General features: G+C 69.5%; 45 protein-coding genes and 1 pseudogene (2 of these 46 running past the window's edge). 30 read left to right on the forward strand and 16 right to left on the reverse strand.

Features of this window, described 5'->3' with window-relative positions:
* Positions 1–132, forward strand: partial view of a MarR family winged helix-turn-helix transcriptional regulator gene (locus RIF23_RS08610; protein ID WP_310911874.1) — the 3' portion only. Its footprint begins 330 nt before the window's first position; the window shows 132 of its 462 coding nt (coding positions 331–462); its start codon lies beyond the left edge, outside the window; it ends in the stop codon at positions 130–132.
* Positions 133–354: 222 nt separating this feature from the next.
* On the forward strand, positions 355–537 hold the full coding sequence (locus tag RIF23_RS08615; RefSeq protein WP_310911875.1) for a hypothetical protein: 183 nt from the start codon (positions 355–357) through the stop codon (positions 535–537).
* 57 nt (positions 538–594) lie between these two features.
* On the opposite strand, the gene RIF23_RS08620 is transcribed toward RIF23_RS08615, so the two are convergent.
* The 3 genes and pseudogenes from RIF23_RS08620 to RIF23_RS08630 form a co-directional block, all read right to left on the reverse strand.
* The gene (locus RIF23_RS08620) at positions 595–936 is read right to left on the reverse strand and encodes a sec-independent translocase (protein ID WP_310911876.1); all 342 of its coding nucleotides are present in this window, start codon (positions 934–936) and stop codon (positions 595–597) included.
* Between the two features lie 151 nt (positions 937–1,087).
* On the reverse strand, positions 1,088–1,291 hold the full coding sequence (locus RIF23_RS08625) for a cold-shock protein (RefSeq protein ID WP_310911877.1): 204 nt from the start codon (positions 1,289–1,291) through the stop codon (positions 1,088–1,090).
* Positions 1,292–1,788: 497 nt separating this feature from the next.
* Positions 1,789–3,432: pseudogene (locus RIF23_RS08630) on the reverse strand (dolichyl-phosphate-mannose--protein mannosyltransferase); the annotation flags it as partial.
* A 150-nt stretch (positions 3,433–3,582) separates the two neighbouring features.
* Here RIF23_RS08630 and rsmI point away from each other — a divergent pair.
* The gene (gene rsmI / locus RIF23_RS08635; protein WP_310912111.1) at positions 3,583–4,476 is read left to right on the forward strand and encodes a 16S rRNA (cytidine(1402)-2'-O)-methyltransferase; all 894 of its coding nucleotides are present in this window, start codon (positions 3,583–3,585) and stop codon (positions 4,474–4,476) included.
* 120 nt (positions 4,477–4,596) lie between these two features.
* Here rsmI and secD read toward each other — a convergent pair whose 3' ends face one another.
* Entirely contained in the window at positions 4,597–7,491 is a 2,895-nt protein-coding gene (gene secD / locus RIF23_RS08640) for a protein translocase subunit SecD (RefSeq protein ID WP_310911879.1), read from the reverse strand.
* 90 nt (positions 7,492–7,581) lie between these two features.
* Positions 7,582–8,001: a hypothetical protein gene (locus tag RIF23_RS08645; RefSeq protein ID WP_310911880.1), complete on the reverse strand. Its 420-nt coding sequence runs from the start codon at positions 7,999–8,001 to the stop codon at positions 7,582–7,584.
* 448 nt (positions 8,002–8,449) lie between these two features.
* Here RIF23_RS08645 and RIF23_RS08650 point away from each other — a divergent pair, with 448 nt between their 5' ends.
* The 3 genes from RIF23_RS08650 (at position 8,450) to RIF23_RS08660 (ending at position 12,680) form a co-directional block, all read left to right on the forward strand.
* Positions 8,450–9,982, forward strand: coding sequence for a methionine--tRNA ligase (locus tag RIF23_RS08650; protein ID WP_310911881.1), 1,533 nt, complete (start codon positions 8,450–8,452; stop codon positions 9,980–9,982).
* Between the two features lie 76 nt (positions 9,983–10,058).
* The gene (locus tag RIF23_RS08655) at positions 10,059–10,985 is read left to right on the forward strand and encodes a TatD family hydrolase (protein ID WP_310911882.1); all 927 of its coding nucleotides are present in this window, start codon (positions 10,059–10,061) and stop codon (positions 10,983–10,985) included.
* A gap of 429 nt (positions 10,986–11,414) precedes the next feature.
* A complete protein-coding gene (locus RIF23_RS08660) occupies positions 11,415–12,680 on the forward strand; it encodes a cytochrome P450 (RefSeq protein ID WP_310911883.1) in 1,266 nt (421 codons plus the stop codon).
* 101 nt (positions 12,681–12,781) lie between these two features.
* Here RIF23_RS08660 and RIF23_RS08665 read toward each other — a convergent pair whose 3' ends face one another.
* Positions 12,782–13,906, reverse strand: coding sequence for a CaiB/BaiF CoA transferase family protein (locus tag RIF23_RS08665; protein WP_310911884.1), 1,125 nt, complete (start codon positions 13,904–13,906; stop codon positions 12,782–12,784).
* Positions 13,907–14,333: 427 nt separating this feature from the next.
* Between RIF23_RS08665 and RIF23_RS08670 the strand changes: the two genes are divergently transcribed.
* Together RIF23_RS08670 and rsmA are read left to right on the forward strand one after the other, a co-directional pair.
* A complete protein-coding gene (locus RIF23_RS08670; protein ID WP_310911885.1) occupies positions 14,334–15,455 on the forward strand; it encodes a ubiquitin-like domain-containing protein in 1,122 nt (373 codons plus the stop codon).
* Between the two features lie 132 nt (positions 15,456–15,587).
* On the forward strand, positions 15,588–16,436 hold the full coding sequence (rsmA, locus tag RIF23_RS08675; protein ID WP_310911886.1) for a 16S rRNA (adenine(1518)-N(6)/adenine(1519)-N(6))-dimethyltransferase RsmA: 849 nt from the start codon (positions 15,588–15,590) through the stop codon (positions 16,434–16,436).
* Between the two features lie 788 nt (positions 16,437–17,224).
* On the opposite strand, the gene RIF23_RS08680 is transcribed toward rsmA, so the two are convergent.
* Positions 17,225–19,189: a serine/threonine-protein kinase gene (locus RIF23_RS08680; protein WP_310911887.1), complete on the reverse strand. Its 1,965-nt coding sequence runs from the start codon at positions 19,187–19,189 to the stop codon at positions 17,225–17,227.
* Positions 19,190–19,384: 195 nt separating this feature from the next.
* Between RIF23_RS08680 and RIF23_RS08685 the strand changes: the two genes are divergently transcribed.
* The 6 genes from RIF23_RS08685 to RIF23_RS08710 all read left to right on the forward strand — a co-directional run bounded on the left by RIF23_RS08685 (position 19,385) and on the right by RIF23_RS08710 (position 28,308).
* Complete coding sequence (locus RIF23_RS08685; RefSeq protein WP_310911888.1) at positions 19,385–20,320, forward strand: 4-(cytidine 5'-diphospho)-2-C-methyl-D-erythritol kinase; 936 nt, start codon at positions 19,385–19,387, stop codon at positions 20,318–20,320.
* A gap of 192 nt (positions 20,321–20,512) precedes the next feature.
* Positions 20,513–21,004, forward strand: a complete 492-nt coding sequence (gene soxR / locus RIF23_RS08690) for a redox-sensitive transcriptional activator SoxR (RefSeq protein WP_310911889.1) — start codon at positions 20,513–20,515, stop codon at positions 21,002–21,004.
* Between the two features lie 122 nt (positions 21,005–21,126).
* Positions 21,127–22,950, forward strand: a complete 1,824-nt coding sequence (locus RIF23_RS08695) for an ABC-F family ATP-binding cassette domain-containing protein (protein ID WP_310911890.1) — start codon at positions 21,127–21,129, stop codon at positions 22,948–22,950.
* A gap of 448 nt (positions 22,951–23,398) precedes the next feature.
* Positions 23,399–24,355 carry a hypothetical protein gene (locus RIF23_RS08700; RefSeq protein ID WP_310911891.1) on the forward strand — a complete coding sequence of 319 codons (957 nt, stop codon included), beginning with the start codon at positions 23,399–23,401 and terminating at the stop codon, positions 24,353–24,355.
* A complete protein-coding gene (locus tag RIF23_RS08705; RefSeq protein WP_310911892.1) occupies positions 24,355–25,542 on the forward strand; it encodes a glycosyltransferase family 4 protein in 1,188 nt (395 codons plus the stop codon). Before RIF23_RS08700 ends, RIF23_RS08705 begins: the two co-directional genes overlap by 1 nt.
* Before the next feature lie 147 nt (positions 25,543–25,689).
* Positions 25,690–28,308, forward strand: coding sequence for a bifunctional FO biosynthesis protein CofGH (locus RIF23_RS08710; RefSeq protein WP_310911893.1), 2,619 nt, complete (start codon positions 25,690–25,692; stop codon positions 28,306–28,308).
* Between the two features lie 121 nt (positions 28,309–28,429).
* Here RIF23_RS08710 and RIF23_RS08715 read toward each other — a convergent pair whose 3' ends face one another.
* The 3 genes from RIF23_RS08715 to cofD form a co-directional block, all read right to left on the reverse strand.
* A complete protein-coding gene (locus tag RIF23_RS08715) occupies positions 28,430–30,031 on the reverse strand; it encodes a Na+/H+ antiporter (protein ID WP_310911894.1) in 1,602 nt (533 codons plus the stop codon).
* Between the two features lie 194 nt (positions 30,032–30,225).
* Positions 30,226–31,518 (reverse strand): coenzyme F420-0:L-glutamate ligase, encoded by a 1,293-nt coding sequence (locus RIF23_RS08720; protein ID WP_310911895.1) that lies wholly within the window; start codon positions 31,516–31,518, stop codon positions 30,226–30,228.
* A complete protein-coding gene (cofD, locus tag RIF23_RS08725; RefSeq protein ID WP_310911896.1) occupies positions 31,515–32,486 on the reverse strand; it encodes a 2-phospho-L-lactate transferase in 972 nt (323 codons plus the stop codon). Before cofD ends, RIF23_RS08720 begins: the two co-directional genes overlap by 4 nt.
* Positions 32,487–32,720: 234 nt before the next feature.
* Here cofD and RIF23_RS08730 point away from each other — a divergent pair, with 234 nt between their 5' ends.
* The 4 genes from RIF23_RS08730 to RIF23_RS08745 all read left to right on the forward strand — a co-directional run bounded on the left by RIF23_RS08730 (position 32,721) and on the right by RIF23_RS08745 (position 39,500).
* Positions 32,721–33,878: a hypothetical protein gene (locus tag RIF23_RS08730; RefSeq protein WP_310911897.1), complete on the forward strand. Its 1,158-nt coding sequence runs from the start codon at positions 32,721–32,723 to the stop codon at positions 33,876–33,878.
* 203 nt (positions 33,879–34,081) lie between these two features.
* The gene (locus RIF23_RS08735; RefSeq protein WP_310911898.1) at positions 34,082–34,369 is read left to right on the forward strand and encodes a WhiB family transcriptional regulator; all 288 of its coding nucleotides are present in this window, start codon (positions 34,082–34,084) and stop codon (positions 34,367–34,369) included.
* A 317-nt stretch (positions 34,370–34,686) separates the two neighbouring features.
* Positions 34,687–37,989, forward strand: a complete 3,303-nt coding sequence (locus RIF23_RS08740; RefSeq protein ID WP_310911899.1) for a glycosyltransferase — start codon at positions 34,687–34,689, stop codon at positions 37,987–37,989.
* The gene (locus tag RIF23_RS08745; protein ID WP_310911900.1) at positions 37,986–39,500 is read left to right on the forward strand and encodes a DUF5719 family protein; all 1,515 of its coding nucleotides are present in this window, start codon (positions 37,986–37,988) and stop codon (positions 39,498–39,500) included. Before RIF23_RS08740 ends, RIF23_RS08745 begins: the two co-directional genes overlap by 4 nt.
* 61 nt (positions 39,501–39,561) lie before the next feature.
* Here the strand turns inward: RIF23_RS08745 and RIF23_RS08750 are convergent, their stop codons facing one another.
* A complete protein-coding gene (locus RIF23_RS08750) occupies positions 39,562–39,957 on the reverse strand; it encodes a metallopeptidase family protein (RefSeq protein ID WP_310912112.1) in 396 nt (131 codons plus the stop codon).
* Between the two features lie 237 nt (positions 39,958–40,194).
* Here RIF23_RS08750 and RIF23_RS08755 point away from each other — a divergent pair, with 237 nt between their 5' ends.
* From RIF23_RS08755 to RIF23_RS08770, 4 genes are all read left to right on the forward strand, one after another.
* Positions 40,195–40,608: a DUF3499 domain-containing protein gene (locus tag RIF23_RS08755; protein ID WP_310911901.1), complete on the forward strand. Its 414-nt coding sequence runs from the start codon at positions 40,195–40,197 to the stop codon at positions 40,606–40,608.
* A gap of 168 nt (positions 40,609–40,776) precedes the next feature.
* Positions 40,777–42,144, forward strand: a complete 1,368-nt coding sequence (locus RIF23_RS08760) for a phosphomannomutase/phosphoglucomutase (protein WP_310911902.1) — start codon at positions 40,777–40,779, stop codon at positions 42,142–42,144.
* 43 nt (positions 42,145–42,187) lie between these two features.
* Complete coding sequence (locus RIF23_RS08765; protein ID WP_310911903.1) at positions 42,188–42,379, forward strand: Trm112 family protein; 192 nt, start codon at positions 42,188–42,190, stop codon at positions 42,377–42,379.
* A 150-nt stretch (positions 42,380–42,529) separates the two neighbouring features.
* Positions 42,530–43,861: a serine/threonine-protein kinase gene (locus RIF23_RS08770; RefSeq protein WP_310911904.1), complete on the forward strand. Its 1,332-nt coding sequence runs from the start codon at positions 42,530–42,532 to the stop codon at positions 43,859–43,861.
* Between the two features lie 134 nt (positions 43,862–43,995).
* On the opposite strand, the gene RIF23_RS08775 is transcribed toward RIF23_RS08770, so the two are convergent.
* Complete coding sequence (locus tag RIF23_RS08775) at positions 43,996–44,361, reverse strand: MerR family transcriptional regulator (RefSeq protein ID WP_310911905.1); 366 nt, start codon at positions 44,359–44,361, stop codon at positions 43,996–43,998.
* A gap of 175 nt (positions 44,362–44,536) precedes the next feature.
* Here RIF23_RS08775 and ahcY (RIF23_RS08780) point away from each other — a divergent pair, with 175 nt between their 5' ends.
* Together ahcY (RIF23_RS08780) and ahcY (RIF23_RS08785) are read left to right on the forward strand one after the other, a co-directional pair.
* The gene (ahcY, locus tag RIF23_RS08780; RefSeq protein WP_310911906.1) at positions 44,537–45,973 is read left to right on the forward strand and encodes an adenosylhomocysteinase; all 1,437 of its coding nucleotides are present in this window, start codon (positions 44,537–44,539) and stop codon (positions 45,971–45,973) included.
* A gap of 51 nt (positions 45,974–46,024) precedes the next feature.
* A complete protein-coding gene (ahcY, locus tag RIF23_RS08785) occupies positions 46,025–47,287 on the forward strand; it encodes an adenosylhomocysteinase (RefSeq protein ID WP_310911907.1) in 1,263 nt (420 codons plus the stop codon).
* Positions 47,288–47,308: 21 nt separating this feature from the next.
* Here the strand turns inward: ahcY (RIF23_RS08785) and RIF23_RS08790 are convergent, their stop codons facing one another.
* The gene (locus tag RIF23_RS08790) at positions 47,309–47,788 is read right to left on the reverse strand and encodes a nuclear transport factor 2 family protein (protein WP_310911908.1); all 480 of its coding nucleotides are present in this window, start codon (positions 47,786–47,788) and stop codon (positions 47,309–47,311) included.
* A gap of 210 nt (positions 47,789–47,998) precedes the next feature.
* Between RIF23_RS08790 and RIF23_RS08795 the strand changes: the two genes are divergently transcribed.
* From RIF23_RS08795 to RIF23_RS08815, 5 genes are all read left to right on the forward strand, one after another.
* Positions 47,999–50,599 (forward strand): phosphoenolpyruvate carboxylase, encoded by a 2,601-nt coding sequence (locus RIF23_RS08795; RefSeq protein ID WP_310912113.1) that lies wholly within the window; start codon positions 47,999–48,001, stop codon positions 50,597–50,599.
* Between the two features lie 50 nt (positions 50,600–50,649).
* The gene (locus RIF23_RS08800; protein ID WP_310911909.1) at positions 50,650–51,510 is read left to right on the forward strand and encodes a biotin--[acetyl-CoA-carboxylase] ligase; all 861 of its coding nucleotides are present in this window, start codon (positions 50,650–50,652) and stop codon (positions 51,508–51,510) included.
* A 225-nt stretch (positions 51,511–51,735) separates the two neighbouring features.
* Positions 51,736–52,272, forward strand: a complete 537-nt coding sequence (locus RIF23_RS08805) for a PH domain-containing protein (protein WP_310911910.1) — start codon at positions 51,736–51,738, stop codon at positions 52,270–52,272.
* Between the two features lie 148 nt (positions 52,273–52,420).
* A complete protein-coding gene (locus tag RIF23_RS08810; RefSeq protein ID WP_310911911.1) occupies positions 52,421–53,464 on the forward strand; it encodes an adenylate/guanylate cyclase domain-containing protein in 1,044 nt (347 codons plus the stop codon).
* Between the two features lie 98 nt (positions 53,465–53,562).
* Entirely contained in the window at positions 53,563–54,207 is a 645-nt protein-coding gene (locus tag RIF23_RS08815; protein WP_310911912.1) for an MBL fold metallo-hydrolase, read from the forward strand.
* 40 nt (positions 54,208–54,247) lie between these two features.
* On the opposite strand, the gene RIF23_RS08820 is transcribed toward RIF23_RS08815, so the two are convergent.
* The 3 genes from RIF23_RS08820 to RIF23_RS08830 all read right to left on the reverse strand — a co-directional run bounded on the left by RIF23_RS08820 (position 54,248) and on the right by RIF23_RS08830 (position 57,298).
* Complete coding sequence (locus RIF23_RS08820; protein ID WP_310911913.1) at positions 54,248–55,558, reverse strand: sensor histidine kinase; 1,311 nt, start codon at positions 55,556–55,558, stop codon at positions 54,248–54,250.
* Positions 55,559–55,936: 378 nt separating this feature from the next.
* Complete coding sequence (locus RIF23_RS08825) at positions 55,937–56,605, reverse strand: response regulator transcription factor (protein WP_310912114.1); 669 nt, start codon at positions 56,603–56,605, stop codon at positions 55,937–55,939.
* Between the two features lie 219 nt (positions 56,606–56,824).
* Positions 56,825–57,298: a GtrA family protein gene (locus RIF23_RS08830; protein ID WP_310912115.1), complete on the reverse strand. Its 474-nt coding sequence runs from the start codon at positions 57,296–57,298 to the stop codon at positions 56,825–56,827.
* A 158-nt stretch (positions 57,299–57,456) separates the two neighbouring features.
* Here RIF23_RS08830 and RIF23_RS08835 point away from each other — a divergent pair, with 158 nt between their 5' ends.
* Positions 57,457–57,671: the 5' portion of a 5-(carboxyamino)imidazole ribonucleotide synthase gene (locus RIF23_RS08835; protein WP_407659443.1), read on the forward strand. It continues 916 nt past the right edge of the window; the window shows 215 of its 1,131 coding nt (coding positions 1–215); it begins with the start codon at positions 57,457–57,459; the stop codon falls past the right edge of the window.

Below are 57,671 nucleotides of genomic sequence, written 5' to 3' on the forward strand. Positions count from 1 at the left end.
ATAGAACAGGCCGCTCCCCAGCATGTGAACACCGTGCGGGACCTGGTTTTCGACCAGCTCACCCCGGAGCAGGTGGACGCGATGCTGGAGATCGGGGAACAGGTCCTGGCCAGGATCGACGCCACCTCCTGAGGCCGCGGGAGGCGCATCTGCGGGCATCCGGGTGCGCCCCGGTGTCCAGCGGTGCTCCGCATCGTCAGCATTGCACCGTTGCCCCTGGCCCGTCGCCCCGCCCGGTACGTGCCGGACCCCTGGTCCGCGTGGTACCCCACCACGGTCTTGTGCAAAGAGTGTTCGATGCGTCATTCTGCGTTATATAGGGAAGGGGTAGCGGAGTTCAGCGAGAGGTGCGACGTGTTTAAACGATTCGCTGTCACCAGCGTGCTGCTCATACTGGGCGTGTTCGGAGTCGGAACGGTGCCGGCCGCTGCCGACACGGCCAACATGGCCGACACGGCCGCCGCCGGAACACCGGCGGTCGTGCACCACAGCGGGCACCCCGGATGTGGTGAGTTCTGCGGATGGAGCTGGTGGTAACCCGAGTTCGTTCCGCCCGCGCGGCAGTTCCGCCGCGCGGGCGGGCGTGATTCGAGGTCAGGTTGCCTCGTTGTCGAATGGGGGGCGCCGTCCACCGAGACGCTCGCTGGTCGACCGGGCGCCGCCGTTGCGCGCCGACTGCGCGCGCCAGGCCTCCTCGGGCTGTTCCCACAGGTGCTTACGGACGAACCGCCGCGGGTTCAGGTCCGCGACGTCGAAGTCGCGGAATTCCGGTCCGAGCTCCTGCTGGAGGTCACGCTTGGTGCTGTCCGCCATCCGGCGAAGCTGACGCACCACCCCACCAACCTGCTTGATCGCCTTGGGGAGCTGGTCCGGGCCGAAGATGAGCAGCGCAAGCCCGCCCAGCACCACCACTTCCCAGAACCCGAAACCAAACATCTCCGCTCCTGCCGAGCCCACACCGCAGCGCGGGCGTAGAACCGCACATGCAGGCTATCCGCTACGCACCACGGGTGCGGGCACGGCCTCCCGACACGAGTCAACCCCCGTCCCGAAGGTGGAACGGGGGCCACGCGGTGGTCTGTTGCCGCTAGAGCGACCGCACGTCCGACGCCTGCGGACCCTTGGGGCTCTGCGTGATCTCGAACTCTACTGCCTGATTCTCTTCAAGGTTCCGGAAGCCGGTCCCCGCGATCGCGGAGTAGTGGACGAACACGTCCGGACCACCACCGTCGACAGCGATGAAACCGTAACCCTTCTCAGAGTTGAACCACTTCACGGTGCCCTGAGCCATGCGCTCTCCCCTTGGAGGACTTTCGACGAGGCCGCACCCTGCTGGCCTCGGGCTGCCGAGCGCCGTCCCGGGAGATGCCCCCACTGTCCAGCGCCCGCGTGAAGTTCCGCGAGGCGCCACTGGCCAGGGAAACTACAACCGCAACCACGACCGAGAATACCAGCCGGCGCCCGAAAATGGGAGGGATATGACACCGGTTCACGGTGTCCCGCGCCGGGTGTTCAGCTCCCCGCGGCCGGGGGCTGGGCCGGGTCGTCGTCGGGGCCGTCGTCCCCCTCCAGCCCAGGCTGGGGCTCCTGGTCGTCCTGCACGCCAGGCTGGTCGGTTTCGGGCGCCTGCGGTGTGCCCCCGGGGCCGGCGTCGCCACCGTGGTCACCGGGTTCCGTGTCGGCTCCCGCGCCGGTGTCTGCCTCGCCCTCATGCTCGGTGGCGTCAGTGCCAGCGCCAGTGTCAGCGCCAGTGTCGGCGTCGGCGTCGGCCTCCGCAGCGGGGTCGGCATTGCCGTGGATCCAGGTGTCGAACCACATGCGTTCGCTCCACGCCTCGCGGGTGATGGGTTCCGCCGACAACACCGGATACAGGAACAGGAAGTTCGCCAGGATCACCAACATCGTGACGCCGGAGACAACGCCGCCGACGACCCGCCGCACGGCCCCGAACCGGGGGCTGTCCGCGTTCGGTCCAAGCAGGAGACCCACCGCGAGCGTGATGCCCAGCACCAGGAACGGCAGGATCGGCAGGGCGTAGAACACGAACATCGTCCGGTCGGGGAACGCCAGCCAGGGCAGCCAACCCGCGGCCACACCCACCAGAACCGCGCCGGCCCGCCAGTCCCGCAGGATCATCCACCAGCCCAGCATCACCGCGAGTGCGACCAGCGACAGCCACCACAACACGGGGGTTCCGATTCCCAGGACCACCGTCGCGCAGTCCGCGGTGGCGTCCTCCGTGGCGCACCCCGTGGCCTCCCAGTCCGAGTGAAACAGCACCGGAGTGCGCATCACGAGCCACTCCCAGGCGGAGGACGCGTAGTCATGGTGGGCGTCCAGCTCGGTATGGAACTCCCACATGCGCACGTGATACGCGACGAGACTGCGTATCGCGTCCACCGCGGGCAGCAGCGGGCCAGGAACCAGGTGCCAGATCCCGTCCGCGTTCTGCGCGGCCCAGTCCCGGTAGTACCCCTGGGAACTGAACAGCCAGGCGCTCCACGTCGCCACGTAGGTGACGAAGGCGACCCCGACCACCTGAACAAACGCCGGTGCCGCATCTGCGGCGAGCCACGGCAGCCCGGCCCGGCGCTGGCCCGCCGCCCGCCGTGCCCCGTAGTCCCAGGCCACCGTCAACAGACCGAACGCGGCGATGAAGAACAGCGCCGACCACTTCGTGCCACAGGCCAGGCCGAAACACACGCCGGCAGCAATCCGCCACCAACGCATCCCCAGCCACCAGGCATCCGCCCGGCCCTGGTTCACCAGATCGGCGAGGCGGGCCCGGTTACGTTCCCGGTCCACCACCAGGCAGGCGAATCCTGCAAGGACCCAGAACATCACGAAGATGTCCAGCATCGCGATCCGGCTCAGTGTGAAGTGCAGACCGTCCAGGGCCAGGATCAGCCCGGCCATGCTGCCCAACAGGATGGACCGGGTCATCCGGATCGCGATTCGCGCCAGCACCAGTACCGACAGCATGCCCACCACGGCGGCGGCAAGCCGCCACCCCACCGGGCTGGTGGCCGCGTCGAAGGGCAGCATTCCCCACAGGGCATCTCCGGCCGCAATCATCCACTTGCCGAAGGGGGGATGCATCACGATCGCGGGTTCGTCGGTCCACACGTCCACGGTGCCCGCACTCATCAGGGCGTCCGAGTCCTCGACACTGCCCCACTCCACCCCGAAGGTGCGCAGCGCGAGTGCGTCCGTGGCGTAGTACGTCTCGTCGAAGTAGATCGCCGGAGGCTGGCCCAGCCGCACCAGGCGCAGCGCACCGGCGAACAGTGCCACGAGCGCCGGCGCCAGCCAGGCCAGCCAACGTGGGTGTATGGGCGGGGGGACCAGACGATCCCGCACCGAATCCGGAGGCGACCCGGCCGGTGAACCGTGCGGGCCAGATCCGGGAACCGAGGATGAGATGGTGGGCATCGGCGCCATACTAGAGCGAGGGGACAGGGAAACCTGCCTTACCGTAACGAACGTCGGGATCGGGGGCGAGTGGTGAGCTCGGAGCGCCAGAATCGGCTGTCCGGAACTTTCCGAGGCGCCCGTGCGATCGGGATCGCCGAGAGCACCGGAGTGCTGACTCTGGCCGCAACACCCATCGGAAACAGCGAGGACACCACCGCCCGGCTGCGGGCCGCACTAGAGAGCGCCGAGATTATCGCGGCCGAGGACACCCGCCGCCTGCGCAGCCTCGCCGCGCGTCTGGACCTGCGCCTGGGCGGGGTGGCCGGTGCCCGCCTTATCTCCTATTTCGACGGCAACGAACAGTCCCGGGCCGAGCAGCTACTGGACAAACTCCGGGGCGGCCACGACGTGCTGCTGGTGACCGAGGCCGGTATGCCCGCGATCTCCGACCCCGGATATCGCCTCGTCACCGCCTGCGTGGAGATGGGCATCACCGTCACGGTCCTTCCCGGGCCATCCGCGGTCACCGCCGCCCTCGCCCTGTCCGGTCTCCCCACCGACCGGTTCTGCTTCGAGGGTTTCCCACCCCGTAAGGGACTGTCCGGACGGCTCGCTGAGCTGTCCACCGAGCGACGCACCATGGTGTTCTTCGAGGCCCCGCATCGCCTCGCCGGCACCCTGGCCGCGATGGCCGAGGCGTTCGGTCCCGACCGGCGTGCGGCAGCCTGCCGCGACCTCACCAAGGTCTCCGAGGAGGTACGGCGAGCACCGCTGGGGGAATTGGCCGAGTGGGCGGCCGGGGACATCCGCGGCGAGATCGTGCTGGTGGTCGCGGGCCTGGGTCGGGACGCCCCCACCACCCAGCAGGCCCCCCAGGAGCTGCGGGCACAGGTCAGCACCCACGAGGCCGACGGACTCACCCGCAAACAGGCAATCCAGGAGGTGGCCCGCCGCACCGGGCTGCCCAAACGTGAGGTCTACGACGCCGTCCACAAGGACTCTGCGGACGCCAGCACCCCCGAGGACCCGGAGAACGGTGGCCCGGGGGATCCCCCCGCCTGAGCTGCCCCAGCCAGCAGCCCGGTCTCGGCACTCCCGCGGCCGATCCGACACACATGCCACGGCCCGGTCTCGGCAGTGCCGAGACCGGGCCGTGTGCTCCGCCGCGCCGTTGGGGTGGGCTCAGACCACCGCCCCGTCGTCCTCGGCGCGGGCGCGTTCCATCTCCTTGCGCTGCTTGGCCTTACGTTCCTTGATCACGTGCGGTGGCGGAGTCCGGTCGTAGTTGTTCAACCAGATCGCCAACGGTGTGGCCACGAAGATCGTGGACAGCACACCGGTGATCAACCCGACCAGCATCGCCAACGCGAAGTCCGTCAACGACGCCCCGCCGAACAGCGCGAGCGTGGCCAGGATGAAGACCGCGCCGATCGTGGTGTTCACCGTCCGCGGCAGGGTGTGCAGGATCGCCGTGTTGGCGATGCGTTTGAACGGCGACTTCTCGTCCCGGGACCATTCGTCGCGAACCCGGTCGAACACCACCACGTAATCGTTCACCGAGAACCCGATCACACTCAGGATCGCCGCGAGGAACACCCCGTCGATCGGCTTGCCCAACCAGGCGAACAGTCCGATCACCAGGGTGATGTTGAAGGCCAGCGCCGACATTGTCGCGACCCCGAACGACCACCGGAACCGCCAGGCCAGGTAGATCATCTGGAGTGCCAGCGCCGCCCCCAGCGCGATGAGCGCCTGGTTGCGCAGCTGGTCCCCGAGGGACGGGCCGATCATCTCGTCGGAAACAAGGGTGACCTCCTCTCCCTCGGTCTCCAGTGCCGCCTGGATCGCGGCCGCATCCTCGTCCGTGGCCTCGGCCGTACGAATCGCCAGGTCGCCGTCCCCGGACTCCTGGACCACCGCCTGCGGGTACCCCGCGTCACTGATCAGCGAACGCGCCTCCTGGACCGTCATCTCCTCGGACACCTGAAGGTCGAGCACGCGGCCGCCCTCGAACTCCACGCCGAGGTTCAGCCCCCGCAGCAGCATCCCTCCGATGGCGGTGAGCAGGACCAGCGCCGCGATCCCGAGCCACAGCTGACTCCGCCCCAGAATGTTGGGGTTGCGCTCCAGCAGCCACTCGCGCACCCGGCTGTAGCGGGACAGCCCGGTGACCCCTGGCTTGGCGCGCACCACCGAACGGCGCACAGCCCATTCGACCAGCACCCGCGCGATGATCAGCGCCGAGATCATGGAAGCGATGGTGCCGATGCTCAACGTCCACCCGAAGCCCTGCACCGGCCCGGACGCCAGCAGGATCAGCAGGATCGCCGCGATCATCGTGGTCACGTTGGTGTCCAGCACGGCGCTCCAGGCGCGCTGGGTACCGGTGAGGAACGCCTTGTGCAGATTCGGTGGGATCGCCCGACGGCGCTGGCGCTGCGTACCACCGTTGTCCGTGCTCGATTCCCCGGCCGTGGCGCCACCGATACTGTTCTGCCCGCCGGTGCGTTCGTCCGCGGCGACCTCCTCCGGGGTGGCATCGGCCATGCCCGCAGACTTGTTGGCCTCGTAGACCTGGCGCTGGCGCTGATACTCCTCTCGCGCCCGCTCGAAAATGAGCACGTTGGCATCGATCGCCATCCCGATGGCGAGCACGAAGCCCGCGAGTCCCGGGAGGGTGAGCGTCGCACCCAACACCACGAGCGCGGCGTAGGCGATCAGGGTGTAGGCCCCCAGCGCCACCGACGCCAGGAAACCCACCATGCGGTAGGCGACGGTGATGTACAGCGCGGTCAGGATCAGCCCGATCAACGCCGCCTTCCAGCTGGCCTCGATGGCCTCCTCACCCAGGGTGGGGCCGACGGTGCGCCGCTCGATCTCCTCCACGTTCAGCGGCAGCGCACCACCCTCGATCAGCACCGCCAGGTCTTCGGCGCTCTCCTGGGTGAAGTCCCCGGTGATGGACATGGCGTTGCCGGGCATACCCTCATCACACTGGAACTCCTCGTTGACCTGCGGCGCGGAGATGATCTGGTCATCCAGCACGATGGCGACCCGGCGACGCGGATCCCCGGGGTTGAAGCAGGCGGCATCTCCGGTGAGTTCGGTCCAGGCGTCCGAGCCGGTGCCGCGGAAGTTCACGTTGACGATCCAGTTGGCCTGGAACTCGTCCATTCCCGCCTCGGCGCTGCTGATCTCCTCACCCTCGAGCTCGGCCTCGCCCAGCTGAAGCATCTGGCCCTGCTCGTCGGGCAGCTCCATGGCGATCTCGGCGGGATCGGCCTCGGGCGCCTCCTCGGGCATGCCCTCCATGCCCTCGTCGCCCATGAGGTCCTCAAGCTCCTCGGGATCCATCTCCTCGGGAGCCTCGGCGTCCTCCTCGTCCGTTGCCGGAGGCAGGGCCTCATCCGCCTCGTCCTCGGCGGCCTCGTCCTCGTCCCCCGCGTTCGCAGTGCCCGGGTCCGGCAGCGGCGTATCCCCGCCCGGCATCCCGGGGGCTGCCTGCTCGCCGACGCCGAGCACGGGGTGGAAGGTCAGCTGGGCGGTGGTACCGATGATCTCGGCGGCCTCCGCAGGATCCTGCACCCCGGGCAGCTCCACGATGATGCGGTTCTCCCCGGACCGCGACAGTGTCGCCTCCGAGACGCCGAGCGTGTCCACACGCTGCCGCAGCACCTCGATGGTGTTGTCGGTGTTCTCAGCGTTGGCCTCCGCACCGGTGTCGGAGTCGCTGGTCTCCAGCACCATCTGCGTGCCGCCGCTGAGGTCCAGCCCCAGGTTGGGGGGGATGTACAGCGCGGCACCCAGAGAACCCAGCAGAATCACCAGGGACAGGAGTCCCAGACTGAGCCGGGACCCGAAACCGGCATCGCGGCGCTTCTTGGTCGAGCCCTTGGCCGCGCCTGCTCCCGCGGCTTTCGTGCCCGAGGTGAGGCCGCTCAACGGCTCCTCGGGCGGGCTCGTGCGTGTGGCGGCGTTTCGTCGGGATCTGACGAAACGCAGAGTGACGATCAGCAGCATGACGGCGACGGCGACAGCCATCCCGAACAGTGCCGCTTGGGGCATGGACGAGGTCACGGCAAGGGCCTTTCCCGACGGATTCGGTCAACGGGCGGTACGTGCGGGCCACGCCGGGTCGCGTACGGCGACCGGCTCGGCCCGCGGACGTTAGCTCGTTGCCTGTGGCGGGCCGCGTTGGACCGGCGTTGGCGCCAGGTCGGCACTTGCGGCCACCACCGTGCGTTGCGGCGTGACCCATCCGGCCGGATTCGGCAGGTCGCCCAGCGTGACCGGCGGGGCGTCCACGGCCTCGGGAAGGTCGCGTGGCGTCACCCGCTGTTCCAACGGCCCGGTGACACCGGTGGTGACCGACAACCAGACCGAGGGCGCCTCCACGGTGGCAACCGCAGGCGCAACCGCAGACGCAGACACAGACGCACCCGGTGCCCCGGCACGGTCCTCGCTGGCCAGCTGACCCAGGGGAGTGGACCCGCTGAGGAGGACCATGGGCATGCCCATCAGGGACAGGGCCATGGCCAGGGCCAGCAGGGTCGATCCCAGCCGGGACCGGGCAGGAGCCGGGGACACCGCGATGATCACCTCCAGCGCGGTGATCGGGCAACGCCAGCTGGGTAACACTGGCGCTGCCGGCCGGACGGGCACGGGTAGCTAAGACCGCTTGATCCCGCCACCCTATCCGTCCTGCGCCACGGGTACAGGGGGTGCGCTGGTGCCGCCCCCGCCGCCGGGGCGGGGGGAGTACCGTGCTCCCGCAGCTCCCGCGTCCCGTTCCCTGCGGGGTGCGGGGGCGGTCCGGACCGGGGCGAAACCTCGCTTGTGGGTGCTGGCCCGTACACGCCGGGTGTACCATGCGAGGCATGAGTTGGGCACGACCGATCGCGATGATGTCGGGCGCGCCGATGATGATGTCATCCGGCCTCCCGCACGTGCCCTGAGGACGTCGTAGCCACGGAGGCCCTCGCGGAGCCTCCGTTTCGACTGCGGGGGCACCCGGCGGGGGCGAGGAAGGTTCGCCATGGGCCGCTATTTCGCGATGACTGCCATCCCGTACGTCAACGGCACCCCGCATATCGGGCATGCCCTGGAGCTGCTCCAGTGTGACGTTCTCGGACGGTACCGGCGTAGCCGTTCCGACGAGGTCCGCACCCAGACGGGCACGGACGACAATGCGTTGAAGAACGTGCAGAGCGCCGAGGCCGAGGGAATCACCCCGCAGGAGTACGTGGCGCGCGTCGCCGAGCGCTTTTCCGCCCTGCAACAGCCACTGGACCTGCGCTTCGACGACTTCATCCGCACCAGCTCCGACCCCCGCCACCGCCCCGGGGTGGAGAAGCTCTGGCGTGCGTGCGCCGAGAACGGCGACTTCTACCGCAAGAGCTACACGGGCCGCTACTGCTACGGCTGTGAACAGTTCTACTCCGAGGACGAGCTGGTGGACGGGCTCTGCCCCGAACACCTGGTGCGGCCCGAACTCGTCGAGGAGAACAACTGGTTCTTCCGGCTGAGCCGCTACCAGGAGCAGCTCAGTGAGCTCATCTCCTCCGACCAACTACGCATCGAGCCGGCCTCCCGGAAGCGTGAGGTCCTGGCGTTCATCGAGTCGGGGCTGGAGGACTTCAGTGTCTCCCGCAGCATGCAGCGGGCCCGCGGCTGGGGCATCCCGGTGCCCGACGACCCCGACCAGGTCATCTACGTGTGGTACGACGCCCTGGCCAACTACATCACCGCTCCCGGCTACGGCACCGACCCCGACACCTTCGCCTACTGGTGGACCGACGCCGACGAACTGGTGCACGTCATCGGCAAGGGCATCATCCGGTTCCACGCCGTGTACTGGCCCGCAATGCTGCTCTCGGCGGGCGTGCGCCTGCCCACCACCATCTTCGTGCACGAGTACCTCACCGCCGACGGGGCCAAGATCAGCAAGTCCGCCGGTAACGCCAAGGACCCCGCCGAGCTCGTCGACCGGTTCGGTACCGACGCGCTGCGCTGGTGGATGCTGCGTGACGTCGCGCTCGCCGGGGACACCGACTACACGGACCAGCGCCTGGTGACCCGCAACAACGAGGACCTGGCCAACAACATCGGCAACCTCGTCAACCGCACCGTGTCCATGGTCGCCAAGTACCGCGACGGAGTGGTCACCCCGCTGGCCGATCCGGACCGGGCCGACACCGGCGACGCCGATCGGGATCAGCTGCGCCGGACACGCTCCACGGCGCGGGACCGCATGGACGCGGCCATGGCCGGTTTCGATTTCCGCCGTGCCGCCGAGGTCATCACGGATCTCGGTAACGAGGGGAACCGGTACGTGGAGGCGGCCACACCGTGGGCCTTGGCCAAGGCCGAACGCAAGGAGGGGGCCGCCCCCGAGGCCCTGGACACGGTCCTGGCCGAGCTCGTGGCGACCTGCCGGGAACTGGGGCACCTGCTGGTGCCGTTCCTACCGGGCGCGGCACAGTCCATCCTGGACCAGACCGGGGAGCACGGAGGCCCGCTGCCGAAGCCGAGCCCGATTTTCCAACGCCTGGAACTCACCGAGTCCTGAGGCGGTGTCGGCCCGGGGCCGGACCCGTGATGGAACGGTCCGGCCCCATCCGGAACTGCGGATACACTCGGCACACGTGAGTAGGAGCAAGCGCAGCGGTGAGGCGGTGCGTAACCGCAACGCCCAGACGCCACCACCCGCACCGGAGCCCCTGCGCGTCCCGGTGGCGGACACCCACACCCACATGGACATGCAGACCCCCGAGGTCGACCAGATCGTCGCGGATGCCGCCGCGGTGGGGGTCACTCAGCTCGTTCAGGTCGGGGTGGACGTCTCCTCCTCACAGTGGGCTGCCGACGTTGCCGCGGACGTTCCCAGCGTGTGGGCCGCCGTGGCCGTCCACCCCAACGAGGCGCCACGGATCGTGCACGGCGATGGTGCCGCCGGGGTGGAGCCCGACGACACCGACTGGGCGGGTAAGGCCCGCCCCGCCGGCGGCCTGTCCGGTCTGGAGGCCGCCCTCGACGAAATCGACCGGCTGGCCGCGCTGCCGCAGGTGCGCGCGATCGGGGAGACGGGGCTGGACTACTACCGCACCGGTCCCGAAGGCAGTGCGGCACAACAGGAGTCCTTCCGGCGCCACATCGACCTGGCACGGCGCCACAGTCTGACCCTGATGATCCACGATCGCGACGCCCACGAGGACGTGCTGCGGATCCTGGAGGACGAGGGCGCCCCCGACCGTGTCGTGATGCACTGTTTCTCCGGTGATGCCGACGTCGCCAAAGTCTGTGCCGAACGTGGCTACCTGATGAGCTTCGCGGGAAACATCACCTTCGCCAGTGCCACCACCCTGCGGGAGGCGGCCCGGATCGCGCCCCCGGAACTCTTGCTCGTGGAGACGGACGCGCCCTTCCTCACGCCCAAGCCCTACCGGGGCCGCCCGAACGCCCCCTACCTGATCCCGTACACGGTTCGGGCTCTCGCCGAGGCCAAGGGCATGGACGAGGACGACCTGGCCAGCGCCGTCGCTGCGAACGCGCGCCGCGTGTTGGTGGACTAGGTCCTGTTTCTTGAGCCATTTCGGGCTCGCGTCTCCCAGGACGACGCGCGCTGCGCCGATGCGCGCACACAGCCAAACCAGGATGCCGTTCGCACATCGCGGCTTGCGAGACCTCGCTCTGGAGAGCCGCTCCCTCATCCGAAAGCGTTCAAGAAACACTCCCTAGCTCGCGGCCGGAGGCCAGAAACAAGGATCCCCTCCGGCATACCCCCACGCCCAGGCTGGCGGTCCCCGTTCGCCTCGGCATGGGGCGTGCTCCCCCTGGACCACCCCATCGGCCTTTCCTACCCCCCACCATCTGGAGGTGCCCCCCGCAGACGCCACCCCGCCGTACTCCCACCCCCACAGGGCGTCACGACACTTGTGATCAGTGGCTGCCGTCCGTGACGATGCACGGGTAGCGCCGAGCGGTTCCCCCAGGAGGCCGGCATGGACCATGTGGCACTCGCCGAGTTCACCCGCGATCCCCACCCGCACTTCGCCCGCGCCCGACAGCGCAGCGGCCTGACCTACGATCCAGAGTTGGGCGCCTGGCTGGTGGCCCGCAGTAGTGAGGTGCAGGAGGTGCTGCGCCGGCCCGAGGACTTCTCCTCGGCCAACGTGCTCCAGCCGGAGGTTGCCCTGGCCCCGGAGACGTACGCGGAACTGGGCCGGGGGCCGGGGCAGGGACCGATCGTGGTGACCTCGGACGGGGCCGTGCACCGGCGGCTCCGGGCCCCACACGTGCGCGGCCTGTCCACCGCCCGGGTTCGGGAGGTGGCCCCGTTCGTTCGGCAACGGGTCCAGTCCCTGATCGACGGTTTCCGGGACGGCCATGCGGAGTGGATGGGCGCATTTGCCCGCCCCCTGGCTCAGGATGTGTTGGGGCGGGTGCTCGGTTTGGCTCCCGCGGACGTTCCGGTCGCCATGCGCGGCACGGCGGCCCTGTTGGAGCTGTTCCAGCCGGCTTCCGGCCCGCCGGCCCGGGCCGGGAACGATCTGCCCCCACATCCCCGTCCCCCCGAACAGCAGGTGGAGCTGGCGCGCGAGGTCGTGGCCACCCACCACCTGCTCGCTGACTATGTGCGGCACCGTAGCCGCGACCCCCGCCCCGACCTGTGCACGGAGCTGGTTCACGGGCTCGCCGCGAATGCGCAGCCGCCCTCGGCCGAGCAGGAGGGGGAGATCGTGGCGAACCTTGTCAACCTTCTGATTGCCGGGCAGGTCACCACCACGGCCGTTCTGGGGACCGGACTACTCCACCTGCTGCGGCATCGAGACCAGTGGGAACGCCTGTGTGCCGACGTCAGCCGGCTTCCGGGAGCCGTGGAGGAGATACTGCGCTACGACACGGCGATCCAGGGATTCCGCCGGGTCACCACCCGAGCGGTCACCCTGGCGGGTGTGGAGTTGGCGGCGGGGGACACGGTGCTGGTGGCTTTCGGATCCGCCAACCGGGACGTGTGCGGGCGCGGCGAGGAGTTCGACATCACCCGCGAGCCGCAGCGCCATTTCGCCTTCGGGCATGGGGCGCACGGCTGTCCCGGGGCGCAACTGGCCCGCACCCAGGTGTATGCGACCTTGGAGACCGTAACCACGCGGCTGCCGGGGCTTCGGCTGGTGGAGCCCGAACCGGTGCCGATGTTGCCCAGCCTGATGCACCGGTCCCCGGAACGGCTCCGTGTGGCCTGGCCCACGGAGGCGAATCCCGCCTGATTCCGCACTGCTGGCTGCGCGGAGGTTACGCAGGGCCACGCCGCGGCTGGCTGGGACACCGGGCGCCGACGCCGCCCCGCGAGGAAACGCGACGGTCGCGGTCAGGTGGCGGTGGTGCCGTCGACGGCGTCGGGAATTCCCCAGGCGGCCAGCGTCTCCGCGACACTGGGGGCCGTGGCGGCGGGGTCGCGGGTGGCCGCTCCCGGGGTACGGCTGAAGCGCGGCGCCGGACCGGCCCACACCTGGCCGTCGGCGTGCCGGACCGTTCCGCGCTGTGCGAGGTGCGGGTGGGTGGCGGCTTCCTCCAGGGTGAGCACGGGTTGGACACAGGCGTCCGTGTCCCCGAAGATGTCCGCCCATTCGTCCCGGGTGCGCCCGGACAGTACCGCGGCGAAACGCTCCCGAAGCTCGGGCCAGCGCTGGGCGTCCCACTGGTCGGGCAGTTCGGCGTCGGCCAGGCCGAGACCGGCCAGCAGCTGGGCGTAGAACTGCGGTTCGATCGCGCCGACCGAGACGTATCCGCCGTCCGCGCATTCGTACACGTCGTACCAGGGCGCCCCGGTGTCCAGATAGTTGGTGCCGCGTTCGTCACTCCACGAGCCCCGCCCCCGGTCCTCGTGCATCATCGACAGCAGCAGTGCGCTCCCGTCCACCATGGCCGCGTCAACAACCTGGCCCGTTCCGGAACCCTGACGTTCCACGAGTGCACTGAGGATTCCCGTGACCACCAGCATCCCGCCGCCACCGAAGTCCCCGACGAGGTTCGCGGGCGGCACCGGGGCCGAGTCGCGGCGCCCGAAGCTGTGCAGCGCACCGGTCAGCGCGATGTAGTTCACGTCGTGTCCGGCCCGTTGGGCCAGGGGGCCTTCCTGGCCCCAGCCGGTCATCCGTGCGTACACCAGGCCCGGGTTGTCCCGGTGGCAGTCATCGGGTCCCAGCCCGAGGCGTTCCATCACCCCGGGACGGAACCCCTCCAGCAGGACATCGGCCGCCGCGATAACGTGTCGGGCCTGCTCCCGGCCATCCGCACTCTTGAGATCCAGGCCCAGCATCGGCCGTCCGGAGGTCATGTGGGGGCGGTCCGCACCCTGTCGGGCGGCTTCGACCACGTCCGGCCGGTCCACCCGGAGTACGCTGGCGCCCAGGTCAGCCAGCAGCATCGCTGCCATCGGCCCCGGACCGATTCCGGCGATCTCGACAATCCGGATGCCGTTGAGTGGTCCCATTGCGCACCTCCACGCCGATTCTGGACGAACCTCCGCATTATGCTCACACCGTCATTGTCAGGACATGCCCGGGGTTCGGGTGCTGTCGTGTCGCGAGGACATCCCGGTCCGTCGCGAGTCTTAATGTAATCGGTACATTGTCTGTGGTAGCTTCCTGATGCTCATTGGCCATACCAGGCCACCCCGCCGGACGACCGCGCCGCCCCGGCGCGCCCGGCACCTCTCCCCGACTCCGTCAGGCAGTATCGTCTCGAGGTTGTCCACAGTGTCCTCATCCCGTTCCATGCCGGTTGACCCGTCCTCCTCGGAGCCGGGGGCCCACCCGCCCCAGGCCTCCGCCTCGTCCTCCCCGGCCCGGCGCCGTGGTGCGCGGAAGCTGAGCCGCCTTGCCCCCGTCCCGCGCTGGGTGGGGGGCCGGATCACCACCGTGGCCGCGACCACGGCCGCAGTGCTCCTCGTCGCCGGGGGCGCGACCGCGTTCGCCATGGACAAGCGCGTCACCCTGGACGTGGACGGTGAACCACAGACCGTGCACACCTTCGGCGACACGGTCGCCGACGTTCTGGAAGCCGCAGAGGTCGACCTGGACGAGCACGACGCCGTCGCCCCCGACCTCGACAGCGACGTCGAACGGGGCGGCGACGTGGTCGTGCGCAGCGGCCGCCCCGTCGAGCTGACCCTGGATGGCGACACGGACACCCACTGGGTCACCGCGTCCACGGTCGGCCAGGCCCTGCGCCAGCTCGGATACGGCACCGAACCCCTGGACCTGTCCACGGACCGTGCCACCGAGATCCCCGAGGACGGGATGGAAATCGAGGCGCGCAGCGCCCGCCGGGTAGTGCTGCTCCAGGACACCGCCCGACTCGAGGATGAGACCGTCGCGGAAACCGTTGCCGACTTCCTCGATGCGCACGGGGTCGAGACCGGCGAACACGACATCGTCACCCCCGAGCCTGACACCGAGCTCGAGGACGACATGGTCGTCAACGTGCTGGAGTTGCTCTCCGAACCGGAGACCGAGGAGGTGGTGATCGAAGCGGAAACGGAGGAGGTCGAGACCGACGAGCTCGAGCGCGGTGAGGAGGAGATCGTCCAGGAACCCGAGGACGGACTCAAGGAGGTCACCACCGCCCTGGTGCGGATGGAGGGGGAAGAGACCGAACACGTGCTCGAGGAGGAGATCCTGGAGGAGCCCACCGACGGGATCGTTGAAGTCGGCACCGCCGAACCCGAGGACGATTCCGATTCGGACGACGGCGCCGGGGCTTCGGGCCAGAGCGGCGGCGACGCCAACGTCGGCGGCGACGTCGACAACCTGAACTGGGCTGCCCTCGCCGAGTGTGAGTCCGGGGGCGACCCCACCGTCGTCAACCCCGCCGGGCCCTACTACGGCCTCTACCAGTTCGACGAACCCACCTGGCAGTCCGTGGGTGGAACGGGACTGCCCAGCGAGGCGAGCCCCTCCGAGCAGACCATGCGTGCCAAGATGCTCTACGAGCAGGCGGGCGGCTCCTCACCATGGCCGCACTGTGGCTCCTACCTCTGACCCTGCCGAACCAGCGGGTGTGACCGGATCGGGGCGGTCGGGCGCGTTGCCCGTCCGGCCGCCCCGTCCCGGCCTGGTCCCTTCCGCGCCGGTCCGCCCGGCCGTGCCCCGCTCTGCTGCGACAATGGAACGGTGACCCACGAATCCGTCGACCTGCTCACCCCGGTCGAGGTGCGCCACCTCGCCACCCGGCTGGACCTTCGCCCCAGCCGCTCGCTCGGGCAGAACTTCGTCATCGACCAGGGAACCGTCCGCCGTATCGTCCGGCGTGCCGAGCTCGACACCACCGACGTCGTGATCGAGGTCGGCCCCGGGCTGGGATCGTTGACCCTGGCGCTGCTCCCGCACGTCCGCCAGGTCACCGCACTTGAGGTCGACCCCGCGCTCGCCGCACAGCTACCCGAGACCATCGCCCAGCACGCCCCCGGAATCCGCGACCGGCTCACCGTCGTCACCGGTGACGCGCTCCAGATCACCGAAGTGCCGTCGCCGGAGCCCACGGCCCTGGTCGCGAACCTTCCCTACAACGTCGCGGTACCCGTCGTGCTGCGCCTGCTGGATCTGCTGCCGTCCCTGCGCAGCGGGTTAGTGATGGTTCAGGCCGAGGTCGCCGACCGGCTGGTCGCAGCGCCCGGGTCCCGAGTGTACGGCGCGCCCTCGGCCAAGCTGGCCTGGTACGCCCACGCCCACCGGGCCGGCAGTGTGGGCCGCAGCGTCTTCTGGCCCGCACCGAACGTGGACTCTGGGTTGGTCGCGCTACGCCGCCACGATCCACCGGAAACCACAGCCTCGCGCCGGGAGGTCTTCGCCGTGATCGACGCCGCCTTCGCGCAGCGTCGCAAGACACTGCGCAGCGCCCTCGCCGCGTGGGCCGGCTCCGCTGCGGACGCCGAACAGGCACTGCGGCGCGCCGGTATCGACCCGGGCCTGCGCGGGGAACGCCTCACCATCACCGATTTCGCGCGGATCGCCGAGGTGTGAGCCAGCCCCGGGAGCTGGCGTCGGGGTGGGTCGGGTGCGCGGGGTGTGCCGCGGGCTGTGATGTTGCCGGTGGTTTTCGCGTGTGCGTGGGTCCGGTCATCCTTCGGCGCCGCCGGAGCCACCTGGGGGTGGTGGCGGCGGTGGTTGGCTCCGCGCACGCGCCGTGTCGGCCGCCGGCGGCGTCGCGCCCTGGTGGGTCACCGGCGATGTCCTGTTTTCCGAGGCGCTCCCCCGCACGACGGCCAGCGGGGTGGGGGCGCGGTGGTCGTGGGGTGCATCCCGCTGTCCGGGGAAACGTACGTCCCCGCACGAGGGCAGCGGTGGGGGTGGCGGTGATTGGTTCGTTGCCCGCGTCGTCGTGGTTGTGGGTCGCGTCGGGCGCTGGGTGAACCCGGCCGTTCGAGGGCCAGCGGGTGGGTTGGAGGCGCCGTGCACACGGCACGCTCAGCCAGGAATCTGTCCTGCACCTTATGGCCCGTGGCCGAGACCCGCCAGATGTCCTCGCATCAGCCGCGCCCCATGTCCCGTTGGCCGTCGTGCGGGAGAGCGCCCCCAGGGCGCGACGCCGCCGGCGGCCGACATGGCGCGTGCGGATCGGCGATTACCACGACCACAAACCCCCTCCCTTCCCGGGGGTGGTGGGGTCAGGGTGATCCGCATGCCGCCCAGGGGTGGGTGCGGTGATGGTCCACCCACAGGTTCCGTGGTGGCCGTCAGCGGTATCCCACCTGGTCAAGCCATGTGGTCAGCGCACCGATCCACCCCGCGGATATCCCGAAGCGCACGATCTAGTGGGCACACACCGCGCCGCCACTCATCGACAGCTCGGCTCCCGGACTGTCCTCGGATCCACGCAGCACCAGGCGGTTCGGCTGGATCTCGTCGGGAACCACGAACACCATGGTTCCCTCGGCGGTTTCCCCGCGGCCGATCGGCTCCCAGAGCTCCCGTTCGGCCGAGCCCAGAACCGGTTCCGCCTCCAGGGTCGGCCCCCCGTCCCCGTGCAGCAGCTGTCGCTCCGGGGAGAGCTCCAGTTCCCCAGAGGACAGGTTCCGCGCGCTCACCTCGAACTCCCAGTAGGCGGCGTCCTCCAGCGAGGTGGGGCCGCCAGCGTCCCGGGTGCACTCGGGGGCGAACACCGTGAACTCGATCCAGTCGTCGTGGACCCGTCCCAGGGCATCCTCTGGTTCCGGACCGGTCTCGGGGTCCTCCACGCCCGGCTGCGCCTCGGTGGCGTTCCCGGGGTCGTCCGGATCCGCGCCGTCGTTGTCCTGGCTGTCTCCGCTGGTCTGTGCCGCCTCTCCCGCGCGCTCGGTCTGCCACGGAAGACTGACCCCGCCGCTGGCCCCCAGCCAGGTGAGGGAGACGAACAGGACCAGCAGTAGCACCACCCCCACGACCGCGGAGATGGTCAACCATCGGGTGCGACGCTGTTCGGGGGGAGCCGGATGGTGCGCCGAGGGGGGAACCGGCGGCACATAGGGCTGGGTGCTGGGGCGTTGGTTTCCGCCGGGGGGCGCCACCTGTGGTACCGGGCCGGTATGGTGTCCCGCCTGCTGGTGTCCCGCCTGCTGGTGTGGTGCGGGAGGTCCCTGCGGTTGTCCTGGCACGTGGGGCCCGTGGGCACCGACCACGGAGAATTGGTCGGTGTGGTGGGGCGGGTGTTGCCCACCCGGGGCGCCACCGGGATGGGGTGGCTGCTGGCTGCCGGGAGGCGGCCCGGCCTGCTGGGGTCCGTAGCCGGGGTGCCCCGGCGGTGGTCCGGGGTGCTGGGCCGGAGCGCCCCCGGGTGGGCCCGCGGCGCCGGCCGGGGCCGGCCCGGAGGCGGGTGGCATCATCGGGGGGAGGTTGGGGCGCCAGGACTGGTTCAACGCCTGGCTGATCATGGCGTTCGGGTCGCCGGAATCCCCCGTGTCGTTTCCGCCACCGGCCAGCTCCAACAGCAGGTCCTGCGCCTTGGGGCGCCGCTCCGCCTCCTTGGCCAGAGCGGCGGGCACCAGCCGGTCCAAGGGGGCGTCCAGCTGGCCCAGCTGTGGCTCGGCGAACAACACCCGCTTGCCCAGGGTCATTGCGTCACCGTTGCCGAAGGGGTGTTGTCCGGTCCCGGCGAATGCCACGAGACATCCCCAGGCGAAAATGTCGGCCGCGGTGGTGACCGTCTCTTCCAGGAGCTGCTCCGGCGCCATCCAGCCCGGACTGCCCATCACGATCCCGGTCTGGGTGTGGCTCGTGGCCGTGTTCAGTGCACGGGCGATCCCGAAGTCGATCACGCGGGGGCCGGACAGCGACAGGAGGACGTTGGCGGGTTTCAGGTCTCGGTGTACCAGGCCGGCTCCGTGGATTGCCGCCAGCGCGGCGGCCACCCCCAGGGAGAAACCGTGCAGGGTACTCGAGTCGAGCGCGCCGTGCGTGGCGATGTGCTCGGCCAGCGCCGTGCCCGCGATGTACTCGGTGACCATGTACGGCCGGTTCTCGAAGGTGCCATGGTCGATGATCTTGGCGGTGCAGAACGACGCGACCCGCTGTGCGTTCTCCATCTCGTCCCGGAAGCGTGCCCGCGTCGCCTCGTCGAAAGCCAGCTCGGGGCGGATTACTTTGATGGCGACCAGCGCGTCACGCTGGGGGGTGCGGCCCAGATAGACCGTACCCATGCCGCCGCTGCCCAGGCGTCCGGCCAGCATGTAGGGACCGATGGACGCCGGGTCCCCGGCGGCCAGCGGCTCCAGATTCTTTGGGAGCCCATCCGGCGGCAAGCGATCCTCCCCGACGGTGTCCACACTCCGTCTGGCCCCAAAGGTAGCGGTGAATGCTTCGGTGCACCCACCTCAGGGCCACACTGTTCCCAGCCGAGTCTAGGGCCGAAAAGATCCCGATTTCTGGGGGAGACTCACCGCGGCGACCCGACACCGGACGTACGGTGGTGAGACTTCCTCTACGATTGGGGACTCGTGACCGCTGCAACCACCGTAACCGTCCGCGTACCAGCGAAGGTAAACCTCCAGCTCGCGGTGGGGCCAGCGCGGGAAGATGGATACCACGAACTGGTCAATGTCTTCCACGCTGTTTCACTGTACGACGAGGTTACCGTGCGGCGGCCGGATTCGGCCGCTCGGGTGAGTGGCATATCCCTGTCTGGCGCCACCGGATCGGATGTTCCCCAGGACAGCACCAATCTCGCCGCGCGCGCTGCCGAGCTGCTGGCGCACCGCATCGGGTACCGCGGCGGAGTCGACCTTGGTGACCTTGTCGACCTTCGGATCCACAAGGCCATCCCGGTCGCCGGCGGTATGGCCGGGGGCAGCGCCGACGCCGCGGCGGCGCTCCTCGCCTGCGCCACACTCTGGAACACCGGACACACGGTCTCCGAGCTGGCTCCGCTCGCCGCGGAGCTCGGCAGTGACGTCCCCTTCGCGTTGATGGGGCACACCGCCGTGGGACGGAGCCGTGGGGAGCAGCTCACCCCGCTTACCTGCACTGTCACCCTGCACTGGGTGTTCGCTCTCGCGCATGGTGGCCTGTCCACGGCTGAGGTGTATCGCGCCTACGACCGCATCCGGCCCCAGGCGCCCGAGCCCGAGCTTTCGCACGCGCTCACGCGGGCGCTGGAGGCCGGGGACGCGGCGGCCGTGGGCCAGGCCTTGCACAATGATCTCCAGCCTGCGGCGTTGGACCTGCGGCCGGAGCTGGCCCGGACGCTCCAGGCCGGAGCCGATGCCGGGGCACTCGGTGGGATCGTGTCCGGATCCGGACCCACCTGTGCGTTTCTTGCCCGGGACGGGGAGCATGCCCGGGAGTTGGCCGCCGAACTCGAGTGGTCTGGGACGTGTCTGCGTACCGTGTGTGCCCATGGGCCCGTGCCGGGTGCCACCCGCACCCAGGGCTGACCGCTGATCCCATGTTCGGACGCGGGGTGCCGGGGCTCGCCCTCGGGGCGGGATCGGGGTCGGCCGGAGGCCGCTGCGGTCCCCGCACCCCCACATGCCGACAACGACGGCGGGCAGCCGGCGCGGGGTTGTGGGCAGGCCAGGACGCTCCTAATCTAAAGTTATCTTTAGGTCAAGGTCGGAGGTCGTTTTGTGAGCCAGCTTCCCGCCCGCCTTACTATCGGCCAGGTCGCCGAACGCAGCGGACTACCGCGTAGCACTCTGCGCTTCTATGAAGAGCGTGGCATCATCCACTCCGAGCGCAACAGTGGCAACCAACGTCGCTATCCGCGACACATCCTGCGCCGGCTCGCCTTCATCACCGCCGCGCAACGCATCGGCCTCACCCTCACCCAGATTCGTGCGGCCCTGGACACCCTTCCCGACGGTCGCACGCCCAGGGTGGAGGACTGGCGGCGGCTGTCCACCCGCTGGCATGCCGAGCTGGAGGCACGCATCGACGCCTTGCAGCGTCTGCGGGACAATCTCACCGACTGCATCGGTTGTGGATGTCTGTCCCTCAAGACCTGCACCATGATGAACGCCGATGACGAGCTGAGCGCCTACGGCCCCGGCGCACCCTTCCTCAAACCGGTCCAGGACGGTGGTCTCAGCACCGAGGAGCCCGCGGAGCCCGAGGAGTAGGCCATGCCGCGCCCCGGGACCGGGACAGTGTGCCGCCACCCACCCCGGGCTGGGCACCGCCACCCGGGCTCCCGCAGCCGCGACGGACCAGTCAGTTCTCCGCAGCCCGCACAATGAGAGCGATGAATCTTGTCAACCTTCAGGACGTTTCGCTCGCCTACGGACCACTCGTACTCCTCGACACCGTCTCTCTCGGCGTCGACACGGGTGAACGAATCGGGGTCGTGGGGCGCAACGGCGGCGGGAAGTCGACCCTGGTGTCCGTGCTCGCGGGAGACACCATCCCGGACAGCGGGCGCGTGGTGCACGCGCGGGATCTTCGGGTGGGTGTGCTCCAGCAACGTGACGCCTATCCCCAGGGCACGGTGGGCTCTTACGTCCTCGGGGACTGGGCCGAACACGAGTGGGCCGGCAATGCCCGCATCCGCGACATCCTGGGGGGCCTCCTCGGGGGCTGGGATCTGGACGCGCCGTTGGAGGGTCTCTCTGGTGGGGAACGGCGGCGCGTCGCTCTCGCCCGCCTGCTCGTCGATAGCCACGACCTGTTGATTCTCGACGAGCCCACCAACCATCTCGATATCGAGGCGATCGCCTGGCTCGCCGAGCACGTGCGTGGCCGCTCGGAGTCGGTGGTCGTGGTCACCCACGACCGCTGGTTTCTGGACGCCGTCACCACCCGCACCTGGGAGGTGGTCGACGGCAGGGTGGAGCGCTACGAGGGCGGATACGCCGCCTATGTCCTCGCGAAGGCGGAACGGGAGCGCCTCGCGGCCGCTGCGGAGGAACGCCGCCAGAACCTCATGCGTAAGGAACTGGCGTGGCTGCGTCGGGGTGCCCCCGCGCGAACCTCCAAACCCAAATTCCGGGTGGAGGCCGCCAACACCCTCATCGCGAACGAGCCACCCCCACGGGACACAGTGGAGCTTGTCCGGTTCGCCAGCGCACGGCTCGGAAAGACCGTCATCGATGTCACCGACGCGACCCTCACCGCGGGACCACACACCCTGCTGGAACGTCTGACCTGGCAGCTGGGCCCCGGCGATCGGGTCGGGGTCGTGGGGGGAAACGGATCCGGGAAGACCTCCCTGCTGTCCCTGCTGGCCGGGGAACAGGAGCCGGACAGCGGGCGGGTGCGGCACGGCACGACCGTACGTCTGGCGCACCTGTCCCAGGGGCTCACCGAACTGGACCCGCAGGCGCGTCCCCTGCGTGCGGTGGAGGAGGTGCGTCAGCGGATCCAGGTGGGCAAGCGCGAGTACAGCGCCAGCCAGATGCTGGAGCGTTTCGGCTTCCGGGGGGAACGCCAGTGGACCCCGATCGGGGAACTGTCCGGCGGGGAGCGTCGCCGCCTCCAGCTGCTGCGGCTTCTCATGGACGAGCCGAACGTGCTGCTCCTCGACGAGCCCACCAACGATCTGGACATCGAGACCCTCACCGAACTCGAAGACCTGCTCGACGGCTGGCCCGGATCCCTGGTCCTCGTCAGTCACGACCGCTATTTTCTGGAGCGCATCACGGACCAGATCCATGGTCTGCTCGGTGACGGTGGTCTCACCATGCTTCCCGGTGGGGTGGACGAGTATCTCCGCCGCCGCGCCCAGACCGCCGCACCGGGCCAGCCGGCCGCCGGCCGGACAGCACAACAGCGCCGGGGGCACACCGACGGTGCGGCCCCACAGGATGGGGGGCAGGCGCTGGCCGGTGCGGAAGCTGGCAGCGCAGCCCTCAGCGCCGCGGAGCAGCGGACGGTCCAGAAGGAAATCCAGCGGATCGAACGGCAGCTGGACCGGATCTCGGCGCGGGAGTCCGAGTTGCACACCACGATGGCCGAGAACTCTTCCGACTACACGCGCATGGCCGAGCTGGACGCCGAACTGCGTAAGCTCCAATCCCAACGCACGGAGCTGGAGGAGCGGTGGTTGGCCGAGGCCGAGCGCCTGGACTGAGCCCCGGCCGCTCTCGCCGTGACTGCGTGACCGGCCCCCGGGGCGGGGTGGGTGTATGCATGGCTGTCGCGGCGCGGCCCTGGCGGCGGTCCTGTCGGCGACGGCCGGATGCCGTTGCCACATCGGGTGGGAGCGGTCCCGCACGCCCGGACCGCTCCCACCCCGAAAGCCCGCGTGCCCCGCTGCCTAGTGCTGGCGTGACCTACCGGGTGGGCATCTCCGGGCACCCCAGCCATAGCTCTCCCGCGTCCATACCAGGCCACAACACACCGCCGGGCCGGGCATGCGCGGCTGGCGTAGCAGACACCACTCTCGCTCTGGGGTGACACGCCGGCACCCTCCGTATTCACGGCTGGTTTAGGTCCACCGTGCTACGTTCCGCACGGACGGGCCGAGTGCTCCGGCGACGGGGGTGGCCGGGGCGTCGGCGGGGGAGATGCGAACCCGAATGGGCAAGCCCGCCCCGCCGGGACCGGGAGTGGTACGCGGCCGCGTCATCTCTGGGCTTATCGGGGGGCGTATGCGTACGCAGGTGAGTCGGATCGATACGGCGGACGTGTTGCGCCTGCGGCCCGCGGAGTTACCACCGGCGCCGGGACAGCTCGTGTTGTGGCCTGCGGACCAGGAACGTGTCTCCGTCCCCGTTCCCGTCCCGACGCAGCACAACGCGGGGGAGCTGACCGCGGACCTGAGCGGGGCGGCCCTCACCGTCGGCACCTGGGAGGTGTTCGTGACGGTCGATGGGCAGGGAACCCAGCCGGTCCACACCGAGGATCCCGGGCTGAGTCTGGCCGACTGGTCGACCTACCTCACCGGGCCGCGGGACCGGGAACTGCGTGTGGTCCGGGCCCCGGACGGGCGGCTTCTGGTGCGGATGCGCCCGGTCCGTCCCTATGTCGAGGTGTCCTGGATCGAGGTGGACGACGCGACCATCACCCTGACCGGAACCCTCGCCTACACGCGGCGCGAGCGTGGTCACCGTACTGCTGTTCTGCTCGCTCGGCACCGGGGGACCAAACACCGCGTGCGAATGCCCGCCGAGGTGGCGGACGGAACCGTGCGGGCCCATCTGCCCGTCACCGAGCTGTGCTCCCCGCCCACCTCCGGCTCCGATGCTGCCGACACGGAAGCCCCGCATGGGCGGGCGCCCCGCCACGGCACGAACCGGATCTGGGACGTCTGGCTGTGTCCGGACGACGGCCAGCGCTCCCTACGGCTCGGTACCCACGCCGATGACATCCCCGCGCGCAAGAAGCAGCTGGTGCTGCCGGCCGCCCGCCCCTCGGGGGCCTGGTCCGGATGGCGGATCCAGCCGTACTACACCATGCACAACGAGTTCGCGCTGCGCGTGGCCGGGCCGGACGCGGACGGCCACGGTGACGTCACACCGGCAGTGGAGGCCTGATGCGGATCGCAATCCTGATCGGAAACGGCTACGGCATGGGTGGCACCATCCGTACCGTGGTCAATCTTGCCCACGCACTCGGTACTCACCACGACGTGGAAATCGTGAGTCTCGTCCAACAGCACGAGCAACCGTTCTTCGAGCTGCCCGCCGGCGTGGGCATGCGCAATCTCGTCCCCAGCCGGAGTTGGCCCGCCCGGCCGGCCCAGGGCTGGCCGGATCGCGTCCTGGAGCGGATTCCGAGCCCGCACCTACCCCGCGCCGAGGCACGGGGACGGGGGGCACTCTTCAATGTGCGCACGGAACGGGCCCTGCGCCGGTATCTGAGTGCCACCGACGCCGACGTCGTCATCGGAACCCGTCCCGGGTTGAACCTGTTGCTGGCGCGCTGGGCGCCCCGTTCGGTGCTGCGGATCGGACAGGAGCACGTGCACTTCTCCCACCACTCCGGGGACACGCGTGGCGCGATCCAGCGCTGGTATCCGCGGCTGGACGGCCTGACCGTGCTGACCGAAGCCGACCGGCGCGACTACGCGGCGGCCCTGCGGCCCGAGTCGGGGTGGCTCACCACGATGCCGAACCCGCTGCCACCGGGCGACTATCCCCGATCCCGCCTGGAGAACCCGATCGTGGGGGCGGTGAGCCGGATCACTCCGATCAAGCAGTTTCCGAAGCTCCTGGAAGCGTTCGGAAAGGCCACCCGGGATCGTCCGGACTGGCAGCTGCGCATCTACGGGCGCGGCCAGAGCCTTCCCCAGGTGCGCCGCGCGATCCTCGACCTCGGCTTGCACAACCAGGTGGCGCTGATGGGGCCCACCGCGGATGTCTTTGGCGAGCTCGCCAAATGTTCCGTCGTCGGGGTCAGTTCGCGTGCCGAGGGGTTTGGTATGAGCATCGTTGAGGCGTTCGCGGTGGGCGTTCCGGTGGTGAGCTTCGACTGTCCGCACGGGCCGGCAGAGATCATCACCCACGATCACAACGGCCTGCTCGTTGCCAACCAGGATGTCTCCGCCCTCGCGGCAGGGCTGGCCCAGCTCATGGAGAACACGGAGCGACGGCGGCGGATGGGGGCCGCTGCGCGTGCCACCTCTGTTCACTACAGCCCGGATGTCATCGCCGACCGTTGGGATGCCTACCTACGGCAACGGATCACGGCACGCCATGGCCAGCTGCGGGTGTCGTCCTGAGACGGTTCGGGCGGCACCGTCCGGGCCACGCGCCCGGGTGGGTGCTGCGCTGGGGCGGGCGTCGGTCGGGGTGACCTTCGCCTCGCTCGTCGTCGATGTGGGTGGGCGATACCCGTGCGGGCGGCCACGCCTCGTATCGTGCGGGATATGAGTTCGGATCGCGATGTGGATCACCCGCCCGAGGCCACTCCTGCCGGGATGCGCCGTGCCCTGGCTCGAGCCCGGGACGGCAAGACTCTGGACGAGAGTGAGGCCGTCACCCTGCTCCAGGCACGCGGGCAGGATCTGGACACCCTCCTGGGCCATGCCGCACGGGTGCGGGACGCAGGGCTGGACGGGGTCGGGCGCAGCGGCGTCGTCACCTACAGTCGCAAGGTGTTTCTGCCTGTGACCAGGCTGTGCCGGGACCGCTGCCACTACTGCACCTTCGCCACCGTCCCGGGCAAGGTGGAGGCCCCGTTCCTGGAGCCGGACGAGCTCGTGGCGATCGCCCGTCGCGGCGCAGAGCTCGGCTGCAAGGAGGCCCTGTTCACCTTGGGGGACCGGCCGGAGGACCGCTGGGACGTGGCGCGGGAATGGCTGGAAGAGCGAGGCTATGCGGACACCCTGTCCTATGTGCGGGCTGTGGCGATTCAGGTCCTGGAGCAGACCGGATTGCTGCCCCATCTGAATCCGGGCGTGTTGACCTGGTCCGACTTCCAGCGGCTCAAGCCGGTCGCGCCGTCCATGGGCATGATGTTGGAGACCACCTCCGAGCGTCTGTTCACCGAGCGCGGCCAGCCCCACTTCGGCAGTCCGGACAAGGACCCGGCCGTGCGTCTGCGTGTGCTGGAGGACGCCGGCCGGTCCAGCGTGCCGTTCACCACCGGCCTGTTGCTGGGTATCGGGGAGAGCCTGGCCGAACGGGTGGACACCATCCTCGCGATTCGGCGCGCGTCCCGGGCGCACGGCGCGATCCAGGAGGTGATCGTGCAGAACTTCCGTGCCAAGCCGGACACGGCCATGATGCACCGTCCCGATGCCGAACTGGAGGATCTGGCCGCGACCATCGCGGTCACACGCCTGCTGCTGGGGCCCCGGGCCCGCATCCAAGCTCCGCCCAACCTCATCGGTTCCGAGTACGACCTCATGCTGCGTGCGGGCATCGACGACTGGGGTGGGGTGTCCCCGCTGACCCCCGACCACGTGAATCCCGAGCGTCCGTGGCCCCAGCTGGACGAGCTGGCAGCACGAACGGAGGCCGGAGGGTACCGTCTGGCCGAGCGACTGACGATCTATCCCGAGTACGCCCGCCTCGGCGAGCCCTGGCTGGACCCACGGCTGTCCGAACACGTCTCGGCACTGCTGGACCCCGAGACCGGGCTGGCACGGCCAGACGTCGTGCCCGAGGGGCGCCCCTGGCAGGAGCCGGAGGGCCTGGCCGCTGGTGGGCGCACCGATCTGCACACCGACATCGACAGTGCCGGCCGGAGTGGCGACCGCCGCAGTGACTTCGACGTGGTTTACGGCGACTGGTCCGAGCTGGCGGAGCGCGCCGCGTCCACCGGGGCTTCCGGGGCGGGAGCCGCGCAACGGTTCGACCCGGATATCCGTGCCGCCCTGCGGCAGGCCGAAGCGGATCCGGCCGGGCTTACCGATCGGGAGGCCCTCGCCCTCCTGCACGCCGACGGGCCAGAGCTGGAGGAACTGACCGATCTCGCCGATCGGGTGCGGCGGGACACCGTCGGTGACGAGGTGACCTACGTCGTCACCCGCAATATCAATTTCACCAACGTCTGCTACACCGGTTGCCGGTTCTGCGCCTTCGCGCAGCGGCGCACCGACGCCGACGCCTACACCCTCTCCCTGGACCAGGTGGCCGACCGGGCCGTGGAGGCGTGGGAGGCCGGAGCCACCGAGGTGTGTATGCAGGGCGGTATCCATCCCGACCTGCCGGGAACGGCCTATTTCGATCTGGTGCGTGCGGTGCGTGCGCGCGTTCCTGACCTGCACGTGCACGCGTTCAGTCCGATGGAGGTGGTCAACGGGGCCGCCCGCACCAACCTGTCGGTGCGGGACTGGCTGACCCAGGCTCGCGAGGCGGGGCTGGGCTCTCTTCCGGGAACGGCCGCCGAGATCCTCGACGATGATGTGCGGTGGGTGTTGACCAAGGGCAAGTTGCCCGCCAGCGACTGGATCGAGGTGGTCACCACCGCCCACGAGCTGGGTCTGCCCACCACGTCAACCATGATGTACGGCCATGTGGACTCCCCGGAACACTGGGTGGCACACATTCGGCTGTTGGGCCGGTTGCAGGACCAGGCGCGCGAACGCACCGGCCGGGACGGCTTCACCGAGTTCGTGCTCCTGCCGTTCGTGCACACCAACGCCCCGATCTACCTGGCCGGGCTCGCGCGGACCGGCCCCACCCTGCGGGAGAACCGGGCCGTGCACGCCTTGGCGCGGCTGTTGCTACACGGGCGGATCGACAACATCCAGTGCTCCTGGGTCAAACTGGCCGAGGACACCTGCCGCCAGCTCCTCGCGGGCGGGGTGAACGACGTGGGGGGAACCCTGATGGAGGAGACCATCAGCCGCATGGCCGGCTCCGAGTCCGGGTCGTTCAAGACGGTCAGTGACATCCGGGCACTCGTGGAGCCGACCGGGCGACCGTTGCGGCAACGCGACACCTGCTACGGGGAGGTTTCTGCCGAGCGCCAGGCCGCGGCGGTGGCCAGCGACGGGGTCGCCGCGAGTGTGCGGCGTCCACAGCTGCCCGTGGTGTGACGCCGCTGGTCGCATCGCCTGCGCCGGGTGGGCAGACCGCCGGGGCCGGCTGGTTCGGAGGGCTCTCCACGGAGATCACCCCGCCGTGCGGCCGGTCCCCGTGGAGCACGACGTCCGCTGGTCACCGTGCTGGCAGGTGCGGTTCCGTCAGGTCCAGCTCCCGGCGTAGCGCCTGGAACATCTCGTGCCCGATCTCTCCGTCGTCGTAGAGGCGGGACAGCGCCTCCCGTTCCGCGCGGGTGATCTCGTTGCGGAGGAACACCGTGCCGTGCCGCGTCGGCGGCACCTCGGTGCCGGACGTCTCGTCCGAGCCGGGCTGGATCGTGGCCAGCCGCGCCTGGGCCTGACGCACCCGCAGGGCGTGCAGTTCGCGGTAGGTCTGCGCGGCTGGCGCATCCACCCGCTCGTCCGCTGTCAGTTCGTCGATGCGCGCCAGGGCCGCACGCCCCATCGCCAGCTGGGCCCGCGCGAGCTCCTCGCGGGAGTCGTCGGCGCTGGTCATACCGAGCCAGCGCAGCAGGGGCGCCAGGGTCATTCCCTGACCCACCAGGGTGGTCAGCACGACGGTTCCGGCGAGGAACAGTAGCACGGGTCGGTCCGGGAACGGCTCGCCGTCCAGCGTCAGCGGCAGCGACATCGCGATAGCCAGGGAGATTGCACCGCGGGGGCCACTCCAGCCCACCACCAGGCGCTCCGCCGGCGTTCCCGGGTCCCAGCCGAGACGGCCCGGCAAGTACCGCGTCAACGGTGCCACCACCAGTTGCCACACCAGACGCACCCCCACGACGGTGAGGACCACGAGTGTCGCGGTCCACAGCAGCGCCGCCGGGGAACGCTCCGGCAGGATCTCGAACACCTCGTGCAGCTGTAGCCCCAGCAGGACGAACAGGACCGATTCCAGGAGCGCGACCACCCCGTGCCAGATGGTGCGCCCCGTGGCGCGAACCCGAGCCGGCAGCAACCCTTCGCCGCGCGTGCCCAGGTAGAATCCGGCGACCACGGCCGCCAGCACCCCGGAGAAGCCCGCCTGTTCGGCGGGAATGTAGGCGAGGAACGGGGTCAGCAGGGAGATCACCAACTGGGTGTTGCCGTCCCGTACCCGGGCCCGTGCGGCGGCGATCACCAGGGCACAGACGAGGCCGTACACCAGGCCTCCGGCCACCACCCACACCAGCTCACCCACCCCGTCGGCGAAGCCGACGGGCTGCACCATCGCCGACACGGCCAGGCCGAACAGGGTTAGCGCCACACCGTCGTTGATCAGACTCTCGCCCTCCAGCAGGGTCACGATGCGGCGGGGCGCCCCCACCCGTTTCAGAACGGCCGACGCCGCGACCGTGTCGGTCGGGGCCACCGCCGCACCCAGGGCGATCGCGGCCGGCCAGGTCACGTCCGGAAGCACCAGGTAGGTGATGCCGGCGATCGCGAAGGCGGTGACCAGGGTGGTGACCACGGCGAGTGCCACGATCGGGCGTGCCTCGGCACGCAGCTCCCGGGGGGCGGAGAAGAACGCGGAGCTGAAGACCAGGGGAGGAAGGAATACGAGCAGGACCACCTGCGGGGGCACCTCGACCTCCGGCAGCCCGGGCACGTATCCCACCGCGAGACCGAGGAGCACCAGCACGATCGCGTCCGGGATACGCACACGCCCCGCGAGGAGGCGGCCGGCCAGCACGAGGAGGACGATCCCGAACCCCACCAGGATGTGGTTCTCCGCGGACACTGTTCCTCCCCGCCTCCTCGCCTCCTCTCTGCGTATCCAGCCTGGCAGCGTCAGCGGCCGGAGGGTGGGAGGAACACGGCGAAGCGGGGGCACCGCATACCACCGTGTGCCCTTGGACGGGGAGCGAGCGTTGCCGAAGCGCAGCACCACCCACCACGTGCCCCCGAGCTTGGCCAGTGTAAGTCCGGACCAGCTCAGCGCACCGTGAGAAAGGCCTCAGTATCCCGCGGGGCGCGTTCCGGGGGTGGTGTCGCGGGGTGGCCCACAGCCACGGCTCCCATTGGTTCCCACCCGGGGTCCAAATCGAGCTGCGCGCGCACCACCTCCGGGCAGAACATGGTTGAGGATACCCACGCCGATCCCAGGCCCTCCATGGTTAGGCCGACCAGAAGATTCTGCACTCCCGCTCCCATCGCCACCAGGAACATGGAGCGCTCCGCCGTAGCCCGGCGGGCGTCGGGATAGGTGTGGGCTCCGTCGGCGACGAGGCAGGGAACCACCAGGTAGGGGGCGTTTCGCAGCACCTGGCCCCGGCGCGTCCGGCGGGTGATCGCCTCGGAACTGAACCCGTCCGCCCGGAGGTCCGCGATCCAGGCGTCCAGCATGGCGTCCAGTAGTTTCTGCCGCCGCTCCGGGCTCTCCACCAGCACGAACCGCCAGGGCGTGGTGTGGTGGGGTGCGGGGGCCGTCACCGCGGTCGCCACGGCGCGGCGTACCGCAGCGGGGTCGACCGGGGCGTTGCTGAACTCGCGGATGGTGCGCCGCGCGCCGACCACGTCCCTGGAGCCGTACCGGAACATGTCCTCGTCGGCGGGCCGGATCAGGGCGCGCGCTCCGTCGCCGTCCGCCTCGGTGACGAGGTGGTTCAGCCCCTCCACCACGGCGACGGGGGTTCCGGCTGCCTTTCCCTTGACGAGGTCGCCGGCCGCGGCCACCTCGTCGGCCACGGCACGAAGGGTGACCTCCAGAGTGTTGCCGTACCCGTCCCGGGTGCCGCGTAGGTCCTGTACCGCCTCCAAGCCGGCCGCGCCGAGGGCGACGTCGGTCTGCCCCGTGCGCCAGGGACGTCCGAAGGTGTCAGTGATGACGATCGCCGGCCGGGATCCACAGTGGTGTGCGATGCCCGCGCGTAGGTGCCGTGCACTCGCGTCGGGATCCTCCGGAAGGAGTAGGGCGTGATCGGGGGGGACGTTGGAGGTGTCGACTCCCGCCGCCGCCATCACGTAGCCGTGCCGGGTCTGCACGATCCGCCCCCCGGAGGGCAGCCGCGCCACGACGCGCTCCGTCTCCCGGTCAATGGCACTGTCCCGGTCCACGCGGACCAGGCGCCCCTCGGACTTGCTCACCACTTTCGACGCCACCACGAGCACGTCTCCGTCGCGGGGCTGGGCGTGGGTGGCCAGCAGCGCGGCCAGGTCGTCTCCGTGCCGGACCTCGGGGAGCCCGGAGACGGCACGGAGGCGGAGCTGGTCGGCGGATTCGCTCACCGATTCTCCTTCTCCTTCTGTAGGTCCCAGGCCAGGTCGAGTGCTGCCTGGGCAATCTCGGCCGTGGTGGATGTGTCGTGCATGTACAGCGGTCGGGCGCGCACGGTGGTGCCCGGGACCGTGTCCAGGACGCCGCGGTCGCTGTCATCGACCAGCCAGCCGTCTAACAGGTCGGGGCCGTAGTGTCGTGCCACCGCGGCGGCGCTGGTTTCGACCCCGATCGCGCGCAGGCACGCGTCGGCCATGCCACGCACCGGCGCGTTACCGATGATGGGGGAGACTCCCACCACAGTCTTCGGGAGCAGGGCCGAACGGATACCCGGGACGCTGAGAATGGAGCCGATGCTGACCACCGGGTTGGATGGGGGAAGCAGGATCACGTCCGCGGCCTCGATCGCCGCCAGGACTCCCGGTGCTGGTCGTGCCTCGTCGGCTCCGACGCTGCGGAATCCGTGGGCGGTGAGGCGTGCGCCGTGGCGAACCCACCATTCCTGGAAGTGCAGCTCCCGAGGTCCGGTGTCCGCACTGACCCGGACATGCGTTTCGACCGGGTCGTCGGTCATCGGGATCAGCTCCACACCGGGCTGCCACCGGGCACACAGGTGGGCGGTCACCGTGGACAGCGGTGTTCCCTCCGCCAGCATCCGGGTCCGCACGATGTGGGTTGCGAAATCTCGGTCGCCCAGAGTGAACCACTGGGGCTGTGCCCCGTAGGCGGCCAGCTCCTCGCGGACGGTGAAGGTTTCGGCGGCGCGCCCCCATCCCTGTTCCGTGTTGATGCCCCCGCCCAGGGTGTACATCACAGTGTCCAGATCCGGACACACGCGCAGCCCGAATAGGGTGATGTCGTCCCCGGTATTTCCGATTACGGTGATTTGGTCCCTGGTGGTACCTGTGGCCATGGCGGCCCGCAGTCCCTCGAGGAAGCGTGCGCCGCCGATCCCCCCGGCCAGTACGACTGTTCGCATGTGTCCAAGTCTGGCAGGCTGGACCTGTGGTTGCGCCGCGCCCTGTGGCGCATGCCTGCGGGTGGCGGGATCCCCCGGGGCGGCAAGCGAGGGTGTCCGAGGCTGGGAGCCGAGTGCACAGGCCGTCGTGCAGGGTGGGACACCTGGGGCGCGCCTCATGTGTTTCCCTAGACAACGTGACGATATGCCAGACTTCCTCCGACGTCATGGGGAAGTATGCGGAGGGAACTTCTCTTGAACAGTGAAGCCATCGAACGGCTGCGTGAGCCGGCCTCCTGGGTCCTGCTCGGTGTGGTGATTCTCAAGCAGCTCGCGGCCCTCATCTATATCGCCTCCCGCAATGATGTGGGGGCGGGCATCGGGGAGACGGTGTACTCCAGTGCCATGGTCTCCGCGCGGGAGGACACCTTCGGGCCGGTAACCGTGCTCCTGGTGGTGGTTGCTGTGGGGCTGATGGTGATGGCGCGGGAGAAGTCCCCGCGCACCCCGGTCGTGGCGTGGTTCGGGATCGTCCTTCTGGGGATCTCCGCGCTGTTTGGCCTGGTCACGTTGATCATGCACTTCGTTGCCTACGGCTCGGCGAATATGGGAACCGCGTTCAGTGGATTCTTCGTGAGCCTGGGGTACCTTGCGGTGGTCGTGGTCGCTGGCCTGGCGTTGATCTTCGCGACGATGAACCCGGCGCTGGTGCCCAAGAACACGCCACCGCAGCAGTCGATGCCGCAGCAACCGGCCTACACCGGGGCGCAGCAGTCCTTCGCGCAGCAGCCCTACGGGCAGATGGATGCGTCCCAGACCGGAGCCTACGCTCAGCAGGGGTACGCGCAGCAGGGATATGCGCAGCCGGATCCCACACAGACGGGTGGCTATGCCCAGCAGGGCTACACCCAGCAGGGGTACGCGCAGCAAGGGTACGCGCAGCAGGGGTACGCGCAGCCGGATCCCACACAGACGGGTGGCTATGCCCAGCAGGGCTACGCTCAGCAGGGGTACGCGCAGCAGGGGTATGCGCAGCCGGATCCCACACAGACGGGTGGCTATGCCCAGCAGGGCTACACCCAGCAGGGATATGGCCAGCAGGCGGCCTACCAGTATCCCTCGGGGGGGCAGCAGGCGGCCTACCAGGATCCGTCCGGCGGCCAGCAGGCGGCCTACCAGTATCCCTCCGGCGGCCAGCAGGCCGACTATGGACAGGGTGCGAGTTGGTCACAGCAGTCCTACGGGCAGTACCAGCCGGAGGCATACCAGGGCCAGTCCGGATACAACACCGCCGGGCAACCTGTGTACGGCTCCTACGCCACCGGGACCGGAGCCTCTGGTGAGGCCGCTGCCGAAGGACAGTCCACCACTGATTCTGGCGATCTGCCACAGGGCTGGTATCGGGATGAGTAACCGGTAGCAACTCTGGCATAGGAGGACCAAACCGGCCCGGGTGAACCGTCGTTTGCCCGGGCCGACGTGTGTATTCGTCCGAATGTCACGGCACGTGCTTGACGTGGAACGGGAGCGGCACGTGTAATTTCGGTTGGATGTGATTACACCCTCCCGGGGGTCCGAAGGGGAGGGTGGACCGAGGGGGCAATTAGGAGGTGCGCATGGGCGAGTTCATTCCGCTCGCGCACGGTAGCGATGAGGATCTGAGCTGGCAGGAGCACGCCTTGTGCGCGCAGACCGATCCCGAGGCGTTCTTCCCGGAGAAGGGGGGATCGACGCGGGAGGCGAAGAAGGTCTGCCAGTCGTGCGACGTTCGCACGGAGTGCCTGGAATACGCGTTGGAACACGATGAACGGTTCGGTATCTGGGGGGGACTCTCCGAACGTGAGCGGCGAAGGATCAAGAAGGCCGCGGGACAGGATTTCGACTTTCTGAGCGATGTGCTCTGAGGATTGATGGGTTCTGACCAGCGGTAACGTGCTCCGGAACAATTGTTCCGGAGCACGTTCTTTTTACAGCCTGGGGTGTTTTTGTATGGATCGGGGACGTGCGTCGGTTTTAGGTAGTTGTGCCTGGGCTGACCGGTTTCGGTGCCGAGGGGGCGGTGTGCGGGACACGTCCCCGTGTCGCCGGGACACCCGGTTCCCAGCGTGCTCTGGCACACCCATCGTCCCGATAAGCTGAGTTCGCGGTATCGGATAGGCCAGAATGGTCCCCATCCGTGCGTTGTGGCGCTGGGACGCCGTGGCGAAGCAGGTTCTTGACGATGGAGGTGACCGCCCGAACCGTGCAATCGGCGGACCCAGCACGACACGTGGTCACGGTCGTCGTGGTCTCTCACGACGGATCCAGATGGCTACCGGAAACCCTGACGGCGCTGCGTGGGCAGTCCCGGCCCGTCCAGCGCGTTCTGGGAGTGGACACGGGATCACGGGACGACAGTCCCGAGATTCTGGCCGAACACATCGCCGGGGAGGCGGTCCTCCATCTTCCCCGGGACACCGGGTTCGGCGAGGCCGTCCGCGCCGCGGCCGAGCATCCACGAGCGCGACGCGCCGTGCCGGGGGCCTCCGACCGGGGCGACGCGATCGAGTGGCTGTGGCTGGTGCACGACGACTGCGTCCCCGATCCGCACGCCCTGGACCACCTCCTGCGAGCGGCGGACGAGTATCCCCACGCGGCGGTGCTGGGGCCGAAACTACGCGACCTCTTCGACCGTCGACTCCTCATCGAGGTGGGCGTCACCATCGACGGAGCGGGGCGGCGGGAGACCGGTCTCGAGGCGCGGGAGTTCGACCAGGGGCAGCACGACGGAACACGTCAGGTCCTCGCGGTTTCCAGCGCGGGCATGCTGGTCCGTCGGGACGTCTGGGAAGAGCTGGAGGGATACGACCCGGCACTTCCCCTCTTCCGCGACGACATCGACTTCTGCTGGCGTGCGGGAAGTGCCGGATACCGGGTTATGGTCGCTCCGGACGCCGTGGCCTACCACGCGGCTGCCGCCTCCCGGCGCCGACGGAGTATCGCGGTCGGGCGGGCCCACCCGCACCGGATCGACCGCCGGAACGCGGTTTTCGTGCTGCTGGCGAATCTTCCGTTCGCCGCCATGGTCCTAGCCCTGCTTCGGAACACCGTCGCCTCGGGGTTTCGGATGTTGTTCCAGCTCCTGGCGAAGCAACCGGCACACGCGCTGGACGAGCTGCTGGCCATAACCTCGATCCTGTTCCATCCGCTGCGCCTGGCCCGTGCCCGCGCCCATCGGCGGCGAACCCGGCGGCGCACCTACAGCGCGATCCAGCCCTTCCTCGCGCGCGGGGTGGTCCTGCGGCAGCTCGCCGAACGTGGTGCAAACCTACTGTCCGCCTCCACGGAGACGTCGGGACGGCACCAGGCCGGCGCGCCGGCCACGGACGAGGAAGAGATTCTCAGCGACCAGCAGGGGCTCCTCCGCCGTGCGGCCAAGCATCCGGGTGTGCTGCTCGTCGTGGCCCTGACCGTGGTCACTGTGGTTGCGGAACGTACCCTGCTGGGCGGAACCCGCCTGGGCGGTGGAGCGCTCCTGCCCGTAGGGGGCAGCGCCGCCGAGTTGTGGGGCACCTACGCGACCGGGTGGCACTCAGTCGGGGTCGGCTCCGACGCACCGGCGCCTCCCTATATCGCGGTGCTCGCGGTTGTTTCCACCGTACTGCTGGGCCAGACCTGGCTCGCGGTGACCATTCTGCTGTTGGGGTGCGTCCCCCTGTCCGGCCTCACAGCCTACCTGCTAGCCCGGCAGGTCCTCAGCTACCAGCCGGCACAGCTGTGGATGGCCGCTTCCTACGCCCTGCTTCCGGTCGCGACGGGTGCGATCGCCCAGGGGCGGCTCGGAACCGCGGTCGTGCACACCCTGATGCCCGTCCTCGGGCTGCTCGCCACCCGGATGCTGATGCAGCCGGCACGGGCCTCTCGGCGAACCGCGTGGCTGCTCGCGCTGGTGCTGGCCGTGGCCACGGCGTTCGTGCCCCTCGTGTGGGCGTTCTCCCTGCTCACCGCGGTGTTGGTTGCCCTCGCCTTCGGAAACGTCCGCGGGAGTCTCTACCGGAGCCTGGCCATTGTCCTGGTGGCGCCCCTGGTGCTGCTGCTTCCGTGGAGCCTCGGCCTGTTCCGCCATCCCGAACTGTGGCTGCTGGAGGCAGGGCTGCATCGGCCGGAGATCTCGGACGCCAGCCTCTCCGCTCCGGCCCTGTTGCTGCTGTCCCCCGGAGGGCCGGGAACTCCCCCCCTCTGGGTCACGCTGGGCTTCGTGGCTGCCGCACTGTGCGCGCTGCTCCTGCGCGGGCGCCGCATGCTCGTCGCCTCGGGATGGGCCATGGCCCTGTTGGGGATCCTGATCGCGATCCTGATGAGCCGCACCGTGCTCACCGCACCCGGGGGTGGCCCGGTGGCCGCGGCCTGGCCGGGCGTGGCCGTGGCCTTCGCTGCGACCGCGATGCTGCTGTCCGCGGGGATCGCCGCCCGATCCTTTCCGGATCTGTTCCGGGCCGGCGGAACACGCCGGGTATTCGCGAGCGTCGTAGCGCTGCTGGCCCTCACCACACCGGTGGCCTCCGCCGCGACCTGGATGTCCACCGGGGTCGAGGGTCCCCTCTCGACAACGGGCCAGTACGCCTTCCCCAGCCTGGCGGCCTCCCTCAGCGCCGACGGTACCGAGCCGCGCACCCTCGTCCTCCAGCCCGGTCCGGACCGAGCCAGCGTTGCCTACAGTGTGCTGCGTGGTGAACATCCGCAGCTCGGCGACGAACAGCTGTGGCCGGACCCTCGGGTCAGCGGGGAGCTGGACGAGACGGTGGCGGAGCTCGCCGCCGGTCGCGGCGGCGAGTCCGCGGCCGCTCTCGCCGAGTTCGGTATCCGCTACGTGGTTCTCGCGGGGGAGACCTCTGCGGAGGTCGACGACACCTTCGTGACCCGGCTCGACGGCACACCCCACCTGCGCCGGTTGAACCTGACCCCGAGCTTCGCCCTGTGGGAGCTGGATCTGGACACCGGACGAATGCGGATTCTCAGCCCCCAGGACCAGGACGCCGATGCTCCGCTGTCGCTGGAAACCGCCCCCGGTGTTGCCGACGATCCGACAGAGTCTGTGGACGTCCTGGAGGTCGACCCGGACGACATCAACCGGGTGGACGTGCCGGCAGGAGAAGCAGATCGCCTGTTGGTCCTAGCCGAACCCGCCGCGGCGGGATGGAGCGCCACCCAAGATGGAGTCGAACTGCCCCCGGTCGAGGTGGACACCGGAATGCAGGGCTTCGAGTTGCAGGATTCTGCCGGCACCGTGGAGATCGACCGGAGCGCGACGCCGCGGCCCCTGTGGCTGCTCCTCCAGGCGCTGTTGGTCGCCACCGTGATCGTGTTCGCACTCCCCGGGGCGCGGGGCGCCGACGGGCAGGACCAGGACCGGGACACTGAGACGGAACGACCCCGGCGCCCCACCCCGCGCCGGCCGGACCGGGCCATCGCACGGGTCAGAGCCCGGCGACGGGGGCGTCGGGCGCAGCAACGTGGACGGGCAGGCCGGAGGCACACGCGATGAGACTGTTCGTGGAGAACCGGTTCGCGCTGCTCGGGCTGGTGATGGTTGCCCTGTTCACCCTGTTGGCGGTGGCGCATCTCACGCGACCCGACTCCGAACTGGCGGCCCTGGACCGGGGGGAGGCCATGGTCGCTCCCGTCGAGTCGGCGGTTCGGGTGTGCCCGCACCCACCAGGCGGAGACGACGCGGAGATTCGCGTGTTCTCCGGGCCGCAGGATCTCGCGGAGCTCGGGGACGGGGAGGCCGACGCCCCGGGAAACGCCGGCGAAGCGATCGCCATGGCCAACACCCCGGACGAGGAGGTCCTGGCCGAGGGCGCGCCTCCCGGAGAGCCCTGGACCGTCGATCCGGGGGATGCCGACGAGCAGGTGGTGGTGCGCGCCTCCGGGCGTGCGGCCCAGGGACTGGAAGTGACGCAGTACACCGTTGGGGACGGAGACGGGGACGCAGCTGCCGCCGATCTGCGCTGTGGTGAACCGGGCCTGGGCGAGTGGTTCCTTGCGCCCGGGGGAGGGGATCTGGACGAGCTCGAACTGTTCCTCGCCAACGTCGACGACGCGGCCTCCACGGTCAACATCGACATCTACGCTGCCGACGGCCCCGTCTACGAGCCCGACCACCGTGGTATCGCCATCGACGCCCACGACGAGCTGAGTCTGGACCTGCTGGAGGCGACCGAGGTCTCCTCCGCCGTTGCGGTACATGTGCGTACCAACCGGGGACGGGTTGCCGCATCCCTGTTCGGAGGCTGGTCCGGCCCAGGTACGGAGTGGGTGCCCCCGGCCACCGCCCCCGCGGGGGACCAGGTGATTCCCGGGCTTCCCCCCGGGGGCGGTGCCCGGCAGCTGGTGGTGGCGACTCCCGAGGACCAGCCCGCCGAAGCACGGGTTCGCCTGTTCACCCCGGACGGGGAGGTGGAGCACGATTCCCTGGACCGGCTGGACGTGCCGCCCGCGGCCAGCGCCACCCTGAGCCTGGAGGGCCAACTGGACGAGGAACCCGCCACCGTGGTCGTGGAATCGGAGCAGCCGGTGGTCGCGGGCGTCATCATGACGCGGGACGGCGGCGACGCCGACGCCGCGTACACCGCCGCCGCACCGCCGTTGGAACAGCCACTCGACGCCCGCAGTCTCCTCACCCCCACCCCGGACACCGAGGGCGGTGGCAGTGTTGTCGTCGGGGCTCCGGACGCCGCGGCAGAGGTGCGGCTCATTCCGCTCCTCGACGAGGATGCGGACGCGTGGGTGCCGGGCCCGGTAACCGAGCTGTCCGTGGCGCGGGGACACACCGAGCAGTTGCCCCTGGACGAGCTGGACGGGGTGGACGACCTGGACGACGTGGGCGTCATCCAGGTTCTCCTGGCCGAGGGATCCGGCCCCGTGTACGCGGCGCACCTGGCCCGGCACAGCGCGGACGACGACACCTCGACCAGCATCCGTCCCCTGCGCGCGACCCCCGATCGTGTCGCACTCCCGGTCACCGGGGACAGTCTGTCCAGCGTCGTGCCCTGAATCTGCCAACAGGGCAACTCAGGGCACCGCATCCGTAGGGAAAGCCCCCGCGGCGGGTGGGTCAGGCGTCCGGGTCGATGGTCTCCGGTTCCAGCCCCAGCAGGTTGGCAACCTCCTCCACGACCGAGTCGTAGACGAGTGCCGCCATCTCCTCCGGCTCCCTGGTGCGGATCTCCACCGGTCTGCGGTAGATGACGATACGGGCTTTGCGCCCACCGTGGGTACCTTCCAGACGGGAGAACGGGATTCCGTCCTCACCGGTGATGCCTGGCGGTACCTGTGGCACGTTCTCCACGGTGAACTCCACGGAGGCGAGTTCCCGCGCCCATCGCCGCTCCAGGCGTTCCACGGCGTCGAAAACCAGCTCGTCGAAGAGCTGCGCGCGGGTGCGCGTCATGGGCAGCTCGCCCGGAGTGAGCGGGCCACGGATTCCTCGGCCGCGGCGCTCCCGGCGCAGCGCCCGGCCCCGCCGGCCCCGCGCGGTGTGGGAAGTAGGAGCTGTGTGAGCTGTGTGAGTCGTGTGGGCCGTGTGAGAGTGCACATGTCGCACGTCTTCGAGCCTAAGCGATCCTGCCCGCTGGCGCAGCCCCGACGGGCCAGTTCGTTGTCCGACATGTCGCCACCCGCCGGGCCGGTCCGTTCCGCGACGCTCGATACTGGCGTGTGTCGACCGAAGGGGATACCGTTTGTCGACGTGAGCGTTGCACGATGCTGCTCGCGCCCAGCGTGCCGGCAGCCAGCGGTGTACACCCTCACCTATGTCTACGCCGACTCCACTGCGGTGCTGGGGCCGCTCGCGGCCTACGTCGAACCGCACTGCTACGACCTGTGTGCCACGCACGCCGAGCGCCTGACAGCCCCCCGCGGCTGGGAGGTCGTGCGTCTCCCGGTGGAGGAGGAACCACCTGGTCGGGGAAGCGACGATCTGGAGGCGCTCGCCAACGCGGTGCGGGAGGCGGCCCGGCCTCCGCAGCGGTCGGAGCCGGTGGGGCAGGGGGTTGAGGTCCACCGCCGTGGGCATCTGCGGATCGTTCGGTCCGAGGGCGGCAACACGTCCCCTCCTGAGGGAGGTCCCGGCGGTCATCCCGACCGCCCCGCATCGTCGTAGGCCGCTCGCGGCGGGGGCGGGTAGTGCGGTCGGGGATGCCGGTGTGCCGAGGCCGCGAATGTCGGGCGGTAGGCGCCGGCCCGGTGTACGTCCGGCAGGCTCCGGTAGGTTGGGTTCGCGAAAGACAATGCGGCACACGGAACCGACAACGGCATACCCGGAGTCACGGTGGGCGATCTCGGTCAGATTTTCAAGGCGTACGACGTCCGCGGCACGGTCCCGGACACCCTCACCCCCGATGTGGCGCGGCGGATCGGCGCGGCGTTCGCGCACCACACCGCGGCGGAACGGATCGTCGTAGCGCACGACATGCGCCCCAGCTCGCCCGAACTGGCGACCGCTTTCAGCGCGGGGGTGAACAGCCAGGGCGTTGACGTGCTCGCGGCGGGTCTCGGATCGACCGATCTGTTGTACTTCGCCTCCGGATACTTCGAGATTCCCGGCGCGATGTTCACCGCCAGCCACAATCCGGCCCAGTACAACGGAATCAAGATGTGCCACGCCCGGGCGGCCCCGATCGGCTCGGACAGTGGCCTCGCGGAGATCCGGTCGCATGCCGAGACCGGACTGGCACCCGCCGAGCGGGTGGGCGCGGTCACCGAGCGTGACCTCCTGGCGGACTACGCGCAGCGATTGCGTTCCCTCGTGGACCTGAGCGGCATCCGGCCGTTGCGGGTAGTGGTGGACGCGGCCAATGGCATGGCGGGACACACGGTTCCCGCGGTACTGGGGTCCCGCGTGCTGGATTCCCTGCCCCTGGAGATCGTGCCGCTGTACTTCGAGCTGGACGGCACCTTTCCCAACCATCCGGCCGATCCGATGGCCCCGGAGAACCTGGTCGACCTCCAGCGGGCGGTCCGGGCGAACAACGCCGATGTGGGTCTGGCCTTCGACGGGGATGCCGACCGGTGTTTCGTGGTGGACGAGCAGGGCAACCCGGTAACCCCGTCCACGGTGACCGCGCTGGTGGCGGTGCGGGAACTCGACCGGGAACCGGGGGCGACGGTGATCCACAACCTGATCACCTCCCGGGCGGTTCCGGAGCTCATCCGCGAACACGGTGGGTATCCCGTCCGTACCCGCGTTGGACACTCCTTCGTCAAGGCCCAGATGGCGCAGACCAACGCCGTCTTCGGTGGGGAACACTCGGCGCACTACTACTTTCGGGACTTCTGGCGCGCCGACACCGGGATGCTGGCCGCACTACACGTGCTGGCCGCACTGGGGAACCAGCAACGCCCGCTCTCCCAGCTCACCGCGGAGTTCGCGCGCTACGCTGCTTCGGGGGAGATCAACTCCACCGTGGCCGATCCGGCGCAGCGCACCAGGGAGGTCGAAGCCGAGTTCGCCGGGCGGCCCGGAGCGGAGGTTGATCACTTGGACGGCCTGACCGTTTCGTTCACGGACGGTCGGTGGTTCAACCTGCGGGCCTCCAACACCGAGCCGCTGCTGCGGCTCAACGTAGAGGCTCCCACGGTCCCGGCCATGGAGCAGCTGCGGGACGAGGTGCTGGCCGTGGTCCGCAGCGAGGGATGAGTGTGGCACGCGGGCTACGGCCCACAGGGAACGAGGAGAGGGCATGAGCGCGACGATTGATGATTGGCTGCTGGAGATTCTGGCGTGCCCGCAGAGCAAGGCACCGCTGCGGTTGGACGCGGACGCCCAGGAGCTGATCTGTGACGAGAGCGGTCTGGCCTACCCTATTCGGGACGGGATTCCGGTGTTGCTCGTCGAGGAGGCGCGTCGAATCGGGACGGATCCGCACGCCTGACAGCCAGCCCCGGACCGTGCCCTCGGCCCACCGTCCGGGTCCGGAGAGTGGGGCTGTCGGGTACGTTGGCCGGCAGTCGCCGGCACGTCCCGCCGCAACCTGGTGCCCGATCCGCCCTGTAGCCGTCCGTGGTTGCCCTGGAGGAAAGTGATGTCCGACCCCGAGTCACACCCGTCACGGGAACCTGCCTCCTTGGGGGACTACACCATCGAGCGGCGCCTGGGCAAGGGTGGCCAGGGGGTGGTCTACCTCGGTCGGGATCCCGCCGGTGACGAGTACGCGATCAAGGTCCTCAACGAGGAGTGGGCGAAGGATCCGGGTCTGCGTTCCCGCTTCGAGAAGGAGGTGCGGGCCGCCCAGAAGGTCGCCTCCTTCTGTACCGCCGCGATCCAGGAAGCCCAGCTCGACACCGAGCCTCCGTACGTCGTGAGTGAGTACGTGGACGGCCCGGAATTGCAGGAGGCCGTGGCGGAGCAGGGGCCACGGCGGGGCGCCTCACTTCAGCGGCTGGCCGTGTCCACGGCCACGGCCCTGGTCGCGATTCACCAGGCCGGCATCGTGCATCGGGATTTCAAACCCGGGAACGTGCTGTTGGGATCGGACGGGCCCCGGGTGATCGACTTCGGAATCGCCCGGGTGGTGGACGGAAGTGCCACCATGACGAACTCGATCATGGGAACGCCGTCCTACATGGCTCCGGAGCAGATCGAGGGACAAACCGTCACCGACAAGGTGGACATCTTCGCCTGGGGCTGTGTGATGGCGTTCGCCGCCACGGGCAACACTCCCTTCGGCTCCGACAGCGTCCCCGCGGTGGTGCATCGGGTGGTCAGCGGGGCTCCGCATCTGGACGGGGTGCCCGAGGCGATTCGGCCGATCGTGGAGGAGTGCCTCGCCAAGGATCCGAACCAGCGGCCCTCGGCACGGGAGCTGCTGATGCGTCTGCTCGGCCACGATGACACCACCGTGGACCCCTCCACCGATGACGCCCTGGTCGAGGGGCAACGCCTCGCGGGAAGCCAGTCCCCGAGCGGCCCGCAGCCGGGTTATGCCCCGGGTGGTCCCGGTGCACCGCCGCAGGCTCCGGGGCAGTACGGCCCGGTAGGGGATCCGCGGGGCGGCCCAACCCAGCCACCCCGGGGTGCGGTTCCGCACACCGGGGCGTACGGCACCGGTGGGCACCCGGGGCTGGGCGGTGGAAATCCCCCCTACGCCGGAGCGCCGCAGGGAGCGCCGCCCCCACCCGGCCCCGGCTGGAGTGGGGGCAACCCGGCAATGACCGGACCGTCGACCGGCCCCACCGCGGGATACGGCCGGCCGGGCCAGCCCCCGGGCGCACCGACACCTCCGCCCCCGCAGCCGCGGCAGCCACGGCAGGCTGAGGACCCGATCCTCGCCCAGGGATGGATCGTGCCCGCGATCCTCGTCGTGATCTGCGTGCTGGCGCTGCTGGTCGTGGTGTTGCTGGTCGCCCTGAACTAGATCAGTGCTGGGGGAGTGTGTCCGGTAGGTGCGGCTGTCCCTACCCAGGGAGCACCAACAGGCAGGGCACGCCCCCGGCCCCACCCCGCTGGCTGTGGCACGGCCAGCGAAGTGCGAGCCGGGCGCGACTGGGCTCAGCGGCGGCGTAGCAGGCGCAGCGCCTTCTCCTTCTCGAAGTCCATGGCGCGGGCCGGTGGTGGGGCCAGGCGCCCGAGGCGTTCCCCGTAGGCCCGTACGCGGTGCAGTGTTCCCGGCTCGGCGAGCACCCGCAGCGCGAAGTCCAGTGCGGCCGGGGGAATGTCGTACTGTCGCTCGAGCTCCAGGCCCGCGGCCACGGTGCGGAGATCCTCGGGACCGAACCGGCGATGTCGGTGTCCGCGTCCGGTTGGCTGTTCCTTGGTCGAGGGCAGGAGTCCCAGTGACTCACGGTAGCGAAGCATGCGTGCCGTGGTGTCGAGGCGCTCTGCGGCGGCTGAGATCGAGATCGTTTCCGAAGCCATGGGTACAAATCTAACAATGTGACGTTAGATTGTCGGGTCTGATGATGCGTCCGTCGAACTGTCGGCCTAGACTCGAGAACGAATCCAAGCCTTAGCGAAGATCGACGCCGTCTCGTGGTGGAGCCGATGGGTTCCGCTGCGGGAGCGCGCGTGCGATCCGGAGGAGTAGACACGCATGTCCCTCGACTACAAAGTCGCAGACCTGTCCCTGGCCGAGTTCGGTCGCAAGGAAATCCAGCTCGCTGAGCACGAGATGCCGGGCCTGATGGCCACTCGCGCCGAGTACGGTCCCTCCAAGCCGCTCAAGGGCGCCAAGATCATGGGCTCCCTGCACATGACCATCCAGACCGCGGTGCTCATTGAGACCCTCGTGGAGCTGGGTGCCGAGGTGCGGTGGGTGAGCTGCAACATCTTCTCCACCCAGGACCACGCTGCCGCGGCCGTGGTTGTGGGCCCCAACGGCACCCCGGACAATCCCCAGGGTGTGCCGGTCTACGCCTGGAAGGGCGAGACCCTCGAAGAGTACTGGTGGTGCACCGAGCAGGCGCTGACCTGGCCCGGCGGCGACGGCCCCAACATGATCCTCGACGATGGTGGCGACGCCACCATGCTCGTGCACAAGGGTGCCGAGTTCGAGGCCGCCGGCGCGGTCCCCAGCCCGGACTCCACGGACAACGCCGAGTACAAGGTGGTCCTGAGCCGGCTGCAAGAGTCGCTGAAGAAGGACTCCACCAAGTGGACCACGATCGCCAAGAAGATCAAGGGTGTCACCGAGGAGACCACCACCGGGGTGCACCGTCTCTACGAGATGCACAACGAGGGCAAGCTGCTCTTCCCGGCGATCAACGTCAACGACTCGGTCACCAAGAGCAAGTTCGACAACAAGTACGGCTGCCGTCACTCCCTCATTGACGGCATCAACCGTGCCACCGACGTGCTGATCGGCGGCAAGACCGCCGTGGTGTGCGGCTTCGGTGACGTCGGCAAGGGCTCCGCCGAGTCCCTGCGCGGCCAGGGCGCCCGGGTCATCGTTACCGAGATCGACCCGATCTGCGCCCTTCAGGCCGCCATGGAGGGCTACGAGGTCAAGACGATGGACGACGTCGTCGAGATCGCCGACATCTTCATCACCACGACCGGCAACTTCGACGTGATCACCGCTGACCACATGAAGCGGATGAAGCACAACGCCATCGTGGGCAACATCGGCCACTTCGACAATGAGATCGACATGGCCGGCCTGGAGGCCATTCCGGGCATCGAGAAGATCGAGATCAAGCCGCAGGTGCACGAGTTCCGATTCCCGGACGGGCACAGCATCCTCACCCTGAGCGAGGGCCGGCTGCTCAACCTCGGCAACGCCACCGGGCACCCCAGCTTCGTGATGTCCAACAGCTTCACTAACCAGACGATCGCGCAGATCGAGCTGTTCACGAAGACCTCGGAGTACCCCACCGGCGTCTACATGCTGCCCAAGCTGCTGGACGAGAAGGTGGCCCGTCTGCACCTGGACGCCCTCGGGGTCAAGCTCACCGAGATGACCAAGGAGCAGGCCGCCTACATCGGTGTGGACGTGGCCGGCCCCTACAAGTCGGAGCACTACCGCTACTGATGTGGTCACTGGTGGTTCGACCTGTGGCACAGGTCCTGGTATAGGGGCCTGATGACCCTGCCACCGCACGACGTCGCGGACCTCGGCCTGGCGCAGGCCGGGGTCCGCCGTATCGACTGGGCCGAACGTGCCATGCCCGTCCTGCGCCGGATCCACGACGATTTCGGCCGCAACCGGCCACTCGAGGGACTGCGCATCGCGGCGTGCATGCACGTCACGGCCGAGACCGCCAACCTCGCCCGCGCGCTGCGTGCCGGCGGCGCCGAGGTGGCCCTGGCCGCGTCCAATCCCCTGTCCACCCAGGACGACACCGCCGCCGCCCTGGTCGTCGAGGACGGCGTGGCCGTGTTTGCCCGTTCCGGCATCGACGCGGGCACCTACGAGGCGAACCTCCGAACCGTGCTCGCAACCGCTCCCCATCTGCTGATCGACGACGGCTGCGATCTGGTCAACATCGTCCACCTGGAGTCTCCGGACCTGGTCGACAACCTGCTCGGTGGCTGTGAGCAGACCACCACCGGGGTGATCCGGCTCCGTCAGATGGAACTCGAGGAGGCGCTGCGGATTCCGATGGTGGCGGTGAACGACACCGCCACCAAGCGCATGTTCGACAACCGGTTCGGAACCGGGCAGTCCACACTCGACGGCATCATGCGTGCCACCAACGCCCTGTTGAGCGGACGCACCGTGGTGGTGGCCGGATTCGGTTACTGCGGCCGTGGCCTGGCCGAGCGTGCCCGCGGAATGGGGGCCCGCGTGCTGGTCACCGAAGTGAACCCCCTCAAGGCGCTCGACGCGGTCATGCAGGGCTACACCGTGCTTCCGATGGCCGAGGCCGCACCGGTCGGCGACGTGTTCGTCACCGTGACCGGGAACCGCGACGTGATCCGTGGCGAACATCTCGCCCGACTCAAGGACGGAGCGATTCTCGCGAACTCCGGGCACTTCGACGTGGAGATCGATCTCGCTGCCCTGGAGGGACTGGCCGTGGACGTGCACCGGGAGGTCCGCCCCCAGGCCGACGAGTACGTCCTGGCCGACGGCAGGCGGATCGTCCTGCTCGCCGAGGGGCGACTCGTGAATCTGGGCGCGGCCGAGGGGCATCCCGCCGCGGTCATGGACCAGTCCTTCGCGGTCCAGGCCCTGACCGCACGGTGGCTCGCCGAGCACCACACCGAGGTTCCGCCGGGCCTCGTGCAGGTTCCGGAGGAGATCGACGCGGAGGTGGCTCGGCTGGAACTCGCCGCCCTGGGGGTGGAGATCGACAGCCTAACCCCGGAACAGGAGGAGTACCTGCACTCCTGGCGGGTGTGAGGCCGCGCCCAGCGGCCGGTTCTACCAGCCCCCGCCGTCGAGGGGAATGAGGTCCTCGCCCACCCGCCACCGCTCACCATCCCAGTGAACCTGGATCATGTCGGTGCTCTCTTCCTCGGCGCCGGGTTCGATCCGGACCACCTCCACTTCGGCTGTCTCTCCGTCCTCGTCCAGTTCCACCGTTTCCCCCAGCTCCAGGGACATGATGGCCTCCTGCTCCTGCTGGGGCATCTCTTCCGGTAGCAGTTCGGCGAACAGGTACACACAGCTCGCCTCGCCCCCGTGCTCGTCCTCCGGAGCCCAGGCCATGAGCATTTCCAGGGCCTGCCGGGTATCGGGCCGCATCAGGTCGCACGCGGTCTCGCCGTCGGCGTTCTGGATGGCGGTGATGAAGGCGTCGACGGCATCGGCGGCGCCGGCCTCGCCCTCGGCGGTTCCCGGGGTTCCGCAGGCGGCAGCGAGCGCCACGGATGACACCAGCACACAGGTCCGGATTCGCATAGTGACCTCATCAGGGGGAGTAACAGTTTGCTCAGACGCGCCGATCCTAGCGACAGCCGCGGTGCCCGTCGGCGCCCGGGCTCGCCGCGTTCGGTAGCCGCGGCACCGGATCCGTGGGCGACGCGCCCACCCCGGCGCGCACTGGTTCAGACCAATTTCGGTAGCCTCGCTGTCATGACTACCGCGCAACGGGACAGCGCACGCGAGGAGATGCCCGAGGAGCTTCGGGCCGACGTACGGTTGCTTGGCGAAATGCTCGGCAGCGTGCTGAGCGAGGCCAGTGGCAGTGACCTGCTGGAGGACGTGGAGCGGCTCCGGCGGGCCGTGATCGACGCCCGGGTGGGTTCGGTGACGGCCGCCGAGATCACGGAGCTCGTGGAGTCCTGGTCGCTGCGTCGGGCGAAGGAGGTCGCCCGTGCCTTCACCGTGTACTTCCACCTCACCAACCTGGCCGAGGAGCACCATCGAATCCGCGTGCTCGCCGAGGCCGACGATGCGGACAATCCCCCCCGGGAGTCGCTGCCCGCCGCGGTGCGGGAGGTTCGCGCCGAACTCGGTGCGGACCGGCTGGGGGAGTTGGTCGCCGGAATGGAGTTCCATCCGGTACTGACCGCGCATCCCACCGAGGCGCGGCGCCGCGCCGTGTCCACCGCGATCCAGCGGGTCAGCGCGTGTCTGCGGGAGTTTCGGGACGCAGCGGCGGGGTCCACCGCCCGTGCCGAGGCCCGGCGCCAACTGGTGGAACAGATTGACCTGCTGTGGCGGACGTCCCAGCTGCGCTACACCAAGCTTGACCCGCTCGACGAGGTTCGAACCGCCATGGCGGCCTTCGACAACACCATTTTCCGGGTGGTGCCCGAGATCTACCGGGCGCTGGACACCGCCCTCGACCCGCAGGAAGCCGGGCGGCGAGCCCCGCGCGCACTGCCGTTCGTCCGGTACGGCAGCTGGATCGGTGGGGACCGGGACGGTAACCCCTACGTCACCCACGAGGTGACGCGGGAGGCCATCGAGGTCCAGTCCGAACATGTCCTGCGTGCCCTGGAACAGGCTGCGGGGCGCATCGGTCGCACCCTGACCATGTACGGCAACCTGACCCCGGCCAGTGCGGATCTACAGGACACACTGGCCACGGCCCGGGCCGGCTATCCGCGCCTGATGGCCGAAATCGGCAAGCGCTCACCGAACGAGCCACACCGCGAGCTCATGCTCCTGGCGACCGAGCGGATCCGGGCCACACGCGAACGCGACGCCGACCTCGCCTACGGCGGACCCCAGGAACTTCTGGCGGACCTACGCGCGGTGCAGGAATCCCTCGCCGGCGCCGGGGCGCATCGTCAGGCCTACGGCGAGGTGCAGCACCTGATCTGGCAGGTGGAGACCTTCGGTTTCCACCTGGCCGAACTCGAGATCCGCCAGCACAGTGCCGTCCACGCCCGAGCCCTGGCCGAGGTGCGGGCCGGCGGGGATCTGTCGGCAGAGACTGAGGAGGTCCTCGCGACCCTGCGTGTGGTCGCCTGGATCCAGGAACGTTTCGGGGTGGAGGCCTGCCGCCGCTACATCGTGAGCTTCACCCGCACCGCGGCGGACCTCGCGGCAGTGTACGAGCTCGCCGCGCACGCCCTGCCCACGGGCCGGGCCCCGGTCCTGGACGTGGTTCCCCTGTTCGAGACCGGTGCCGACCTCCAGGCCGCCCCCCAGGTCCTGGATGGGATGCTGGAACTGCCGGATGTACGTCGCCGGCTGGAACAGACGGAGGGCCGGCTGGAGGTCATGCTGGGCTACAGCGACTCCGCGAAGGATGTCGGCCCGGTCAGTGCGACCCTACGGCTGTACGACGCCCAGGCGCAGCTTGCGGAGTGGGCGGCCCGGAACAACGTCACCCTCACCCTCTTCCACGGGCGTGGTGGGGCGTTGGGGCGCGGTGGCGGGCCCGCCAACCGTGCGGTACTCGCCCAGGCGCCCGGTTCGGTGGACGGCCGGTTCAAGGTGACCGAGCAGGGCGAGGTGATTTTCGCGCGCTACGCGCAGCCACAGATCGCCCGCCGACACATCGAACAGGTCGGCCACGCGGTACTTCTGGCCTCCACGCCGTCGGTGGAGCAGCGGGCCCGGGACGCGGCGCGTCGATTCCGGGCGGTGGCCGACCAGGTCTCGCACGCGGCACATCTGGCCTACCGGGAACTCGTGGACACCGAGGGCTTCGCCGAATGGTTCTCCCGGGTCAGCCCGCTGGAGGAGCTGGGGGAACTACGCCTCGGCTCCCGGCCTGCCCGACGTTCCGCGGCCCAGGGGCTTGACGACCTGCGGGCCATCCCCTGGGTCTTCGCCTGGACCCAGACCAGAGTGAACCTTCCCGGGTGGTACGGACTGGGAAGCGGACTGGCCGCCGTCGAGGATCCGGACCAGCTCCGCGCGGCCTACGTCGAGTGGCCCCTGTTCGCCTCCCTGCTGGACAACGCGGAGATGAGTCTCGCCAAGACCGATCGGGTGATCGCGGAGCGCTACCTGGCCCTGGGGGAACGCCCCGAGCTCACCCAACTGGTCCTGGCCGAATATGACCGCACGCGCCAGCTGGTGTTGTCCGTGACGGGCCACGACCGTCTGTTGGAGAACCGGCCGGTGCTGTCCCGGGCTGTGGACCTGCGCAACCCCTATGTGGACGCGCTGTCCCACCTCCAGTTGCGTGCCCTGGGCGCGCTACGTGGGAGCGAGGCAGCGAGCCTGTCGGAGGAGGACCGCACCCACCTGGAGCGGCTCCTCCTACTGAGCGTCAACGGGGTCGCCGCGGGGCTACAGAACACGGGGTGAGGGCGGGACCGGCCGCTCGTGCGCAGCGCGGATGCGGTGTAATGGAGCGCATGGACGACGCTCAGGAACCCGATGGTCCGGCCCGGCCCCCGCTGGATCTCGAGCAGCTGCGTACGCGGCTGCTCCACCCCGGTGGACTGTGGCGGGACCTGAGCCTCACCGCCGAGTCGGCGTCCACCAACACCGAGCTGCTGGAGGCCGCCCGAGCGGGCGCTCCAACCGGCACCGTGCTGGTGACCGAGCACCAGACCCGGGGACGGGGCCGACGGGATCGGGCGTTCCACACTCCCGCACGGGCGGCGTTGACGCTGTCTCTCCTGTTGCGTCCGCAGGTACCGCCCGCACGGCTGGGGTGGTTGCCGCTACTCACCGGGGTGGCCGTGGTGCGGGCCGTGCAGGCCCAAACCTCGGTCGCCAGCGAGCTCAAGTGGCCCAACGACGTGTTGGCGGAGGACGGCGGCGCGTGGCGGAAACTCGCCGGTATTCTCACCGAAGCCGTCACCACGGTGGACGGTACCGGCATCGTTGTGGGGACCGGGCTGAACGTCTCCCAGCGCCGTTCCGAACTTCCCGCAGCTGAGGCCACTTCGCTTACCGAGGCCGGAACGCAGCCAGTGGACCGCCAGGAGCTGCTGTGCGCCATCCTCGACGAGTTCGCCGGACAGTACCGGAACTGGAACGAGCTTCGGGGCGATGCCGTGGCCTGTGGGCTCGCGGACAGCTATCGGCAGCGCTGCCGCACACTCGGCATGGAGGTACGGGCACACCTTCCGGGCGGAGCGACCGTGTCCGGCACCGCAACGGACATCGACCCGGCCGGTTGCCTGGTCATCCGTACTCCGCAAGGTAACAGCACGCCGCTCAGCGCCGGCGATGTGGTGCACGTGCGGCCAACCACCATGGGCCACTGAGGCTCCGGGGCACGGGGCCGGAACCCGGCTGGCCGCATGCCCCGTGCGACCTCGATACGGCGGCACCGGGCGTGGTGTCGCTGGTCCCCAGGGCCGCGCGAACCCCCGCCACACCCGACAGTGCCGGCAGTGCCGACAGTGCCGACAGACGCTCCGTGGGCGCGCCCGGGCCAGCTGTGCAAGTATGGAGACGCGGCACACCGCCGAGGAGGAAAGGGACCCGTAATGGGGATCGCGGACCGCTACCTGGCCGAGGACGAGGAGCTGGTACAACTCACCCGGCAGCACTGGACCCTGCTGGTGGGCGAGACCTGCCTGGCGGCGGTGGTGTTGGCCGCTGCTGGTGCCGGACTCTGGTACCTGTGGCCCATGGAGGAGGGCTGGACCGAGATCGCTGGCTATGTGGTGCTGGGCGCTGCACTGCTCGCCGTATTCGTGGTGTGGGTCGTTCCTGTGCTGGTGTGGCGCAGCACTGTCTACATCCTCACCAGCCGTCGCCTGATCAAGCGCTATGGGATCCTCACGCGACATGGCCGCAGTGTCCCGCTGCTGCGCATCAACGACGTGTCGTTCTCCAAAACCCTGTTGGGGCGGGTGCTCGGGTATGGAACCCTGGAGGTACAGTCGGCCGGGGAACAGGGCCTGATGACCCTGGACAAGGTTCCCGATGTCGAACAGCTCCAGAGTCTGGTCTACAGCCAGATCGACGCCGAGCAGCGCCGGCAGGCCAGTCCCGGCGAACCACCGGCGCAGGCCCAGTGATCCAGGTCGTTCGGGGCTGGCTGGTGTGTCCGGCTTGACGCCCGCAGTGGCGGCGTACTAGACCAACAACCACGTCTGTGCCCGGTTCCCGAACAGGGCCGTATCCCTCCCAGGCTCCCGCCATGATTCGCGAACCACGAGAGAGCGTATGCCGTCGCGTCCAGACCCCGAGGAGATCGAAGCCGTCCTGCTCGGCGGCCCGGCGCGGTACACGCGTGCGGAAGCGGTGGCGCGGTCCGGTGCCACCCCGGAGTTCGCGCGCCGCGTCTGGCGTGCCCTCGGTTTCGTCACCTGGGATGAGGACGCTGCGGTGTTCACGGACCGGGACGTGGAAGCGCTGAGCCGTGCCACGGACCTGTTGCGGCGTGGGGTCCTCACCGAGGACGCGGCCGTGCGCCTGGCACGGGCCATGGGCCAGACCATGGCCCGACTGGCCGACTGGCAGACCAGTGTCCTGAGCACCCAGGGGCAGTCCCGGGAGGATGCCGGACAGCAGGACGGTGCGTCCCCGCCGGCCTCCGCCCGCACCCCCGAAGAGGCACTCGGCGCACTCGCGGGACTCGCGCCGGAACTGCTTCCGGACGTGGAGGAACTGCTCGTCTACGCGTGGCGTCGACAGTTGGCCGCCTCCGCCACCCGAACCCTGGCGGTGCTGCGCGACGGCGACGACCACGCACCGAACTATTTCCCCCTCGTGGTCGGGTTCGCCGACCTGGCCTCCTTCACCACGCTCAGCCGGGACCTCGACGAGGTCGAACTCGCCGAGCTCGTGGAACAGTTCGAGGCCACCGCGGCCGACGACATCGCCTCCGGCGGTGGCCGTGTCGTGAAAACTCTCGGCGATGCGGTCCTGTACGTGGCCAACTCCGCGGATCAGGCCGCCGACGTGGCGCTGCGGCTCGCCGAGGGCCTGGACACGACGGCGGCGGTGCCCGACGTGCGGGTGGGGCTGGCCTACGGCCCCGTGCTGGCGCTCCTCGGGGACGTCTTCGGGACCACCGTGAACCGGGCGAGTCGACTCACCTCGTTCGCCCGACCCGGGACGGTCCTCATTGACGAGGCTCTCGCCGAGCAGCTCACGGACGATCCCGCCTACCTCGTGACCCAGGTCCGTGCCCGGCACGCCCACGGCCTGGGGCAGCTCCAGCCCTACGCGCTGCGGCGCAGCTTCGAGTATCCCCGCCGAACCTGAGGCCGAGGCCGCCCCCCCGAACACCCGGCACCGACACCGTTGGGCGGAGACGGCACCATCCGCGAACGTGACGGTACTGTGTGCGGTGGAGGTCCGAGATGACACAGCCAACGGAGTCCACACGTCCCCCGAACATCCCCGTGGACCACATCGTCACCTCGGGGGTGGTGCGGCGCGGTGGCCTGGAGTGGGACGTCGACACCAATGTGTGGATGGTGGGTAACGACCGGACCGCGATCGTGCTCGACGCCGCCCACGACGCCCAAGCGGTGGCACGTGCCCTGGGGGACCGGGAGCTGATGGCCATTGTCTGTACACACGGGCACCACGGTCATATCAACGCCGCTGTGGAGCTGGCCGAGCTCACCGACAGCCCGATCCTACTGCACCCGGACGATGACGGGCTGTGGCACCCGGTGTATCCGGATCGGCCCCCGGACGCCCCGCTGTTGGCGGGAGAGCGGCTCCAGGCCGGCGATGTGGAGTTGCGGGTGCTGCACACGCCCGGGCATACCCCCGGAGGGGTCTGTCTGTACGCCCCCGACATCGGGACCGTGTTCACCGGAGACACACTCCTGTGGGACGGGCCAGGGTCGACGCGGGCGCCCGAGGCCGACCCCGCCCTTCTCGTGCGTACGATCCGGGAACAGTTGTTGTCCCTACCGGTGGATACCGTGGTGCTTCCCGGGCACGGGTCGTCCACGACGGTCGGTGCGGCCACGGATGTCCTGGCGGGCCGCTGATCCCGGAACCGTGGCGGGACGCCACCGTCCGGGCACAACCTCACACGGGGCCGGAGTCCCGGGCCAGGTCCGGAATTTCCGCGGGCAGAAACAACGCGAATGTGGCCGGCCGGTTACAGATCAACTCGATTCGGGAACCCGCGGCCTCGGCCAGGTGGCGTGCCAGCGCCAGGCCGACACCGGTCCCGTTGCCGCCACTGACGGCCCGGTCGAATATGCGTGGTGCCAGCTGTGGTGGTACTCCCCGCCCCTCGTCGCTGACCTCGACGCGGACCGTGTGCCCCGAGGCGACACTGTGCACGGTGACGGTTCCGGCGCCGTGCTGGACCGAGTTCTCCACGAGCGTGCCCAGGATCTGGCTGACGTCGCTGCGTACACTGCGCACGGTCAGCCCGCTGTCGCCCGACAGTCGCAGGTTGCGCCCCGCACGGGCGAGCACGGGCGTCCACTCCTCCGCAACTCCCTGCAACACCTCGTCCAGGGGCACCTGGGCCACCTCGGCGTGCTGGGTGTGGCGGGAGCGGCCCAGCAGCCGCTCCACGGTCTCCACCAGGCGCTCGGTCTGGGCCAGCGCGGCCTGCCCCTCCTCGCGCACCGTGTCCGGGTTGTTCGCTTCGGCGACGATCTCCTCCAGACGCATCGAGAGTGCGGTGAGGGGAGTGCGCAGCTGATGCGAGGCATCGGTGGCGAAGTGCCGTTCGCTGGCGATCAGCCCGGCCACACGTTCGGCACTACGGTCCAGAACCTCGGCGACCCGGTCGACCTCAGGAATCCCGTACCGGTGTCCCCAGGGAGATACCACCCCCGAGCCCAGCCGTTCCGCGGTGGCGGCGAGGTCCACGAGCGGGAGGGTGAGCCGGCGCGCCTGGAGCATCGCGAGGCCCACGGCACCGCCGATCGCCAGGAGGGACAGGGAGGCGATTCCCAGCCAGGCGCTGGCAATCCGGTCCCGGAACTCCCGGGAGTCCTGCCACACCACGACGCGGGCACCCGAGGTGGACTCGGCGCTGGCGCTGGGCGCCGACATGCGGGTTCCGTCCGTGTGCCGGTCCCAGTCGCCGGCGCGTAGGGTGGCGTCGCCGTCGCTCGGGGTGATCTCGATATCGCGTCCGGGATAGACCTGGGTCAGATGCTCCAGGTCGAGCTGGGGGACGTTCCCGGGATCCGCACTGGTGGTGTCGATGTGGGCCGTCCCGTCGATGTCAGCGGCGATCGCCTCGGCCTCGCGCTGGAGCTGGCTCGTGTTGTCCCGCAGCACGGTCTGGTGCGTGAGCACGCCGAGCGGCAGTCCCAGCAGGAGGACGGCGATCACGGTGACCAGCAGGGTCGAGAACAGCAGGCGGCGTCGCATCTCATGCCTCCCGGGGGCAGTGGTCGGCCGAGTCCGTTGGCCCGGGCTCAGGTGCGTGCCAGCGCTCTGTGTGGTCGGGGTCGGAGCGGTGGCGTCCCCGCCTCGCGGGCGGCCGCGGTTGTGCTGGTACCGGATTTCGCCAGGCGTCGTCGACCCTGGGCAGCGCCGGTCGCGCGCCGAGCCGGGGTGGGCTGTGCACCGTCACGCTGTTTCCCCGGCAGTGGGGGGCGCGGGGCAGCCTCGTCCGGCTGTGCACGCGGATCGGTGGGGTGAGCCTCGTTCGACGTCCGCCGGGGAGCGTCGCGGCGCGGTTCCGGCGGCGACCGCAACTCCAGCACCCGGTGGTCACCACCAGGTCAGCGGTCCGTCCAGGCGGACCTAGTCGCGTTCGAAGCGAAACCCCACACCGCGAACCGTGGTGATGTAGGACGGCTGGTGTGCGTCGTCGCCGAGTTTGCGGCGCAGCCAGGAAACGTGCATGTCCAGGGTTTTGGTGGATCCCCACCAGTTGGTGTCCCAGACCTCCCGCATGATCTGTTCCCGGGTGACCACCTTGCCGGCGTCCCGGACCATGACCCGGAGCAGGTCGAACTCCTTGGTGGTGAGGTGGAGTTCCCGGTCGCCGATCCAGGCACGGCGCGACTCGTTGTCGATCCGCACCCCATGCACAACCGGAACCTCGGCCCCACCGCGGCGGAGTAGGGCACGCACCCGAGCGAGGAGTTCCGCGAGACGGAATGGCTTGGTGACATAGTCGTCCGCGCCCGCATCGAGCCCCACCACGGTGTCTACCTCGTCGGCGCGGGCGGTGAGGATCAGTACCGGTGTGCCATGTCCTTCGGAACGGATACGGCGACACACGTCCAGCCCGTCCATTTCTGGTAGGCCCAGATCAAGCACGATGAGGTCGATATCGCCGGCGCGGGCACGTTCCAGTGTGGCCACACCGTCGACGGTGACCTCGACGGAGTAACCCTCCCGGCGGAGCGCGCGGGCCAGCGGCTCGGAGATAGAGGTGTCGTCTTCGGCCAGCAAAACGCAGGTCATGACACTGATCGTAAGTCGGATGGTGATGTTTTCCCGGTTATGCACGCCGTTCACCACGCACTCGGACCGAACAACATTCGCACTCGAGGCGACAAACCGGGATGTGTGGTGTATCTCCGGCGAGGGTAACCGGGGTGTGGTTCGGCGTGACCGAATTTCGGGGCCCGGGTCAACGTCCGCTCGGTGAAGCCGCGAGGCCGGCCCGGGTGCCTGAGTGGGTCACGAGGTGGACTGCGGTGTGTGCCTGCCTGTGGCCGGCGGCTCGGCGGGGAACACCCACCGCTTATAACTCCAGAACCGGAACAGCGAGCCCAGCGCAACTCCGACAACGTTTCCGGCGATGTTGCGCGCGAGGGGGCCGTCGAGCCCCAACAGGTAGACCGCGACTCCCAGACAGCCCACCTGGATTCCCAGGCCGACGGCGTTGAGAACGAAGAACAGCGCGTACTCGCGGGCCAGCCCGGTCCGCGCCCGGTGGCCGAAGGTCCAGAACCGATTGCCCACAAAGGCCACGAATGTCGCGCAGAGCGTCCCCAGGGCCTGACCGAGGAGCTCTTGGGCGCCCAGGCCGTACCAGAACAGGTTCGTGGCGCCCACCTGGGTGGCGTAGGCGAGCGCCCCGACGGTGCCGAACTTGGCTACCTCGTGAAAGAGCTGGGAAAACCGCTGGTACAGGCGGGTGATCACACCGATGACGCGCTCCCGGGCCAGGAGTCGGAGTTCACTAGACTCGCACTGGAGGACTGTGCTGGGTGACAGTACCAGTCCGGACGAGACAGTGCCGCTGCCGGCAACAAGGTGGGAGAACCAGTCCAGTGGAGGAGCTCAAGGGTGCCACCCCAGTGGTGGGCATGGTGGGTGGAGGGCAGCTGGCGCGTATGACCCAGCAGTCCGCGATCGCACTCGGTATCGACCTGCGGATTCTGGCCCGCACCCCCGAGGACAGCGCTGCCCGGGTCGTCGGCAACGTCCAGCTTGGGGATGACCGGTCCCTAACCGATATCCGTACCTTCGCGAAGTCGTGCGATGTGGTGACCTTCGACCACGAGCATGTTCCCGACTCCGT

It is taken from the genome of Lipingzhangella rawalii (assembly GCF_031628175.1).
Taxonomy (GTDB): Bacteria; Actinomycetota; Actinomycetes; order Streptosporangiales; family Streptosporangiaceae; genus Lipingzhangella_A; species Lipingzhangella_A rawalii.

Coding starts and splice junctions, on each gene's coding strand:
- cofD (WP_310911896.1), bottom strand. CDS start 32,486: ATGCGAACAGTCGTACTGGCCGGGGGGATCGGCGGCGCACGCTTCCTC.
- RIF23_RS08660 (WP_310911883.1), top strand. CDS start 11,415: ATGGACCATGTGGCACTCGCCGAGTTCACCCGCGATCCCCACCCGCAC.
- RIF23_RS08745 (WP_310911900.1), top strand. CDS start 37,986: ATGAGACTGTTCGTGGAGAACCGGTTCGCGCTGCTCGGGCTGGTGATG.
- RIF23_RS08775 (WP_310911905.1), bottom strand. CDS start 44,361: ATGGCTTCGGAAACGATCTCGATCTCAGCCGCCGCAGAGCGCCTCGAC.
- RIF23_RS08650 (WP_310911881.1), top strand. CDS start 8,450: ATGGGCCGCTATTTCGCGATGACTGCCATCCCGTACGTCAACGGCACC.
- RIF23_RS08710 (WP_310911893.1), top strand. CDS start 25,690: ATGAGTTCGGATCGCGATGTGGATCACCCGCCCGAGGCCACTCCTGCC.
- RIF23_RS08705 (WP_310911892.1), top strand. CDS start 24,355: ATGCGGATCGCAATCCTGATCGGAAACGGCTACGGCATGGGTGGCACC.
- RIF23_RS08790 (WP_310911908.1), bottom strand. CDS start 47,788: ATGCGAATCCGGACCTGTGTGCTGGTGTCATCCGTGGCGCTCGCTGCC.
- RIF23_RS08665 (WP_310911884.1), bottom strand. CDS start 13,906: ATGGGACCACTCAACGGCATCCGGATTGTCGAGATCGCCGGAATCGGT.
- RIF23_RS08620 (WP_310911876.1), bottom strand. CDS start 936: ATGTTTGGTTTCGGGTTCTGGGAAGTGGTGGTGCTGGGCGGGCTTGCG.
- RIF23_RS08695 (WP_310911890.1), top strand. CDS start 21,127: ATGAATCTTGTCAACCTTCAGGACGTTTCGCTCGCCTACGGACCACTC.
- ahcY (WP_310911906.1), top strand. CDS start 44,537: ATGTCCCTCGACTACAAAGTCGCAGACCTGTCCCTGGCCGAGTTCGGT.
- RIF23_RS08815 (WP_310911912.1), top strand. CDS start 53,563: ATGACACAGCCAACGGAGTCCACACGTCCCCCGAACATCCCCGTGGAC.
- ahcY (WP_310911907.1), top strand. CDS start 46,025: ATGACCCTGCCACCGCACGACGTCGCGGACCTCGGCCTGGCGCAGGCC.
- RIF23_RS08765 (WP_310911903.1), top strand. CDS start 42,188: ATGAGCGCGACGATTGATGATTGGCTGCTGGAGATTCTGGCGTGCCCG.
- RIF23_RS08800 (WP_310911909.1), top strand. CDS start 50,650: ATGGACGACGCTCAGGAACCCGATGGTCCGGCCCGGCCCCCGCTGGAT.
- RIF23_RS08625 (WP_310911877.1), bottom strand. CDS start 1,291: ATGGCTCAGGGCACCGTGAAGTGGTTCAACTCTGAGAAGGGTTACGGT.
- RIF23_RS08795 (WP_310912113.1), top strand. CDS start 47,999: ATGCCCGAGGAGCTTCGGGCCGACGTACGGTTGCTTGGCGAAATGCTC.
- RIF23_RS08735 (WP_310911898.1), top strand. CDS start 34,082: ATGGGCGAGTTCATTCCGCTCGCGCACGGTAGCGATGAGGATCTGAGC.
- RIF23_RS08810 (WP_310911911.1), top strand. CDS start 52,421: ATGCCGTCGCGTCCAGACCCCGAGGAGATCGAAGCCGTCCTGCTCGGC.
- RIF23_RS08700 (WP_310911891.1), top strand. CDS start 23,399: ATGGGCAAGCCCGCCCCGCCGGGACCGGGAGTGGTACGCGGCCGCGTC.
- RIF23_RS08825 (WP_310912114.1), bottom strand. CDS start 56,605: ATGACCTGCGTTTTGCTGGCCGAAGACGACACCTCTATCTCCGAGCCG.
- RIF23_RS08740 (WP_310911899.1), top strand. CDS start 34,687: ATGGAGGTGACCGCCCGAACCGTGCAATCGGCGGACCCAGCACGACAC.
- RIF23_RS08770 (WP_310911904.1), top strand. CDS start 42,530: ATGTCCGACCCCGAGTCACACCCGTCACGGGAACCTGCCTCCTTGGGG.
- RIF23_RS08805 (WP_310911910.1), top strand. CDS start 51,736: ATGGGGATCGCGGACCGCTACCTGGCCGAGGACGAGGAGCTGGTACAA.
- RIF23_RS08820 (WP_310911913.1), bottom strand. CDS start 55,558: ATGCGACGCCGCCTGCTGTTCTCGACCCTGCTGGTCACCGTGATCGCC.